The sequence below is a fragment of the Shewanella sp. SG44-2 genome (assembly GCF_014164215.1).
Classification (GTDB): domain Bacteria; phylum Pseudomonadota; class Gammaproteobacteria; order Enterobacterales; family Shewanellaceae; genus Shewanella; species Shewanella frigidimarina.
The window spans coordinates 1-57671 of the sequence record NZ_JACJEU010000024.1; the positions used below are offsets into that span (position 1 = coordinate 1).

General features: G+C 41.5%; 54 protein-coding genes, 1 pseudogene and 1 riboswitch (1 of these 56 running past the window's edge). Of the genes and pseudogenes, 47 read left to right on the top strand and 8 right to left on the bottom strand.

All coding sequences use genetic code 11. The annotated features are described in order from the left end of the window. A partial coding sequence (gene rne, locus H5181_RS15525; RefSeq protein ID WP_259397062.1) for a ribonuclease E occupies positions 1-3204 on the bottom strand: 3204 nt, incomplete at its 3' end. 626 nt (positions 3205-3830) lie between these two features. On the opposite strand from rne, the gene rluC reads away from it, so the two are divergent. Together rluC and H5181_RS15535 are read left to right on the top strand one after the other, a co-directional pair. Continuing rightward, positions 3831-4787, top strand: a complete 957-nt coding sequence (gene rluC, locus H5181_RS15530) for a 23S rRNA pseudouridine(955/2504/2580) synthase RluC (protein WP_011636963.1) — start codon at positions 3831-3833, stop codon at positions 4785-4787. A gap of 31 nt (positions 4788-4818) precedes the next feature. Further along, positions 4819-5472, top strand: a complete 654-nt coding sequence (locus tag H5181_RS15535) for an HAD-IIIA family hydrolase (RefSeq protein ID WP_310734287.1) — start codon at positions 4819-4821, stop codon at positions 5470-5472. Positions 5473-5656: 184 nt separating this feature from the next. Here the strand turns inward: H5181_RS15535 and H5181_RS15540 are convergent, their stop codons facing one another. Next, complete coding sequence (locus H5181_RS15540; protein WP_182751466.1) at positions 5657-6277, bottom strand: nucleoside triphosphate pyrophosphatase; 621 nt, start codon at positions 6275-6277, stop codon at positions 5657-5659. 247 nt (positions 6278-6524) lie between these two features. On the opposite strand from H5181_RS15540, the gene yceD reads away from it, so the two are divergent. The 25 genes from yceD (at position 6525) to H5181_RS15665 (ending at position 32547) form a co-directional block, all read left to right on the top strand. Next, positions 6525-7049, top strand: coding sequence for a 23S rRNA accumulation protein YceD (gene yceD / locus H5181_RS15545; protein ID WP_011636966.1), 525 nt, complete (start codon positions 6525-6527; stop codon positions 7047-7049). Positions 7050-7067: 18 nt separating this feature from the next. Beyond that, positions 7068-7238 carry a 50S ribosomal protein L32 gene (gene rpmF / locus H5181_RS15550; RefSeq protein ID WP_011636967.1) on the top strand — a complete coding sequence of 57 codons (171 nt, stop codon included), beginning with the start codon at positions 7068-7070 and terminating at the stop codon, positions 7236-7238. Between the two features lie 15 nt (positions 7239-7253). Next, positions 7254-8282: a phosphate acyltransferase PlsX gene (gene plsX, locus H5181_RS15555; RefSeq protein ID WP_011636968.1), complete on the top strand. Its 1029-nt coding sequence runs from the start codon at positions 7254-7256 to the stop codon at positions 8280-8282. 8 nt (positions 8283-8290) lie between these two features. Further along, positions 8291-9250, top strand: a complete 960-nt coding sequence (locus H5181_RS15560; protein WP_011636969.1) for a beta-ketoacyl-ACP synthase III — start codon at positions 8291-8293, stop codon at positions 9248-9250. A gap of 32 nt (positions 9251-9282) precedes the next feature. Further along, complete coding sequence (gene fabD / locus H5181_RS15565) at positions 9283-10209, top strand: ACP S-malonyltransferase (RefSeq protein WP_011636970.1); 927 nt, start codon at positions 9283-9285, stop codon at positions 10207-10209. 10 nt (positions 10210-10219) lie between these two features. Beyond that, on the top strand, positions 10220-10966 hold the full coding sequence (gene fabG, locus H5181_RS15570; RefSeq protein ID WP_011636971.1) for a 3-oxoacyl-ACP reductase FabG: 747 nt from the start codon (positions 10220-10222) through the stop codon (positions 10964-10966). Positions 10967-11129: 163 nt separating this feature from the next. Next, complete coding sequence (gene acpP, locus H5181_RS15575) at positions 11130-11363, top strand: acyl carrier protein (protein ID WP_011496723.1); 234 nt, start codon at positions 11130-11132, stop codon at positions 11361-11363. 162 nt (positions 11364-11525) lie between these two features. Next, positions 11526-12764, top strand: coding sequence for a beta-ketoacyl-ACP synthase II (fabF, locus tag H5181_RS15580; RefSeq protein ID WP_011636972.1), 1239 nt, complete (start codon positions 11526-11528; stop codon positions 12762-12764). Positions 12765-12904: 140 nt separating this feature from the next. After that, complete coding sequence (locus tag H5181_RS15585; RefSeq protein ID WP_011636973.1) at positions 12905-13393, top strand: acyl-CoA thioesterase; 489 nt, start codon at positions 12905-12907, stop codon at positions 13391-13393. Positions 13394-13406: 13 nt separating this feature from the next. Beyond that, positions 13407-14282, top strand: a complete 876-nt coding sequence (locus H5181_RS15590; RefSeq protein ID WP_011636974.1) for an NAD(P)-dependent oxidoreductase — start codon at positions 13407-13409, stop codon at positions 14280-14282. Between the two features lie 393 nt (positions 14283-14675). Beyond that, positions 14676-15011, top strand: coding sequence for a tetraheme c-type cytochrome CctA (locus H5181_RS15595; protein WP_011636975.1), 336 nt, complete (start codon positions 14676-14678; stop codon positions 15009-15011). Positions 15012-15301: 290 nt separating this feature from the next. Beyond that, entirely contained in the window at positions 15302-18118 is a 2817-nt protein-coding gene (locus H5181_RS15600) for a molybdopterin-dependent oxidoreductase (protein ID WP_182751467.1), read from the top strand. Further along, on the top strand, positions 18118-19002 hold the full coding sequence (gene cobA, locus H5181_RS15605; protein ID WP_182751468.1) for a uroporphyrinogen-III C-methyltransferase: 885 nt from the start codon (positions 18118-18120) through the stop codon (positions 19000-19002). Before H5181_RS15600 ends, cobA begins: the two co-directional genes overlap by 1 nt. Then, positions 18995-20173: a glycosyl transferase gene (locus H5181_RS15610; RefSeq protein WP_182751469.1), complete on the top strand. Its 1179-nt coding sequence runs from the start codon at positions 18995-18997 to the stop codon at positions 20171-20173. The genes cobA and H5181_RS15610 overlap by 8 nt, the downstream gene beginning before the upstream one ends. Continuing rightward, positions 20161-20835 carry an ANTAR domain-containing response regulator gene (locus H5181_RS15615; RefSeq protein ID WP_182751470.1) on the top strand — a complete coding sequence of 225 codons (675 nt, stop codon included), beginning with the start codon at positions 20161-20163 and terminating at the stop codon, positions 20833-20835. The genes H5181_RS15610 and H5181_RS15615 overlap by 13 nt, the downstream gene beginning before the upstream one ends. A 239-nt stretch (positions 20836-21074) precedes the next feature. Next, positions 21075-23678, top strand: a complete 2604-nt coding sequence (nirB, locus tag H5181_RS15620) for a nitrite reductase large subunit NirB (protein WP_182751471.1) — start codon at positions 21075-21077, stop codon at positions 23676-23678. After that, the gene (gene nirD / locus H5181_RS15625) at positions 23675-24001 is read left to right on the top strand and encodes a nitrite reductase small subunit NirD (protein WP_102036736.1); all 327 of its coding nucleotides are present in this window, start codon (positions 23675-23677) and stop codon (positions 23999-24001) included. Before nirB ends, nirD begins: the two co-directional genes overlap by 4 nt. 10 nt (positions 24002-24011) lie before the next feature. Then, entirely contained in the window at positions 24012-25478 is a 1467-nt protein-coding gene (locus H5181_RS15630; protein WP_059745130.1) for a NarK family nitrate/nitrite MFS transporter, read from the top strand. A 56-nt stretch (positions 25479-25534) separates the two neighbouring features. Then, complete coding sequence (locus H5181_RS15635; protein WP_182751472.1) at positions 25535-27325, top strand: bifunctional protein-serine/threonine kinase/phosphatase; 1791 nt, start codon at positions 25535-25537, stop codon at positions 27323-27325. Positions 27326-27825: 500 nt separating this feature from the next. Continuing rightward, a complete protein-coding gene (locus H5181_RS15640) occupies positions 27826-28353 on the top strand; it encodes a curlin (protein WP_182751473.1) in 528 nt (175 codons plus the stop codon). 30 nt (positions 28354-28383) lie between these two features. Further along, positions 28384-29934: a curlin gene (locus H5181_RS15645; RefSeq protein ID WP_182751474.1), complete on the top strand. Its 1551-nt coding sequence runs from the start codon at positions 28384-28386 to the stop codon at positions 29932-29934. Positions 29935-30071: 137 nt separating this feature from the next. Continuing rightward, a complete protein-coding gene (locus tag H5181_RS15650) occupies positions 30072-30704 on the top strand; it encodes a response regulator transcription factor (protein WP_102036669.1) in 633 nt (210 codons plus the stop codon). Next, positions 30701-31279 carry a curli production assembly/transport protein CsgE gene (locus H5181_RS20805; RefSeq protein WP_243638413.1) on the top strand — a complete coding sequence of 193 codons (579 nt, stop codon included), beginning with the start codon at positions 30701-30703 and terminating at the stop codon, positions 31277-31279. The genes H5181_RS15650 and H5181_RS20805 overlap by 4 nt, the downstream gene beginning before the upstream one ends. A gap of 12 nt (positions 31280-31291) precedes the next feature. Beyond that, positions 31292-31693: a curli assembly protein CsgF gene (locus H5181_RS15660; protein ID WP_102036667.1), complete on the top strand. Its 402-nt coding sequence runs from the start codon at positions 31292-31294 to the stop codon at positions 31691-31693. Positions 31694-31695: 2 nt separating this feature from the next. Further along, on the top strand, positions 31696-32547 hold the full coding sequence (locus H5181_RS15665; protein ID WP_182751475.1) for a CsgG/HfaB family protein: 852 nt from the start codon (positions 31696-31698) through the stop codon (positions 32545-32547). Between the two features lie 142 nt (positions 32548-32689). On the opposite strand, the gene H5181_RS15670 is transcribed toward H5181_RS15665, so the two are convergent. Beyond that, positions 32690-34447 carry a M61 family metallopeptidase gene (locus H5181_RS15670; protein WP_182751476.1) on the bottom strand — a complete coding sequence of 586 codons (1758 nt, stop codon included), beginning with the start codon at positions 34445-34447 and terminating at the stop codon, positions 32690-32692. A 203-nt stretch (positions 34448-34650) separates the two neighbouring features. On the opposite strand from H5181_RS15670, the gene hinT reads away from it, so the two are divergent. From hinT to H5181_RS15725, 11 genes are all read left to right on the top strand, one after another. Continuing rightward, positions 34651-35004 (top strand): purine nucleoside phosphoramidase, encoded by a 354-nt coding sequence (gene hinT, locus H5181_RS15675; protein ID WP_102037414.1) that lies wholly within the window; start codon positions 34651-34653, stop codon positions 35002-35004. Continuing rightward, positions 35004-35513: a PaaI family thioesterase gene (locus H5181_RS15680; protein ID WP_011636994.1), complete on the top strand. Its 510-nt coding sequence runs from the start codon at positions 35004-35006 to the stop codon at positions 35511-35513. Before hinT ends, H5181_RS15680 begins: the two co-directional genes overlap by 1 nt. After that, complete coding sequence (locus tag H5181_RS15685) at positions 35510-35977, top strand: PaaI family thioesterase (protein ID WP_102037413.1); 468 nt, start codon at positions 35510-35512, stop codon at positions 35975-35977. Before H5181_RS15680 ends, H5181_RS15685 begins: the two co-directional genes overlap by 4 nt. Positions 35978-36014: 37 nt before the next feature. Beyond that, on the top strand, positions 36015-36407 hold the full coding sequence (locus H5181_RS15690; protein WP_182751477.1) for a YcfL family protein: 393 nt from the start codon (positions 36015-36017) through the stop codon (positions 36405-36407). 125 nt (positions 36408-36532) lie between these two features. After that, a riboswitch (TPP riboswitch) is annotated at positions 36533-36640 on the top strand. A 57-nt stretch (positions 36641-36697) separates the two neighbouring features. Then, entirely contained in the window at positions 36698-38899 is a 2202-nt protein-coding gene (locus tag H5181_RS15695; protein WP_182751478.1) for a TonB-dependent receptor, read from the top strand. A 54-nt stretch (positions 38900-38953) separates the two neighbouring features. Continuing rightward, positions 38954-39214: a YkoF family thiamine/hydroxymethylpyrimidine-binding protein gene (locus H5181_RS15700; protein ID WP_011636998.1), complete on the top strand. Its 261-nt coding sequence runs from the start codon at positions 38954-38956 to the stop codon at positions 39212-39214. A gap of 5 nt (positions 39215-39219) precedes the next feature. Then, positions 39220-39930 carry a nicotinamide riboside transporter PnuC gene (pnuC, locus tag H5181_RS15705; protein WP_182751479.1) on the top strand — a complete coding sequence of 237 codons (711 nt, stop codon included), beginning with the start codon at positions 39220-39222 and terminating at the stop codon, positions 39928-39930. 93 nt (positions 39931-40023) lie between these two features. Then, entirely contained in the window at positions 40024-40965 is a 942-nt protein-coding gene (locus H5181_RS15710; protein ID WP_259397066.1) for a phosphotransferase, read from the top strand. A 59-nt stretch (positions 40966-41024) separates the two neighbouring features. After that, positions 41025-41870: a DUF6279 family lipoprotein gene (locus tag H5181_RS15715; protein ID WP_182751481.1), complete on the top strand. Its 846-nt coding sequence runs from the start codon at positions 41025-41027 to the stop codon at positions 41868-41870. Positions 41871-41962: 92 nt separating this feature from the next. Further along, complete coding sequence (locus H5181_RS15720; RefSeq protein WP_182751482.1) at positions 41963-42556, top strand: DoxX family protein; 594 nt, start codon at positions 41963-41965, stop codon at positions 42554-42556. A gap of 158 nt (positions 42557-42714) precedes the next feature. Then, positions 42715-43263 (top strand): NAD(P)H nitroreductase, encoded by a 549-nt coding sequence (locus H5181_RS15725; RefSeq protein WP_182751483.1) that lies wholly within the window; start codon positions 42715-42717, stop codon positions 43261-43263. 80 nt (positions 43264-43343) lie between these two features. Here H5181_RS15725 and H5181_RS15730 read toward each other — a convergent pair whose 3' ends face one another. Together H5181_RS15730 and H5181_RS15735 are read right to left on the bottom strand one after the other, a co-directional pair. After that, positions 43344-43544, bottom strand: a complete 201-nt coding sequence (locus H5181_RS15730) for a hypothetical protein (protein ID WP_011637004.1) — start codon at positions 43542-43544, stop codon at positions 43344-43346. Between the two features lie 176 nt (positions 43545-43720). Then, positions 43721-44437 carry a glutathione S-transferase gene (locus H5181_RS15735; RefSeq protein ID WP_182751484.1) on the bottom strand — a complete coding sequence of 239 codons (717 nt, stop codon included), beginning with the start codon at positions 44435-44437 and terminating at the stop codon, positions 43721-43723. A 285-nt stretch (positions 44438-44722) separates the two neighbouring features. On the opposite strand from H5181_RS15735, the gene H5181_RS15740 reads away from it, so the two are divergent. Both H5181_RS15740 and H5181_RS20810 read left to right on the top strand, forming a co-directional pair. Next, complete coding sequence (locus H5181_RS15740; RefSeq protein ID WP_123777356.1) at positions 44723-45727, top strand: rhodanese-related sulfurtransferase; 1005 nt, start codon at positions 44723-44725, stop codon at positions 45725-45727. Positions 45728-45816: 89 nt separating this feature from the next. Continuing rightward, positions 45817-45933, top strand: a pseudogene (locus H5181_RS20810) (helix-turn-helix transcriptional regulator); the annotation flags it as partial. 61 nt (positions 45934-45994) lie between these two features. Here the strand turns inward: H5181_RS20810 and H5181_RS15745 are convergent. Then, complete coding sequence (locus H5181_RS15745) at positions 45995-46831, bottom strand: GGDEF domain-containing protein (protein ID WP_011637007.1); 837 nt, start codon at positions 46829-46831, stop codon at positions 45995-45997. A gap of 565 nt (positions 46832-47396) precedes the next feature. Between H5181_RS15745 and recR the strand changes: the two genes are divergently transcribed. From recR to nadE, 6 genes are all read left to right on the top strand, one after another. Then, positions 47397-47996 carry a recombination mediator RecR gene (gene recR, locus H5181_RS15750; RefSeq protein ID WP_059746792.1) on the top strand — a complete coding sequence of 200 codons (600 nt, stop codon included), beginning with the start codon at positions 47397-47399 and terminating at the stop codon, positions 47994-47996. 279 nt (positions 47997-48275) lie between these two features. Further along, the gene (gene htpG / locus H5181_RS15755) at positions 48276-50189 is read left to right on the top strand and encodes a molecular chaperone HtpG (RefSeq protein ID WP_011637009.1); all 1914 of its coding nucleotides are present in this window, start codon (positions 48276-48278) and stop codon (positions 50187-50189) included. A 66-nt stretch (positions 50190-50255) separates the two neighbouring features. Further along, positions 50256-51119 (top strand): tetratricopeptide repeat protein, encoded by an 864-nt coding sequence (locus H5181_RS15760; protein WP_182751485.1) that lies wholly within the window; start codon positions 50256-50258, stop codon positions 51117-51119. Between the two features lie 136 nt (positions 51120-51255). Beyond that, a complete protein-coding gene (adk, locus tag H5181_RS15765; RefSeq protein WP_011637011.1) occupies positions 51256-51900 on the top strand; it encodes an adenylate kinase in 645 nt (214 codons plus the stop codon). 598 nt (positions 51901-52498) lie between these two features. After that, the gene (locus tag H5181_RS15770; protein ID WP_011637012.1) at positions 52499-53803 is read left to right on the top strand and encodes an inosine/guanosine kinase; all 1305 of its coding nucleotides are present in this window, start codon (positions 52499-52501) and stop codon (positions 53801-53803) included. Between the two features lie 115 nt (positions 53804-53918). Beyond that, positions 53919-54749, top strand: coding sequence for an ammonia-dependent NAD(+) synthetase (gene nadE, locus H5181_RS15775; protein WP_011637013.1), 831 nt, complete (start codon positions 53919-53921; stop codon positions 54747-54749). A gap of 4 nt (positions 54750-54753) precedes the next feature. Here nadE and H5181_RS15780 read toward each other — a convergent pair whose 3' ends face one another. Beyond that, entirely contained in the window at positions 54754-55320 is a 567-nt protein-coding gene (locus H5181_RS15780; RefSeq protein ID WP_259397063.1) for a DUF6942 family protein, read from the bottom strand. A 100-nt stretch (positions 55321-55420) separates the two neighbouring features. Between H5181_RS15780 and H5181_RS15785 the strand changes: the two genes are divergently transcribed. Continuing rightward, the gene (locus tag H5181_RS15785; protein WP_182751486.1) at positions 55421-56920 is read left to right on the top strand and encodes a carboxylesterase; all 1500 of its coding nucleotides are present in this window, start codon (positions 55421-55423) and stop codon (positions 56918-56920) included. On the opposite strand, the gene H5181_RS15790 is transcribed toward H5181_RS15785, so the two are convergent. After that, on the bottom strand, positions 56910-57671 hold the final stretch of the coding sequence (locus H5181_RS15790) for a diguanylate cyclase (RefSeq protein ID WP_259397064.1). It continues 1407 nt past the right edge of the window; only the last 762 of its 2169 coding nucleotides appear in the window; its start codon lies beyond the right edge, outside the window; the stop codon is at positions 56910-56912. The two genes, H5181_RS15785 and H5181_RS15790, sit on opposite strands and share 11 nt — an antisense overlap.

The window sequence follows — 57671 nt, forward strand, 5'->3', positions numbered from 1 at the left end:
CATAGAACCAAAGCGACTTACCTTTACAGGGGCTTTGGTTGATGGCGCTGCTTCAGTAGATACTGCCTCTGCTATTGTCGCCGCGACTTCTTTTACGACTTCAGGTTTAGCTTGACGCACAATTGCAGCAGGCTTAGCCATAGGCGCAGATGAATTGGCCGCAACCGTTTTATCTTGCTTGCTAGTTAACGCTGCAGCTTTTTCAGCTTCAACAACTGCGGTATTTGCCACAGTGGTTTGTTTAGCTTCAACATCAACCGTTGTTTTAACAACTTCTACTTCAGCTTTAGGTTCAGGGGCCTCAGGTGCTTTTACTGCTTGAGGTACTTCCTTTATTTCTACTGGCGTTTCAGTTTTTTCAACATTAACGGGTGCTGCATCAGCTTTGTTAACTTCAGCTTTAACCACTTCAACCGGCTTAGTAGCGGTTTCAGCAGCAGTGCTAACCGTTTCAGCAGGTTTAGTAACGGATTCAACAATAGCCTCAGTTACAGGAGCTTGTGCTTGAGTTCTAGCTTGCTCTGCGTCTAATTGCTTCTCTAACTCATCATTAGGTGTGAAAACAGCTGGTTGTGTAGAGCCTGTTTCATCATCACGACGACGACGTTGACCTGCTGCACGTAAGTGACGAGGACTACGACGACTACGACGTTGACCTTCACGGCCTTCAGCTTCGCTGTCTGTTGTAGCATCTTCAGCGCTCGAGCTTGACTCATCAGTTTCAGCTGCAACGTCAGTGCTAGCAACTACCGTTTCAGTGACAGTATCAACATCTGCTTGAGTTGTTTCTGCTTTTACTTCAACCACGGCAGTAGCGTCAGTTTCAACTGGAGCAGCAGTACTGGTAACATTTGCTACTTCAGTAACTGGATCAGTTGCTTGCTCTGTTTCATTTTCAGCTGGTGCTTCAACCGCCTGTTCAGTCTTCTCTTTACGAGGTTGACGACGACTGCGTGGCGCTCTCGTTTCTGATGTTTTATCTTCAGCTACTTTTGACTCTACCGCTTTAGGTTCTGATGTCATTACCTCAACTGATTGCTCAGTTGATTTATTATCATTAACATCGGTTGTTGGTAATGCTTCACTCTGTTCGTTTTCAATACGCACTTTACGACGTAAATTACGACGTTGGCGACGCTCACGAGCAGCTTCTTGTTTTGGAGATTTTTCTGTAGCGACTTTAACTTCGGCAACTTTAGCATCTGTTGCTTTGGTTTCATTGACAGCTAATGGCTTGTCAACTTTCTCAGTTTTCGGTTTGTTTTTGGCGTTGTCATCTTGAACTGTATTTCTGCTATTACGTTCATTACGCTTATTCTGAGAACGAGCTTCTGCGCCGTCTTTCGATTTGTCGCTGTCATTACGTTGACGGCGACTGTCATTGCGTTTGTCATTACGGTTAGCGCTGTCGTTACGAGTGTCATTACGACGGGTGTTACGACGAGTGTTAGTTTGAGTCGACTCTTTAGTAGATACTGCTGCTTTGGTCTCTTTAACCTCAGCTTCACTTCCAGAAAATAAAGCGCTAATGGCAGAGATCATTCGAGTGAATAAACTTGGCTGATTAGACGTTGCCACAGGAGCGACATTTACTGTATCTTCAGCTGCTTTTTGTGGCGCTGCGAAGCCTTTTAATGCAGGTTCAGGAGATGCTGCACGCTCAAGCTTGCGAGGCTCATACAATTTTGCGACAGGCTGTTCTACTCGCTTATAGCTAGATTCACTGACTTCATCATCACTCTTACGACGCACTACACGGTAATCTGGTGTTTGCATGTGTGCATCTGGAATGATGTACACTTCAACTTGGTGGCGCTCTTCTGTAATACGAATCGCTTTACGTTTTTCGTTTAGTAAGAACGCAGCAACATCAACAGGCACAATCGCTTCGATTTGTGTGGTGTTTTCTTTAATGGCTTCTTCTTCCATTAATCGTAAAATCGACAATGCTAAAGATTCGGTACTACGAATAGTGCCTTGACCATGACAACGAGGGCACAAATGAGCGGCAGACTCTTCTAGCGATGGACGTAGACGCTGACGCGACATTTCCATCAAACCAAATCGAGAAATACGACCTAATTGCACACGAGCACGGTCATGATGTACTGCATCACGTAAACGATTTTCAACTTCACGCTGATGACGAACAGGTGTCATATCGATAAAGTCGATAACCACTAAACCACCTAAATCACGAAGACGTAATTGACGAGCAATTTCATCAGCAGCTTCAAGGTTAGTGTTTAGTGCAGTTTCTTCAATGTCGCCGCCTTTAGTTGCACGGGCTGAGTTGATATCGATAGACGTTAATGCTTCTGTTGGGTCAATTACAATTGATCCACCTGAAGGTAAACGCACTTCGCGTTGGAACGCTGACTCAATTTGAGACTCTATTTGGAAGTGAGTAAACAGTGGTACTTCTGAGTCATATAGCTTTACACGTTCAACAAAATCAGGACGCACTAAACCAATATGCAATTTAGCTTCTTCGAAAATACGTGGGTGATCGATAAGGATTTCGCCTACATCACGACGTAAATAGTCACGAATAGCGCGAACAATCACGTTACTTTCTTGGTGGATTAAGAATGGTGCAGCTTTACTTTGAGCCGCTTCTTGAATAGCATCCCAATGATGTTGTAGTACTTTTAAGTCCCACTTTAGCTCTGTTGATTCTTTGCCAACACCAGCAGTACGCACAATCAAGCCCATACCATTAGGTACTTCTAACTCAGCCATTGCTTCTTTTAGTTCTGTACGTTCATCACCTTCGATACGACGAGAAATACCGCCAGCACGAGGGTTATTTGGCATTAAGACTAAATAAGATCCAGCAAGACTAATAAAAGTAGTTAGTGCAGCGCCTTTGTTGCCTCGTTCTTCTTTATCTATCTGAACGATGACCTCTTGGCCTTCTTGTAACACTTCTTTAATGTTTGGACGGCCTTGGAATGAATAACCTTTTGGGAAGTATTCGCGACCAATTTCTTTGAGAGGTAAAAAACCGTGACGGTCTGCACCGTAATCAACAAATGCAGCTTCAAGTGACGGTTCTACTCGAGTGATTTTACCTTTATAGATATTTGATTTTTTCTGTTCGTGACCAGGACTTTCAATGTCTAAATCATACAGTTCTTGCCCATCTACTAGGGCTACGCGCAACTCTTCTGATTGAGTTGCATTAATTAACATACGTTTCATGATGACGTGATTCTTCTAAATGAGGTCATCAAACAACACGATTTTTCTGCATTACGGGCCTGAATTAATCGGTATAACCTCACGGCTAGATCCAGGCAATTAGGTGCTCATTACTGTAAAACGCAATCACTGCGTGTCGCATCCTATTTATGGCTTATTTTCTAATGTTTACAAAAACAAGGAATTGGTTGACTAGCAACCAACCCCATAAATTATGGTATTTTAATCCGTTAATGCCCAAGTCGAATCGGTTTGTTTGATAACAAGCTAAAATGTTGTTCGAATTTGGGGCGATTTACTACAGTTAAATTGAAATCTTTATTCAAAACTTACGGTTTAATTGCACAAACGGTTTTTGTCGTTTTTTAATTAATACAATTTGCAAATCAATGAGTTGCTACCGATTAGGTTCATTTTTCTAACTGCTAGTGTTTCGCATTTGGTGAAAGTTGTGAACACTTTATCCACTGTTTACTCTCAACCTGTGGGCAAATATAGCAACAAACGTTATTTTCAGCAATCAAAAGCCCATATTCTTTCATGTATTTATTTCAAGTCTGATGCAGCAATAGCCAATCATTTACAAGATAAGGTACACTATTGGGGTTACCACTATATGGCGCATCATGAATACTGAAACTACCCCCCAAGTTGAATACGTGACTATCGACGAAGATCATTTTGAACAACGAATCGATAATTTTTTGCTAACTAAATTAAAAGGTGTTCCTAAAAGCATGATCTATCGGATTGTGCGTAAAGGGGAAGTGCGGGTAAATAAAAAACGCATCAAGCCTGAATACAAATTACAAATTGGTGACATCGTAAGGGTACCGCCTGTTCGTGTTGCCGAAAAAGACAATCGTAAGGCACCATCTCCTAATTTATCCAGAGTGTCACAGCTTGAAGATCGTATTATCCATGAAGATAATCATCTTATTGTGTTAAACAAGCCTGCTGGTATTGCTGTACACGGTGGCAGCGGTGTTGATTATGGTGTGATTGAAGGATTACGTTCACTGCGACCACAGCAAAAATTTTTAGAGTTAGTACATCGATTAGATAAAGATACTTCCGGTGTACTGCTTGTGGCTAAGAAGCGTAGTGCGCTAAAGCATTTACATGAGCAATTACGCAGCAAAACCATGCAAAAAGATTATTTAGCCTTGGTGCGTGGTGAATGGCAGGCAAGTGATAAAGTGGTTAAAGCACCGCTATTAAAAATTACCTTAAAGTCGGGCGAGCGAATCGTGCGGGTTAATAAAGAGGGTAAAGAGTCAGAAACTCGCTATAAGATCATGCAACGTTATCAAGGCTGTACTTTAGTGAAGGCGAGTCCTGTTACAGGGCGAACCCATCAAATACGAGTACATTGTCAGTATGCTGGCCATGCAATTGCTTGCGATGATAAATACAGCGAACAGCAATTTGACGATAGCATGCGTGCTTTAGGATTAGACCGTCTATTTTTACATGCGGCTGAACTTAAATTCACTCATCCAGAAAATGATGAAATCATGCAAGTTAAAGCGCCTTTAGACCCTGTGTTATTGAGTACTCTTGATAAATTGAAAAGAGTATAACACCCACAGATATGTGCAAATGAATTAGGGCATAATATTGAACATTAAAGATAAAGCTTATGAACTGGTCATTTTCGATTGGGATGGCACCCTAATGGATACCGTAGGTAAAATAGTGTCTTGTATGCAACATGTAGCACAAGAATTAATGTTACCTATACCCACTGAACAACAAATTAGAGATGTCATCGGTTTATCTTTACCTAAAATCATGCCGATTTTATTTGCTGGTTATCAAAACCATCAACAGATTATTGATTGCTATCGACGTCATCATGTTGCCAATGAGCAACCTACACCTCTGTTTGAGGGTGTAGAGTCGCTCATTATTAATCTACATGCGGCTGGTTATCAATTAGCTGTTGCGACCGGTAAAGGACGAGATGGCCTAGATAAGGTATTAGCATTAACAGGCTTAGGGCAGTATTTTCATGCGACACGTTGTGCAGATGATGCTAAAAGTAAACCGCACCCTGAGATGCTGCATTCATTATTGAGTCATTTTAATGTCGCTGCCGACAGAGCCATTATGATTGGAGATTCCATTCATGATTTAACGATGGCCAATAATGCTGGTATGGCGAGTATTGGTGTCAGTTATGGTGCGCATAATGAAGCTAGATTGAAAACGTTAAACCCACGTGCGATTGTCGACCAGCCTCTGGCGATACATGACTACCTTTAATTTTTCTGGATGATGCTTTGCCAGAGACGTAATACAGCGTCGAATCATAAGTGTTCGACGCTGTAAAACATAAGCCTTTATATGCTGCTTAGTTTATCTCGGTGTTAAACCTCTTATCGTCCCCATATCAAGCGCAAACGTTATTACCTTAACGAATGCACCCTTATTAGATTTGGTATCAATATTAATTGATTGAGCATTCTGGTGCTTGGCTGAGAATATCGACACCGTGCTGTGAGAGTAAATCAATAAGTTTAATTAATGGTAGTCCAATTAAGCTATTTGGATCGTCACCTTCTAAACGATTAAATAAGGCAATACCTAATCCTTCGCATTTAAAACTCCCAGCACAATATAACGGCTGCTCAGCATCCACGTAATAGCGAATTTGCGCAGTAGATAAGTGTTTAAAATGAACCGTAAACGGTTCGACACAAGATATCATTTGCTGATTGGCATTATTGAATACAGCAAGACCAGTATAAAAAGTAATAGATTGACCAGATGCCGAGCTTAATTGAGCTATCGCATTGTCTACAGTATAAGGTTTACCGATAATCTTACCGTTAATCAACGCGACTTGGTCTGAACCAATTATTATTTGCGGTACCGATGTTTCATCAATTAAATTCGCTCCAGCTAATGCTTTTTGCTCTGCTAAGCGTTTAACCAATGCTAACGCTGTCTCATCTTTTATTGGCGTTTCATCAATATCTGGGTTAACACAAGTAAAAGGCAGCATTAATTTTTGCAATAGCTGCTGGCGAAAAGGTGAGGTTGAAGCAAGTACAAGATTGAATTTCATTGGTTTTGTTTCATTATTGAGTGGCTAATAACAGAATATTAGTCAGTTTACTGTATTCATCTATGCAAATGGATCATTTTTCTCGAGTAATGCTTGTGTGATGGGGTTTGGTTCGGTAAAATTTGCCAACTTTCAAATTCAATGCCGGATTTAAAGAGTACCTAAAGTTCCTAGTTAGGTGAGATTACCGTATTTTACGGAAATTTTCTTTGACTCCAGCGTTTTCAAACTATAATATGCGCGCCTTATGCAAACAGTAAAGATACCGGTTTCAATTGATCCTATACGCGCTGCTTCAAGTGGCCTTCGATACGAAGGTATCATTTTAGGTAAGCAACTAAAGCGATTAAGCGAGTTATGTGCCGGCGACTGTTCCGACGTAGTTGTGTCGTTGGAATGTGGCGTCGATTTACAGGGGATAGTCTACCTTCGCGGGAAGGCTGTGACGGAGCTCACTCTGCTATGTCAACGTTGCATGACACAATTTACTACCGAGGTTACGGTCGACTTTTGTTTTAGTCCTTGTAAGACTGAGGCAGAAATCGATGAGCTCCCGGATGCGTATGATCCAATTGAGTGTAATGAGATTGGTGAAGTACGTCTGCATCAATTGATTGAAGATGAATTGATAGTCGCTATGCCTATCATCCCGATGCACGATGATAATAGTTGTAAGTCTGGATCGAAAGATATAGTTGTAGGCGAGATCGAACCCGCTCATGAGGAGCGTCCAAATCCGTTTGCAGTGTTAGAAAAACTGAAGAGCAAGTAATCGTAGGAGACAGGTCCAATGGCTGTACAACAGAATAAAAAGTCACGTTCAAAGCGCGGCATGCGTCGTTCACATGATTCATTGAGCACTGCTCAATTATCAGTAGACGCTACTAGCGGTGAATTACATCTACGTCACAACGTGACTGCTGATGGTTTTTACCGCGGTAAAAAGGTTATCAACAAGTAATTTGTTGATTATCTGATGACAAATCTGACGCTTGCGTTAGATGCGATGGGGGGCGATCACGGTCCCCACGTGACAGTGCCTGCAGCGATGCAGGCACTGAAATTTCATACCTCTTTAAATATTATTTTGGTTGGCGATAAAACCGAAATAGAAAAATACCTCCCCCAAGCTCATTCAGCTGATTTATCCAGAATTGAAATAATCCACACCACTGAAGTCGTGACAATGTGCGATAGGCCCATTCATGCTTTGCGTTCACGTAAAAACAGTTCTATGAGAATAGCGCTTGAACTTGTGCGTGACGGAAAAGCGGAAGCCTGCGTTAGTGCTGGTAATACTGGTGCGTTGATGGCAATGGCTAAGGTGTTATTAAAAACATTGCCGGGTATTGATAGACCCGCTCTTGTTTCTTGCTTACCAGCAATGACGGGCAAGCCAGTTTATCTGCTGGATTTAGGGGCCAATGTATCTTGTGATTCTGAGACCTTATTCCAGTTTGCCATTATGGGATCTGTCTTATGTGAAGCCGTCCATAAGAAATCTCGCCCGAAAGTCGCTTTGCTTAATGTGGGTATTGAAGCCATTAAGGGGAACGATCAGGTTCAACAGGCCGGACAAATTTTACAGCACACCGAACAAGTTAATTATATTGGCTTTGTCGAAGGTGATGAGATTTACACTGGTAATGTGGATGTGATTGTTTGTGATGGCTTTGTCGGTAATATCACCTTAAAGACTTCTGAAGGCATTGCAAAACTTTTAGTACATCAATTAAAACGCGGCTTAAATGACGGTTTTTTTGTTCGTTTACTCTCCAAACTCATCGCTCCACGCATACAAGCTGTTCTTAGTAAGATGAACCCCGACCACTATAACGGTGCAAGTCTGATAGGATTGCGCGGAATAGTAGTAAAGAGTCATGGTAACGCGGATGAAGCTGCATTTTTACAAGCATTAAATTTAGCAGCAACAGAAGCAAAACGTCGTCTTCCTGAAATGATTAAAGATCGTTTGGAGTCGATTCTTTTAGACATCAATAGCTGATCTCATATATGCACACAAAAATTCTCGGAACAGGTAGCTATCTACCTGTGCAAGTTCGTAGCAATCAAGATCTCGAAAAAATGGTTGAAACCAGTGACCAATGGATTGTTGACCGAACCGGTATTTCTGAGCGGCGCATTGCTGCATCAGACGAATCGGTTTCAACAATGGGTTATCAAGCGGCACTAAAAGCGCTTGAAATGGCAGGAATCGAAGCTAGCGATCTCGATATGATTGTTTGTGGAACCACCAGTGCATCAAACGCATTTCCTGCAGCTGCATGCGAAATTCAGGCCCTTTTAGGCGTCAAAAATATTCCTGCCTTTGATATTGCTGCCGCGTGTTCTGGATTTATCTATGCTTTATCGGTCGCGGATCAATTTGTAAAAACAGGTTCTGCTAAAAAAGTACTGGTTATAGGTTCTGACGTATTGTCACGGATGTGCGATCCTGCTGATCGCTCTACCGTCATTTTATTTGGCGATGGCGCCGGCGCAGCGATTATTGGCGTTAGTGATACACCTGGTATCATTGCTACGCATATCTATGCAGATGGCAGCCAAGGGGATTTATTAAAATGTTCTTTCCCTCCTCGTGCTAACGAAAGTTCTGAAGCTGTTGGCTTTATGACCATGAAAGGCAACGATGTTTTTAAAGTTGCAGTTACCCAGCTGTCTAATGTGGTCACTGAAACCTTGCGTCTTAATAATGTCGATAAATCAGAAATTGACTGGCTAGTGCCGCATCAAGCTAATTTCCGCATTATTAATGCCACGGCTAAAAAGTTGCACATGAGTCTAGATAAAGTCGTGCTGACTTTAGCGAGACACGGTAATACTTCTGCCGCATCGGTGCCTATCGCATTAGATGAAGCGGTGCGTGATGGTCGAATTCAGCGTGGACATTTATTACTACTCGAAGCATTTGGCGGTGGTTTTGCTTGGGGCAGTGCTTTAGTTCGTTTTTAATTTTCAAATTAATTTTATACAGGTAAGCGTTTATGGAAAATGTTGCTTTTGTATTTCCTGGCCAAGGTTCACAGGCCGTAGGAATGTTAGCTGAATTAGCTCAATCTAACGATGTTATCGGCAAAACCTTTGCCGAAGCGAGTGACGCGTTAGGTTATGATTTATGGGATCTTGTTGCCAATGGCCCAGCTGAAACCTTAAATGAAACAGATAAAACCCAACCAGCATTGCTCACTGCAAGCGTGGCTATTTGGCGTGCATATCAAGCATCTAACAAGACTATGCCTTCTTTATTAGCAGGCCACAGCCTTGGTGAATATTCTGCTTTAGTATGCGCCGGTGTGATTGAATTTACCGATGCCGTTAAATTAGTTGAGCTACGCGGGAAATTAATGCAACAAGCTGTACCAGCAGGTTCTGGTGCCATGTTTGCCATTATTGGTCTTGATGATGATGCTATTGCTAAAGCATGTGCAGAGTCTGCTGAAGGTAGCGTGGTAAGCCCTGTTAACTACAACAGCCCTGGGCAAGTCGTGATAGCCGGTGAGAAAGCGGCTGTTGAACGCGCAGCAGCAGCATGTAAAGCTGCTGGGGCCAAAATGACAGTAGCATTGCCTGTGAGTGTGCCATCACATTGTGCACTAATGAAGCCAGCCGCTGATGAACTCGCTAAAGCCTTAATTGAAGTGACATTCTCAGAGCCTACCATTAATGTTGTTAACAATGTTGATGTGGCCATGCCGACGGATTCACAGGCAATTAAAGATGCATTAGTGCGTCAGTTATATTGCCCAGTGCGTTGGAGTGAGTCTGTTGAATTTATGGCGACACAAGGTGTTACAAAATTAATAGAGTGTGGACCGGGTAAAGTATTAACCGGTTTAACAAAAAGAATTAATAAATCGATATCCGCTCAAGCGGTCAATGATGCTGCTTCATTTGCTGCATTAGTCGAATAAAGGAGTTGATATGAGCTTTAGCATTAATTTAGACGGTAAAGTTGCCCTAGTAACAGGTGCTAGTCGTGGTATTGGGCGTGCGATTGCTGAATCATTAGTACAAGCTGGTGCGATGGTTATCGGTACTGCAACCAGTGAAAAAGGTGCTGCGGCGATTCAAGCATACTTAGGTGACAAAGGCTTTGGGATGGTGTTAAATGTCACTGATTCTCAATCTGTTGCTGATTTATATAGCCAGATCAAAGAAAAAGCAGGTGAAGTTGATATTCTTATCAACAATGCGGGTATTACCCGTGACAATTTATTAATGCGGATGAAAGATGATGAGTGGCAAGATATTATTGACACGAATTTGACATCCCTATTTAAATTGTCTAAACCAGTAATGCGATCTATGATGAAAAAACGTTTCGGACGTATTATCAGTATCGGTTCTGTAGTAGGTACAATGGGTAATGCTGGCCAAGTAAATTACTCGGCAGCTAAAGCTGGTTTGATCGGATTTACAAAATCTCTTGCAAGAGAGGTTGCATCTCGTCAAATAACAGTGAATGCTATTGCACCTGGATTTATCCAGACAGACATGACAGATGAGCTGACAGTTGAGCAGCAACAAGCTATTATGTCGCAAGTTCCGATGGAACGATTAGGGCAAGCACAAGAAATTGCCAATGCAGTATTGTTTTTGGCCTCGGATTCAGCCGCTTATATCACAGGCGAAACATTGCATGTGAATGGCGGTATGTACATGGTTTAAGGGCGATAGGTAGGCAACTACCTTCATTTGAGTCAGTGTTAGAGACAATTCAATGTTAATTTTTGTGGTTAGACCACAAAATCTAAGCTTGCATTGTTATCTAATTCGAATAAACTACTCGCAATCTTACGCAAGTGCGTAATTTGAATAGGAAAGAAAACTAATGAGCAACATCGAAGAACGTGTAAAGAAAATCATCATCGAACAACTTGGCGTTAAAGAAGAAGACGTTAAATCAGCTGCTTCTTTTGTAGACGATTTAGGCGCTGATTCTCTAGACACTGTTGAATTGGTTATGGCTCTAGAAGAAGAGTTTGATACCGAGATCCCTGACGAAGAAGCTGAAAAGATCACTACTGTTCAAGCAGCGATCGATTACGTTTCTAAGAATCAGTAATCAAGAATTCACAAAAACAGGCGGCATTTATGCCGCCTGTTTTTGTTTAAAGCATTTGTAAACGCTCGTTCCATTTTATTGCATTAGAACATCCCTCCTTATACTTCTTTAGCTAAATCGCAATAATGGCATCGTGGCAGATTTTATTTAAAGGTGAATATCATGTCTAAACGTCGTGTCGTCATCACAGGTCTTGGCCTAGTGACTCCTGTGGGTAATGATGTCGAGTCTACTTGGAATGCCTTATTGGCAGGTAAGAGTGGTATTGCTCCAATCACTAAGTTTGATGCTAGTGAATTTGGTACTCGTTTCAGTGGCTCTGTGAAAGATTTTGATGTCGAACAATACCTAACCAAAAAAGATGCTCGTAAAATGGATTTATTTATCCAATACGGCATGGCTGCAGGCATTCAAGCAGTAAAAGATTCAGGCTTAGATATGAGCCAAGAAAACCCAGCTCGTATAGGTACCGCTATTGGTGCTGGTATGGGGGGTATGTGGTTAATTGAACAAGGCCATTCTGCATTATTAAATGGTGGACCACGTAAAGTGTCACCCTTTTTTGTGCCAAGCACTATTATCAATATGATTGCCGGACACTTGTCGATTATGTATGGCATGACAGGTCCTAACTTTGCCGTGACTACAGCCTGCACTACAGGTGTTCACAATATTGGTTTTGCTGCACGAACCATTGCTTATGGTGATGCTGATGTGATGGTGGCCGGTGGCGCAGAAGATGTGACGAGCCCATTAGGTGTCGCAGGTTTTAGTGCCGCTAAAGCATTATCTACTCGTAATGACGATCCAACAGCAGCAAGCCGTCCTTGGGACAAAGACCGTGATGGCTTTGTCATTGGCGATGGCGCGGGTGTGATTGTGATGGAAGAGTACGAGCGTGCTAAAGCGCGTGGTGCAAAAATTTACGGTGAGTTAGTCGGTTTTGGCATGAGTGGTGATGCATTCCACATGACATCACCACCAAGTGATGGTGCAGGTGCTGCGGCTGCAATGGTTAATGCCATTAATGATGCACAGATCCAAAAAGAACAAGTGGGTTACATTAATGCTCATGGCACTTCAACCAATGCAGGCGATAAAGCTGAAGCTGCCGCGGTTAAATCGGTATTTGGACCACATGCTTATGATGTATTGGTGAGTTCGACTAAATCCATGACCGGACATTTATTAGGTGCAGCAGGCGCTGTTGAAGCCATTATTACTTTGCTTGCACTGCGTGACCAACACGTACCGCCAACAATCAACTTAGATAATCCAGATGAAGGGTGCGATTTAGATTTTGTTGCCCACACTTCACGTCGACATCAGTTTGACTATGCCTTATGTAATTCATTTGGCTTTGGTGGCACAAACGGTTCGTTACTGTTTAAGAAAATTTAATCGAGTTAATGCCAATAAGGGAAGATGAAAATCTTCCCTTTTTTATTTGTTTTTTTGTCACATTAGTATTTATCAATTCCCGTTAAATGATGATTTAGCGTAGACTGATAAGTAATGAAACTTATTTAATAGGATCTATTATGGCCGGTAAAGATAGACAACTTACATTACGTTTTCTGGCAGAACCTGCAGATGTCAATTTTGGCGGTAAGGTTCACGGCGGTGCAGTAATGAAATGGATCGATTTAGCCGCTTATGCAGCAGCAGCAGGCTGGAGCGGTAAATATTGTATTACTGTTTATGCTGGCGGCATTCGATTTGTTAAGCCTATCCATGTGGGTAATATTGTTGAAGTGACTGGCAAAGTTATTTATACCGGTACAACGTCTATGCACATTGCCATTGATGTAAAAGCAGGCGATCCTAAAGAATCTGAACGTCATCTGACAACCCACTGTATTGTTATTATGGTAGCAGTAGACGATGAAGGACATCCGACATCGGTTCCTGAGTGGATACCAGCCACCGCTGATGATGTTCGCTTACGTGATAGTGCATTGAGATTGATGGATATGCGTAAACGTATCGGTGCCGAAATGGAAGCTCACGTTAAACCTTCAGTTGAATAAATAAGGGGAAATCATGGCCAAGGTAGCATTTATTGGTTTAGGCGTTATGGGGTTCCCGATGGCGGGACATTTGGTTAAACAGGGTCACGACGTTACTGTTTATAACCGTACCGGGGCTAAAGCGACTCAGTGGGTTGAACAATATGGTGGTAAGAAGGCTGATACACCAAAAGATGCCGCCCAAGGCCAAGACATTGTTTTTACCTGTGTGGGTAATGATGATGACCTACGTCAAGTAGTATTAGGTGAACATGGGATTGTGCATGGTATGCATGCTGGTGCTATTTTAGTTGACCATACTACCGCTTCAGCAGATGTTGCACGTGAAATTGCCGCGTACATTGAGCCACTTAACATCGCATTCTTAGACGCGCCAGTTTCAGGTGGTCAAGCCGGTGCCGAAAATGGTGCGTTAACGGTGATGATGGGTGGTGACCAAGCTCATTTTGATACTGTTAAACCCGTCATATCGGCATACAGCCGCTGCGCTGAATTGTTAGGGCCAGTTGGGGCGGGGCAGTTGACTAAAATGGTTAACCAAATTTGTATTGCTGGTGTAGTGCAAGGCCTCGCAGAGGGACTTCATTTTGCTAAAAGTGCTGGTTTAGATGGCTTAAAAGTGATTGAAGTGATCAGCAAAGGCGCGGCACAAAGCTGGCAGATGGAAAATCGCTATAAAACGATGTGGCAAGGTCAATATGATTTTGGTTTTGCTATCGATTGGATGCGTAAAGATTTGGGTATTGCATTAGATGAAGCCCGTCGTAATGGTAGCCATTTACCGGTAGCCGCATTAGTTGATCAATTTTATTCTGAAGTTCAAGCAATGAAAGGTAATCGCTGGGATACTTCTAGTTTACTTGCTCGCTTAGAAAAGTCTCGCAGTTAATATAAACACTAAGTTGTTATATGTGTAAATGTAGCCGCAATATCGATTGGGGCTTTTTTATTGGCTATAAGCCAATACATTAGTCTTTGCTGTATTAGCTTATTTCTGGTCTTAAGATGATTTATTGACTAAAAACCATCGAGTTACATGATATAGCGCACATCTTCATCTAATTATCGCTGCTATTATTACTTAATCTAAATTAATTTTGCTTAAAGTGGATTGATTAACTACGTTTATATTGTCAGTTAATTTGAGATTGTTTATAAATCTTTGATAAACGGTTTATAAACAAAGTTGTTGAATAACCCTTAAGCAAAGTGTCGTGTTGCAGTGTGCTGATCCGCGTCAGATAAAAGAATGCGGACACACACTAAATTGGAGGAATGAATAGTGAGCAATAAACTACTAAGTGCATTGTTTGCGGCTGGTTTCGCGGTAATGATGATGTCTTCTGCATCATTTGCTGCTGATGAGACCCTCGCAGAGTTTCACGTTGAAATGGGTGGCTGTGAAAACTGTCACGCTGATGGTGAACCATCAAAAGATGGCGCTTATGAATTTGAACAATGTCAAAGTTGTCATGGTTCACTAGCTGAAATGGATGATAACCATAAGCCACATGATGGGTTACTTATGTGTGCTGATTGTCATGCGCCACATGAAGCAAAAGTAGGCGAAAAGCCAACATGTGATACATGCCACGATGATGGCCGTACTGCAAAATAAGTTATCTTAGATAGCTTGAAAATACCGACATAATGTCGGTATTTTTGTTTTTATTCCTCAAGAGTATACATCTCACTTTTATTTTTATACCTCTTTATAGGTATTTAAAGTCTTTTGATTTCAATTAGATGCGCTACATAACAGCGCAGTCAATGCACTTTTGTTGCGCAAATGTTGTAATCCTTTATTTATCTAAATATCCATTTCTATTATAAATCAGTGAGTTAATTTTCTGGCACAGCTTTCGCAGTACCTTACCCATGAGATAGTCAAAGTGAAAGGGTAGATGTATGTCAGTGGTCCAATCAAGTTGTGCTTATTGTGGTGTCGGATGCGGTGTTAGCGTGTCTTCAAATAAACCGAATTGGACCGATGTCGATGCTGCAGATTTAATACTAGTCGGTGACAACAAGCATCCAGCTAATTACGGTCATTTATGTGCCAAAGGTGAACGCTTACTCGACAGTTTAGCCCAACCCAATGTACTGCGTTACCCTAAACTTCGTTCTGGTATGCCACTTGATTGGGACAAGGCGAGCACCGTAATTGCTGATACCTTTGCGAAAACCATTGCAGAACATGGTCCAGATTCAGTCGCACTGTATCTTTCTGGCCAATTACTCACTGAAGATTATTATGTTGCCAACAAGTTTGCTAAAGGCTTTTTAAAAACGGCTAACGTCGATACTAACTCACGCTTATGTATGTCGTCAGCGGTGAGCGCAATGCAGCGTGCCTTTGGTGAAGATGTCGTTCCTGGATGTTACGACGATCTAGAGCAAGCTGATGTGATAGTGCTTGTAGGGGCCAATACCGCTTGGACTCATCCCGTTCTTTTTCAGCGAATTTTAGCCGCAAAAAAAGCCAATAATGCTCAGCTAGTGGTAATCGACCCGTTATCAACAGCCACAGCAAAACAAGCAGACTTACATTTAGCCATTAAACCGGGTGCTGATTTAACCTTATTTCATGGCTTACTCGGTTACCTAGCAGATCAAAATCGTGTCGACCACGCGTATATTGCCGCACATACAGAAGGCTTTGATACTGTGGTTTTGCAAGCACAACAATTAAGTGCCAATTTAGCCGATCTTGCCACGCAAGTCGGTGTTTCAGTCACTCAGCTGACGCAATTCTATCAACTTGTAGCCAACAATAAAAAAGTACTTACGGCATCTTGTCAGGGGGTTAATCAGTCAACCATTGGCACCGATGCAACCAATGCGATGATTAACTGCCACCTCGCGTTAGGGCACATTGGTCAAGCTGGTTGTGGTTTTTTTTCGTTAACAGGGCAGCCTAATGCCATGGGCGGTCGTGAGGTTGGTGGGTTGGCCACTCAGTTAGCATGCCATATGGGTTTTTCACAACCGGAGCAGCAGTTATTAGCTGATTTTTGGAAAGTTGATAGTATTGCGGATCAAAAAGGATTGGCTGCAGTTGAGATGTTTGATGCCCTTGCCGAAGGTAAAATCAAAGCGATTTGGATTATGGGTACCAATCCTGTGGTGTCTTTGCCCAACAGTGAAAAAATAGCACAAGCATTAGCCGATTGTCCTTTTGTGGTGGTGTCTGAAATCAGTCCTGATTCTGATACCGCCAAACTTGCTGATGTATTACTCCCAGCTCAAGGCTGGTCAGAAAAGTGCGGTACCGTCACTAATAGTGAGCGCACTATTACTCGTCAACGCGGCTTTATCACTGCAAAAGGGCAAGCTAAACCAGATTGGTGGGCCGTTAGCCAAGTAGCTAACAAAATGGGCTTTGATGGTTTTGAGTTTGATGACAATGCCAGCATATTTAGCGAGTTTGCAGCCTTATCGGCGAAGGTTAAACAGGTATTTCCAACTAAGGTGTTTGATCTTACTGGGCTAACAGAGTTATCCAAAGCACAATATGATGCACTAGCACCGACACAATGGCCTATTGCTTCGGTGACACAAATTGGTCAACAAAACGTGCGAGTTTTTAACCAGGGAGAGTTTGCTACCGCGACGGGTAAAGCGCAGTTTGTTGCGCCTGCGGTTGTTAGTGTTCCGCAACAATCATTACCGAGTAACACCTTGTTATTAAACACTGGCCGCAGCCGAGATCAGTGGCATACCATGACTCGCACCGGACATATTGCTAGCTTACGAGCCAGTATTCCTGAGCCTGTCGTTCACCTGCATTCATCACAACTCAGTGCATTGTCGTTAACAGAAGGTGTCTTGGTCCGCATTGAAGCTATTCAAAATCAAATTGAACAATACTCCACAGAGACCGCTAACCCCGACCTTTTTACCCATGCCTCATTCACGATGGCTCGCGCTGTTGTCGATGATGACATACCGACAAATATGGCTTTGATGTCAATGCATTGGTCTGCACAGTTTTCGCTGACAAAAGGCGTGAATCAAGCATTAGATGCACGTGTCGACCCAATATCAAAACAACCTGGGTTTAAGTGTCAACCCGTGACATTAACCCCTGTTGAACTTGCGCTGCAAGGGGTGGTTTTTGGTCAACACGACTCTTCTGCTCACGGGCTATGTTGGCAAGTTGCACAAACGCTAGAGAACGGAGTGTGTCGTCACATCGGTTTTACTGATACCGACGACGGCTTTGCGTATCAAGCGACTGTGCATTCACTTAAGTGGACTTTAATGGTAGATGGGCAGTCTTTATATATCCAATGCAATATGGATAAAGGATTACTTAAGGCATTAAAAGTATTGTCTCATACTCAAGTGAATGTGGCCCTATATCAGATGAATGATTTTATTGGTAAGCCTGTCGATAAACAGTTAATTAAACAGCTACATCAGCAAATAAAAGCCGGAAATAGTCCGTTAATCTGCGCTTGTACAGGGGTAACCGAAGCGAACATTAACGACGAAATCAATCAACAATTTAACGACCAAGTGATGAGTGACGGTTTAGCGAATATCAGTTTTGAGCAGGCGTTAGATAGCACCCAGTTATTACTCGGCTGCGGCCGTCAATGTGGCAGTTGTCATAGTGAAGTTAAGCAGTGTGCCAAGCAGAGTTGGATAGATGCCTTATCTTATTGCGAATCTTATTCCGACATTGACCATCAACCATCAGTAGCAGAGGACGTAGCCTAATGAAAACAGTAGAAGCAATGATAAAAGGTCATCAATCTATAAATGCTTTAGGGCATGCCGCAAATGAATTACACGCGGGTGATGTGGCTATTGTTGGTGCGGGTTGTGGTCAATTAGAGTTAATGACACTTAAGGCCGCTAGAATAGTGGAACAAGCTGAAGCGTTGGTGTTTGACAGCCTGGTGAGTAGTGACATTTTGACGTTAGTAACCCCGAGTTGTCAGCGTCACTTTGTGGGTAAACGCTGTGGTCAACCGAGTAAAAAGCAAGACGATATTAATGAATTATTACTGACATTGGCGCAGCAAGGATTAAAAGTGGTGCGCTTAAAGGGCGGCGATCCGCATATTTTTGGTAGAGGTGCAGAAGAAGCGCTTTACCTTGCACAAAATGGTATCCGTTCGCAATTTATTCCAGGTGTTACCGCAGCGTTAGGTTGTGCATCAAGTACCGGCATTCCATTAACGTATCGTGGTATGGCCCGTAGTGTCACGCTGATCACCGGCACCAAAATGACCGATGCCGATAATGCCAATGCTCCAACTCAGTGGCAAGCATTGTTAGCGGCGCAATCTACGTTAGTGTTTTATATGGGTAAAGAACAAGCGGCAAGCATTTCAATTGGGTTACTCGATGCTCAATGTGGCGCTAATCTGCCGGTAGCATTTGTTACCAATGGTGGAAGACCGAATCAAATTGTTACTTATGCCACAGTCGCTTCTATGGCCGATGCCGCGTTTACCATTAAAGACTCTGGGCCGACGTTAATCATCATTGGTGACGTGGTGTCTGTAGGTCAACAGCTGAATGCTTTGCTTGCCGATATTGATGTAGCTGCAACACAACCCCCATTAGAATATGGGTACGAGGCTTTATATGCCTAAAATGGGTGAGTTAACGCTGACATCCGTGGATGAGTTTGACTTTCGTTTGTTGATAAAAGCATTAGGTAAGGGCGAAAAAGGCTCTCGTGCATTAACGTTTGACGAGGCATGTTTGCTGCTTGAAGGTTTTGCTAAAGGAAAAGCAACGCGCGCACAAATGGCCAGTGCCATGATGCTCATGCGCGTTCGCGGCGAAACGACTGAAGAAATATCAGGCATGGTGGCCGGTTTACGTCGCACTGTAGACAAAGATTGGCATTCGCTTGAGGTCGATATCGACTGGCCTGTGTATGCGGGCAAGCGCGAGCAGTTACCTTGGCTTTTACTCGTCGCTAAGTTATTAGCAACACAGGGGGTTCGAGTGATGTTACACGGTGACAGCCAAGCTCTACCTCATCGCCGTCATGTTGAATCGTGTTTAGCGTCGCTTAATATTGCGTGTTGTACTACACCGCAAATGGCCAATGTGGCGTTGCATTCAGATAACATTGTTTACGTATGCGCCGGTGATTTAGCCCCAGTGTTAGATGAGTGTCGTCAATTACATCAAGAATTAGGTCTACGCAGTTTGATTCAAACCGCAGCGCGTTGCATGAACCCAACTAATGCACCAATAAGCCTTCGCAGTTATTTTCACCCTGGGTTAGATACGGTACACCAAGGAATATGCGAAATTTTATTTGAGAAAAGCGAATATCACGCCGGCAGTGTGGCTATTTTTAAAGGTTTACAAGGTGAAACCGAGTGTAATCCAAGAGTGGCTACCACGATAACTGTCGTCAACGGACAGACAGATAATATAGCGGTATCGAGCTTATCTATCCCTACGTTATTAGAAGGTTTTTCTGGTGCAAAAGTGGGCCAAGCTGAATTGTCTAGCGACATTCTTGCGCTTTTATGGCGCGAACAAGAACCTTTTTCTGCTGATGCGCTGACATCATTAATGTCACGCACCATGATTGAGCAAGCATTTAGCAGTGTTACGGCCACTTTGGCTACTGTGCTGCTATTACTTAGCCGTAAATCAGCTATGACGGAACTCAATACAACTGCAATTATTACAACAGAACAAGCAGTTAATTTAAGCCAACAATGTTGGACAAACCGTTTTAATACAGCAGATAGTCCACTAAAACAATGGCAGAACAGGGAGTTGTTATGCGCAGTTTAATATTTTGTGACTCGAGTTTCTCGGCCGTTCCAGTAGTCGATTGTGAAGTTGTACAGTATCAGGCTTGTTTGGCTGCGTTTGGACATGTCACGGTGCTGACTTCTGTAAGCCAAGTTGAGCAACGATTACACCAACAAACATTTGATACCTTGTTGATATTAACCGACACATTGCACGCTCAAATCCAAGCACTAATCCAACGTACATTAACAAGCAAGCCTATGGTAATAGTTGTCAATGCCAAAACATGGCAGCAGACAGCATTAACCGAGTTACTTGATTGTGGTCGCATCACTTTTATTCCAGAAATATTAAGCGTTAACCGCTTAACCAGTGTTATTAGTTTGGCTCAAGCACGTTTTGATGCAGCCAGTAAAACGCTAGCCGAATTTAAGAGATTGGATGATGAAATTCGCCGCATTAAATTGCACAGTCAAGCAAAATTAATTGTTATGGCGCAAGGATTTGATGAAGCGAAAGCACATCAAATTATTCAACAACAAGCGATGCAAAAAGGGTTGTCTTTGGCACAAATGTCGGCACAAATTATTGCAGTGGCCAGTCCGCAAAAAAGTCAGGTATCACCAGTCACTTTAGCAATGAGCAATGATGGTGCGCCTCATGTTGGTGCGGTTATCCCTAAAGTGGACATGCAATTGTAAAAACATAAAGGTTGTTGAGTTTTAATTTATTCTGAATCAAGTAGTTATAGTTTTTTATTTGTTGGCATAGAGCCTGCAACATCACAGTATGATACTGAATGTCGATAATGGTTTTAATCCATTTAGATTCAAACAGTAAAATTTAAAAAATCGGGATTGTAACTGGCAATGGCGCCAACTCTTTAAGCGGAGTTGGCGCCATTTTGCGTTTTACGGTCCAAGGTATGAAGGAGTTGGATATGGCAGTCTCAAAACCCAAGTTAGTGGTCGTTGGTAATGGCATGGTTGGTCATCATTTTATTGAGCAATTGTGTAGTTTAGGACTCAATAAAACGTTTGACGTACACGTGTTTGGCGAAGAGCCGCGTCCAGCTTATGACCGAGTGCAGCTGTCAAAATATTTTGAGACCGGTAGCGCGGATCCATTGATGTTAACCAGTGCGCAAGATTATCAAGATTGGGGCATTACGCTTCACTTGAATACACCTATTACGGCAATTGATATTGCCGCCAAAACGGTGACCAGCGCGCAAGGTGACCATTATTCTTATACCCGTTTAGTACTTGCAACGGGATCATTTCCGTTTGTACCACCGATACAGGGTAACGATCGCGCTCAGTGCTTGGTGTATCGCACCATTGAAGATCTTGAGGCGATTCAAGCTGCAGCCCAAAACAGCCAAGTTGGGGTGGTGGTTGGTGGAGGACTATTAGGCCTAGAAGCCGCCAATGCCATGATGCAGCTTGGGGTAAAAACTCACGTTGTAGAGTTTGCGCCTCAACTGATGCCCGTTCAGCTAAATGATAAAGCGGGTGAATTACTGTGCAGTAAAATCGAACAGCTCGGTGTGAGTGTACATACCTCAAAAGCGACTACTGCGATTATCGACGGTGAAACGGCAATACACCGCATGACCTTTAATGATGAGTCTTATCTTGAAACTGACATGATTGTGTTTTCTGCCGGTATTCGTCCACAAGATTCATTAGCTCGAGTTTCAAATATCTGTATCGGTGAACGTGGCGGCATTGAAATTGACGATTACTGTTTAACCTCAGCGCCTGATGTTTACGCCATTGGTGAGTGTGCGTTATGGCAACAAAAAATATTTGGTTTAGTGGCACCTGGTTACCAAATGGCCCGAGTGGTCGCTTCGCATATTGCTTCATTAACATCTAATAGCGTGTCGCAGTCATTCACTGGCGCAGACATGAGTACCAAACTTAAATTATTGGGTGTTGATGTGGCCGCTATTGGTGCTAGCCGTGGTTTTGATAACGCACAGTTTGTTGAGTTATCTGATAACCAAGCGGGTATTTATAAAAAATTATGGTTAGACGAAACCGGTAAATTTTTAAAAGGTGCAGTGCTGATTGGTGATAACAGCGATTACAGCCGCTTGCTCGATAGCTATTTGTCTCAAGACGAGATTGAAGGTTCCGCAGTTGAGTTATTGCTAGCCGGTGCAGAAAACGAAGCCGATTTAAAAGACACTTCTATTGTGTGTTCTTGTCATCAAGTGACCAAGGGCGACATTGTTGAAGCCGTGACCGCTGGCAATCATAAAATGGCTGAAATCAAATCATGTACTCGTGCAGCATCGGGTTGTGGTGGTTGTGCACCGTTAGTTCAAAAAATTATTGATCAAACCTTACAAGCAGCAGGGCTCGACTTTAATGCTGGGATTTGTGCCCATTTTGATCATGACCGACAAGCCTTGTATCACTTATGTCATGTCGAAGGCATTAATGATTTCAATACCTTAATCACTCTGCATGGCAAACCTTCAGCCAGTGGTCACGCATATGGCTGTGATATTTGCAAACCTGCAGCCGCGTCCATATTTGCCAGCCTACAAAATCATTATGTGCTGGATCAAAATCTGGGTCATGTGCAATTGCAAGATACCAATGATGCTTACTTAGGCAACATCCAAAAAGACGGCACTTATTCTATTGTGCCGCGAGTCGCTGGTGGTGAAATCACTCCAACTAAACTTATCGCCATGGGCCAAATTGCTCAAGAATATGACCTCTATACCAAGATAACGGGTGGCCAACGCATTGATATGTTTGGTGCAACCTTGTCGCAGCTACCCGAAATTTGGAAAAAACTCATTGATGCCGGTTTTGAAACGGGTCATGCCTACGGTAAGTCACTGCGCACGGTAAAATCCTGTGTTGGCAGTACTTGGTGCCGTTACGGTGTACAAGATGCAGTTGGTTTCGCGATTGATTTAGAGAACCGCTACAAAGGCTTACGCAGTCCACATAAATTAAAATTTGCGGTGTCGGGCTGTACTCGTGAATGTGCTGAAGCACAAAGTAAAGACATCGGCATTATCGCAACCGACAAAGGTTGGAACTTATATGTGGCTGGCAATGGCGGCATGCGTCCACGCCACGGTGATTTATTTGCCACCGACTTATCAACTCAAGACCTCTATAAATACATCGATCGCATTTTGATGTTTTATGTCAAAACCGCAGACAAATTGCAGCGTACCTCGACCTGGATGGATTCATTAGAAGGTGGCCTAGCATATTTAAAATCAGTCGTTATTGACGATGCGTTGGGGATTAACTCGATCTTAGAGCAGCAGATGGACCATATTGCCGCCACATACCAATGTGAGTGGAAAACCAGCCTTGAACAACCGGCCTTTCTGGCGCGCTTTAATGAGTTTGTTAATCCAAGTGATGCGCCAGAAGCTGATACCAGTGCTTACCAGCGAATTCGTGAACAACGTTTTCCGAGTATTAAAGACGCAGGGGCAGGAACAATAGCGATTAAAGATATTACAGACGATGCAGCACAACTCGCAGTGGAGGAATTAGCATGAATTGGATAAATGTGTGTAATGAAGCAAGCATGCCAAAAGGCACAGGAATAGCTGCTTGGGTAGCAGGGCGGGCCGTTGCCATTTTCAATTTAGGGGATGACGGTTTATTTGCCCTTGATAACGTTGACCCTGCCAGTGGTGTGAGTTTGCTGGCAAGGGGACTTATTTGTGAAATCGATGGAGAGCTTTGTGTCGCTTCACCGCTTTATAAACAACATTACCGTTTAGATAACGGACGTTGTATTGAAAATGCTGATTTAGTGGTTAAACCATTCGACATTAAAACTGAGCAAGGCAATGTGTTTGTCTTGGCTCAGTCATAAAGGAGCCGTTATGAGTGCTGACAAATTTAATCTGTTTTCTTTTCGCGGCAAGATGAAAATCATGCATTTAAGTTGGATGGCATTTTTTATCACTTTTGTGGTGTGGTTTAACGCTGCCCCATTAGTGAGTGTTATTGCTGACAGTTTAGGGCTGACTACAGCTCAAATTAAAACACTGCTGATCCTCAACGTAGCTCTAACGATCCCGGCGCGGATTATCATTGGTATGGTGACCGACAAATATGGTCCAAGGATTACTTATTCTGCCTTACTAGGGATCTGTTCAATTCCTTGTTTTATGTTCGCGGTAGCCGACACCTTTGAGCAGTTAGCGTTAGCACGATTTCTGATTGGTTTTATTGGTGCTGGTTTTGTGGTTGGTATCCGTATGGTGAGTGAATGGTTTCCGGCTAAAGAGTTAGGTACAGCTGAAGGCATATATGGCGGATGGGGTAACTTTGGTTCAGCTGCAGCAGCCTTTACGTTACCGGCCGTTGCACTTGCTTTTGGTGGCCCTGACGGATGGCGCTATGCGATTGGTATTACCGGTTTAATGAGTTTGTTGTTTGCGTTTGTGTATTACTTCAATGTGACTGATACCCCAAAAGGTTCGACTTACTTTAAACCTAAAAAGGGTGGCGGCTTAGAAGTCACCAGCAAAAGTGACTATGTGTTACTGATCGTTATGAAGGTACCTATGTATGCCACGTTAGCGTTGTTAGGTTGGAAACTGTCTCCTGCTGGTGTGAGTATGTTTACTCAAGATGCAACCTACCTTATCTATCTTGGGTTGGTGGTGGTGTTTTTGTTCGATTTTTACCAAACGTACCAAGTGAACAAGCACTTGTTTTCAATGGAAGTGCCTGAGTTTGAACGCTATCAGTTTAAGCAAGTTGCTGTTTTGAATGTGTTGTATTTCACTACCTTTGGCTCTGAGCTTGCCGTAGTATCTATGTTGCCACTCTTTTTTGCCGAAACGTTCGAGCTTGGCATGGCACAAGCTGGTATGTTGGCATCAAGCTATGCCTTTATGAACTTAATGTCTCGTCCTGGCGGTGGCTGGTTAAGTGATAAATTTGGTCGTAAAACGACCTTGTTAATATTAACTGCAGGGTTAGCTATTGGTTATTTATCGGTGGCACAAATTGACTCGTCATGGTCATTGCCTTTGGCTGTAGCAGTCGTTATGGCATGTTCATTCTTTGTTCAAGGTGGCGAAGGTGCTGTGTTTGCTGCAGTGCCGCTGATCAAGCGTCGTTTAACAGGGCAAATTGCTGGTATGACAGGGGCTTATGGTAATGTCGGCGCAGTGTTTTTCTTAACTGTATATTCCATCGTGTCTACTCAGATCTTCTTTTATGTGATTGCAGTAAGTGCCGTATTTGGTTTTATTACTCTGTTCTTTATGAATGAACCCAAAGGGCATATTGCTGAAGTGAACGAGAATGGCGAAGTCACGTTAATCAGCGTAAGTTAATCTGAAGGCTCAAACTCTGTTTGAGCCTTAGCAATAAAACGTATGTAGGGATCGATATGGCATCTGAGGTTGTAGCGTTAGTTAATCCAAATACCGAAGCGGCATTGCCCTTCGCTACAACCTTGCAACTGGTTGTCGGTCAAGCATCAGAAAAAGGCCGTAAATCACAAAATGAAGATGCCATCGGTATTCGTATTCCATCTGGCTTAGCACTGATAACCAAAGGTGTCGTAAGTGTTATCAGCGATGGCGTCAGTACAGCTGAAGGCGGTGCGCATGCTTCAGCCATTAGTGTGAGTAACTTTCTTGCGGATTACTACTCCACCCCTGAAAGCTGGGGTGTGCAAACATCGAGTTCCAAAGTATTAACGGCTTTGAATCGTTGGTTGTACGGATTAGGACAAGATTATCGTGATGCAAGGCGTGGCTTTGTATGTACCTTTAGTGCACTGGTATTTAAGTCTTGTTCTGTACACATGTTGCACGTGGGGGATTCGCGAATTTATCGCTTTAGGCACGGAGAATTACTGCAATTAACCCACGACCACAGCACGAATATCAATTCATCAAACCAATACCTCTCTCGCGCATTAGGGATGGACGTTAACTTAGATGTTGATTACAAAACCTTATCGGTAGAAGTCGATGATGTGTATTTAATGACTACCGATGGCGTACATGACGTACTCACTGAATTTGAAATACACCAAAAACTGACGGTTCTTTGTCAGCAACATTCAATGCTTAGTGATGATTTGTGTGAGCAATTTTGCTTAATGTTAAACAAAAAGGCGTTTGATTTAGGCAGTAAAGATAACCTCAGTTCGCAGTTATTAAGTGTTAGCCAGTTGCCGAAACAAGCTATCGATGATGTGTACCAAAGCTTGTCGAGTCAACCGTTTCCACCACCATTGAGCGTTGGAATGAAGTTAGACGGTTATCAGGTAACCCATACACTTCATCAATCACAACGCAGCCAGGTTTATCGAGTCGTCAATGACCAAGGCGAAGCTTTTTGTATGAAAACCCCTTCAGTTAATTACATTGATGATGCCGCTTACATAGAACGTTTTATGTTAGAAAGCTGGATAGGACAACGTATCAACAGTACTCATGTGGTTAAGGTTGTCGAACTGCAAAAAATAAAGTCTGCTTTGTACTATGTTACTGAATTTTTATCGGGAATAAGCCTAGGTGAATGGTTAACCCAACATAAAAAAGCCCCAGTAGAAGAGGTTTTATTACTGCTAAAACAAATTGAATTAGGGATCAGAGCCTTTCATCGGCGTGAAACGCTGCATCAAGATTTGAAACCGGATAATATTTTTATCACCCGAGAAGGGGTAGTTAAAATCATCGATTTTGGTTCTTGTTATATTAAAGGCGTAGCAGAAATTAGTAGTCCGTTAACTCGAGATCGTATTTTGGGTACAGCCGATTACACCGCTCCTGAAGTTATCTTGGGTTATCAAGCCGATGGCCGTGCCGATTTGTTTTCGCTTGCTGTGATTGCTTTTGAGATGTTGGCAGGACAATTGCCCTTTAAAGGCAAACTTGAGAAATGTCGAACGCGGCAGGATTATCAACGTTTAGACTACATTAGTGTGCACCAATTAAACCCAATGGTGCCAGAGTGGATGGATAACGCATTAAAAAAAGCCCTTAATATTGATCCTAATCTACGCCAAGCAGACACCTGTGAGCTTATTCATCAATTAACTACCGCCAAAGCTAATCAAACAGTAAAAGATTTTGTTCCTCTTATCGCCCGTAACCCTGTGCGTTTTTGGCAAGTGATTTCAATCGCGTTGTTCTTATGTTTAGTGGCTTCTTGGTTGAATAATTGATTATGAGTAGGTTTCTCAAATGTATTTTACTTAAAATCTACAGTTTATAAATATTTTTTGTTTGTTATCAATAATTTATTTTTTTTAATTAGTAACTTATTAGTAATATCTGCTTTTGGTCCTTTTTCATCATCTTACTTCTTAAAAATACATACTTTAATGAGAACTATAATTAGTTTTTCTTATTTGTATATGTTTAATTTCTTGCTCTATGAGGCAAACCTGCTCTTCCTATAATTCTCATTTTAATTCCTCGCAGTCTATGGCTAACTTACAATTACATATTTATAGATGTGATTTAAATCAATCACTTAATCTCTTTCGTAGTAATAAAGTAGGGGGCTGAAATTAATATAACCTATAGGTCTATGTTGGTTTAATACTCGAGGATGATTCAAATACCATTTGACAGCGCCATAATATTGACACTATCAATAGAAACGTTATTAAGCAGATTGAATGTTATGACGTGAAATAACCAAGGGGCAGGGAGCATGATCTTGAACAAGCGTACTTATAAACTTCGCTTTAATGTAAGAACTGGAATTCTTGCTGTTTTATTATGTCTAATCTCTTTTTCTAGTTTAGGACAACAAGATTTAAGCGACATAGATGAGCTCAATATTGGTATTAATAATAGAGCTTATGTGAGTCAAAATGGCGATGAGTTATCAATCAATGTAAATCAGAGTGGATTCAGTAATCGCTTTAACTCCATACAATTGGGCAATAACAATCAAATATCTTCCACTCAGCAAGGCATTCTCAATAGTGCTGCTGTACTTCAGTCTGGAAGTGATATTGAAGCCAATATTTACCAATCAGGGTTTAATAACCAAGTGATTGCAAGTCAGGTTGGTTTCAATTTATTGATGGACGTTAGCCAAATTGGCATTAGCAACTTAGCTATTATTAACCAGACTGGTAATGATAATACCATTCGGATCCAACAATACGGTTTTGGAAATGCTGTCGGTGTCACTCAATGGGGGACAACACAGAATGTGAACGTAACTCAAAGAAATTAATCTATTCAATCAAATGAAGGGAATACAAAGATGAAATATTCTAAATTAGCTTTATTAATATCTGCTGTTTTATTAACTTCAGTAAGTGCGTATGCAAGTAACAACGAAGCCGATGTTAGTCAAGAAGGAGATCTAAATACTGCAGTGGTTGTTCAACAAAATAATAGTGTTGCTAATGACGCATCTATTGTCCAAATTGGCGATAGTAATCTCTCAACGATTTCACAAGCTGAAACGTCAAACTCCCAAGCTACATCCTATCAAGAGGGGGATGGGAATACATCTTTGATTGATCAACATAATGCAACAAGCACAGCTAATGCATCTGTTGAATCTATTGGTAATGCTAACCAAGCGAATGTCGTACAGGAATTTTTTAACGGTGAGAATGCTCAAGCAATTGTTAACCAAAATGGCAATGGAAACATAGCAACCGTCACTCAAAATGACGGTGACGGTGCACAGTCTACGGTTAATCAAACTGGCAGTGAAGATACCGCCGAAATTTATAATCATTGGTCAGACTTTGCTGATGCAACCATTAATCAATCAGGAAACTCTAACAATAATGCTTATATTCAGCAGGAATCATCAGATGCTGCCAGTGCCACATTAACCCAAACTGGTTCAAATAATATTGGTGATATATTACAAAACACTCAAAATTATGGTGGAGCAACCAGTGACGATACCGTTGCAATATTAGAGCAGGAAGGTAATGACAATATTGGCTTAGTTGAGCAAGCTGGTTTGTCTAATATGGCAAATGTATATCAAAATGGTGGATCACATGATGCACATGTGACTCAAAGTGGCGGTAATCATGACGCTCAAGTTAACCAATACGGTTTGAATCAAACCGCAACGGTATTGCAAATGGACTTTGATCATGTTGCAACCGTCAATCAGTCAAATGAAGGTAATACTGCAACGGTGACTCAAAGTGCGTTAACTCTTGGCAATGGCAATGGTAACGGCAACGGTAATTCAGGTTCTGGTAACAATGCTACTGTTGACCAAGAAGGTATGGGTGATACCGCTACGATTGCGCAAGCTGGTTTCTCAAACGAAGCAATAGTGTTTCAAGGGGCGTTCAGTTATGACAACACGATTGCGATTAACCAATCAGGTCATCATAACTATGCAGGTGCCTCAACTGACTCTGGTGGATTCAGTACCGTTACAGTGAATCAAACTGGGCATCATAATGAAGTTAATAGCCGACCAAATGGTAGTAATTTTTATGGTGAAGGGATCGGTGCTGGTACATGGGGGACGGATAACGTTGTTACCGTTGATCAGAATGGACATCATAATAAAGCCTATGCCGATGCAGCTGATGTTTCAACAATCATTGATATAGATCAGACTGGTCATCATAACGAGGCCTATGCTGAATCTTGGTGGGGTGATACTAACGAAATTGTTATTAGTCAAACAGATGCTATGAACTTCGCAGATGTATACGTTGAAGGGTTAGGTAACAATACTGTTCATGTTACTCAAGCGGATATGCATAATTCAGCGATAGCTACCAGTACAGGTTATGGTAACACTGTGACGATAACTCAAGGTTTGTAGTACATAAGTATAATAAAGGGTGTGTATGCACCCTTTTGACTAATTGTTAAATGATAAAAGCCTTGCTAATCTTGTTTCACATTGATGCACATTCTGTTTAAAGAGCATCTAGTTCATCTTCACATGGAGTGTAAATGATGTTTAAAGTCGTAAATTGGATGATTGTTTCTCGGTCACAGTTATTGATCGATTTACTTGATTGCCGCTGGCCACAAGAATTTTTAATCAAATTGACTAAAACTCAGCCCAATGGAATGGCAAAAATGTTAGCAAGTGAGCCTATTTCAGTTGTAGTATTTGATTTGTCGACTATTGATTTACAGCAAACTTATCAATTACAACGCCTCATTGAACGCGAATATTGCGCGATTCACACTGTGTTTTTAAATTTTCCTAAGCAGCTTGATACTAAATTTTTAATTCACCCTTCAACAACAATAGGTGTGTTTTATTCTGATGCTAGTTTAGCGGAAATAAGCCAGGGTTTGAATGAAATACTCAAAGGTCGAAGTGTTATGCCGCAAGGCTTGCAACGTTCAATCTTAAACGATGAGCATGACGATGACAGTGAGCAACTGACCATTCGTGAACGTGAAGTATTGCAAACTTTATTGTCTGGTAGCACTAATCTCGATATCGCTAATCAACTCTTTGTCAGTGAATCCACCATTAAAACACATCTATATCGTGCGTTTCGCAAAATTGGTGTGTCGAGTCGTGGTCAAGCCATTGCTTGGGCACAAACTCATATGCATGAGGTGAGAGTGTGAAAAATCTGTCAGTGATACTCATTTGCTTGATTGCGAGTCAGGCAATTTTGTTTAGTGATGCTATCGCTGATGATCGTAAAGATGTTGACGTTAATGTCCCTGAGTTTACTAAAGCTAACATTGCGCCAACCACGGATGACGTAATCCCAGAATCCACCGCCTCAAAAGCTCAAGAGAATTTATTGCATTCAACTGAACCTGTTGTGAGTGTCAGTGATGCAAAACCTAAGCGTGAAGCTGATTTAATTGATGGGTTAATCTTAAATAGAGCCATGACAAGATTTGGCCACCGTTTTTATCGAGAATTTGTTAGCGCTTATCGTGATATCAATGGCATGAGCAACCACTCGGGGCTCACTGTTGTAGAACAAGCCACAGCAAGAAGTGGTAGTAAAATTTTAGTGTTGCATAATCGCAAGCCGGTTTTTGTGACGTTTTTATCCCCAGCATCGCGCAATATTGATGCACAAGCTAACATGGCAGCAAAGCGGGTAAATGCTTCCTTGTTGCAATATCAACGACAGGCAAAATGGGCGGCATTTTCAGACCCCGATCTTGCTCCTGATGAATTTTAGCAGGGAATGCATATGAAAAAATTATTACTAATCTTATCAATAACATCATTTAGTTTTCCCTTAGCCGCGACTCAACTGGTATATACCCCAGTTAATCCTGCGTTTGGGGGCAGTTACCTAAATGGTAGTTATTTGTTGGCGAATGCGTCCGCGCAAAATGATCACCAGTCTAGTTCGGGTTATGTCGCTCCTACTGCACTTGAACGTTTAGCGAGTTCGCTGCAATCGCGCTTAATGAGCCAACTGTTTAATGATGCGGCAAATGGTGGTGAAGGTTATTTAAAAACCGATGACTTTGAAATAAACGTGGTCAATGAAGATGGATCTTTACTGGTTCATATCACTGATTTATTAACCGGCGAGACGACCATCATCGAAGTTGGTGGTATTGTCGGCGCATCAACAGGGGGCTAATCATGAAAAGACTATTGCTTAGCTTATTTATTTTATCTTTGAGCGCATGTTCTTCGATAAAAAGTGAATTCGACGGTATTGAAGCAACCACGAGTTTAATGCCAAAGGGCGATACTTATTATGATTTAGTGAGTTTACCATCTCCCCAAGGAAGTATGGTGGCTGCAGTATATGATTTCCGTGATCAAACGGGCCAATACAAGCCGATACCTTCGAGTAACTTTTCAACCGCAGTACCTCAGTCTGGAACCGCTTTCTTAGCTCAAGCGCTTAATGATTCTGCTTGGTTTGTGCCTGTTGAGCGTGAAGGGTTGCAAAATTTACTGACAGAACGAAAAATTGTTCGTGCAGGACTCAATGGTGACGCCAGTAAGTTGCCACAATTAAACAGTGCTCAAATTTTAATGGAAGGTGGCATAGTAGCTTACGACACCAATATTAAAACCGGTGGCGCAGGCGCTCGTTATTTGGGGATCGGCGTATCGGGTCAATACCGTGTCGATAGCATAACGGTTAACTTACGTGCGGTTGATATCCGTACAGGTCGATTATTAAGCAGTGTAACAACCACTAAGGCCGTTATTTCAAAAGAAATTACTGCTGGTGTATTTAAATTTATTGATGCGCAAGAATTATTAGAGTCAGAGGCGGGTTATACCTCAAATGAACCTGTGAGTTTGTGTATTGCCGCGGCGATAGAAAGTGCGGTGGTGCATATGATTGCTGATGGTATTTGGAAAAGAGCTTGGAATTTACTTGACCCAGCATCTGGGGTAAAAAACTCAACACTACAAAAATATTGGTTAGAAGCACATACCGAAAACCAAGTATTAGAACGGATTAAGCAGAGCTAGTCATATTGGTACATTTGTATAGTAATAGAGAAGACTTATAAAAAAGGATATCAAATTGATATCCTTTTTTAATTCAAATTTGCGATTAATATTGATGGCACTCAGTAAATCAATTTTCAAACTTGATAATCGTTTCTTAGTCTTAACCAAGCCATAATTGTGTTTTAGTCGCATCGTTGATGCTAAGCGAAATAGTGTCTAAAGCCGCTTCACTAATCGTTAATGTTCCTTGCATCAATTCATCTCGCCTAAACCAGTGTAAAGTGATTTGTTCGCCAAGGGTTCGACTTTGCAGTTGTTGTTCAAATTGACTCGTTACCTGCAAGTTGTCTGCCGCAATCAATAAATCACCCGCACTTAATCCCGCTTGATGTGCAGGACTGTGTTGGCTAACCGTTAGAATTTTTAACCCTAATGATTCCGCTTTTGTTTTCGCGCCAAAACCAATTTTATAACCAGTGGCTTCAGCACCACCCAAATCAGTTGTACCTTCACTGGCCCGTAAACTCATGTCTACACCCACTTGAGCCAGTAATTCTTTTAGCGGCAAATCGTCTGTGTTATCGAGATAAGTAAAGATATCGTCACAAGGACGATTTAATAGCGTTTCAACAATCTGTTGATGGCTTGATGATTCAGTACCAACACCCGTTAAACCATATTGTTGCCAAAGTTGACGCATAACATCATCAAGGCTATGTTTTCCTTGGGTTTCAATACGGATTGTTAAGTCTACATACAAGGCAAATAATGCGCCTTTGGTATAATAGCTGACGATGGCATTAGCGGCATTTTCATCTTGCTTATAAAACTTAGTCCAAGCATTAAAACTTGATTGCTTTAAGGTTTGTTTAAAGCGACCTTCGCCTCGGTATACTCGAGTCATAATTTGACTGAGTAAAGTAAGGTAACCTTTCTCATCAATACACTGAGATTTAAAGGTAATTAAATCATCGTAATATGACGTGATACCTTCGTACGCCCACAATTGAGAAGTATAAGACTCTTGTGATAAATCAAATGGCGTAAACTCAGCAGGTTTAATCCGTTTAACGTTCCATGAGTGGAAATATTCATGGCTGCATAATGATAAATAAGTGCGATAACCTTTATCCACAGGCGCATCTAGCGACAAGGGTAAGTCATTACGCGAACACATCAATGCAGTAGATGCTTTATGTTCTAAGCCGCCAAAACCATTATCCAAAACGGTAGTCATGAACACATAACGTTCAAACGGTGCTGGAGTGCCAAACAAATCGATTTGATATTCGCAAATCGCTTTTAAATCATTGGCCAATCGAACCATGTTGGCTCTGTGTTTACCACTGAGTACGATATCGTGTGGAACACCGGCAGCGAAAAAAGTTTCGATGGTCAGTTCACCCATTTCAACGGGATGATCAATTAAGTCATCGTAGTTTTCAGCGCTAAACTCACCAAAGCCAAATTGTTCACCAGAGGCTCTAGTCATGCTGGTGGCTAGCGTCCAATGAGCTAATTCTGCAAGTGCAGGTTTGGCAATAGTAACGGTATGTGGTTGATACTCAAGACCATTAGCCGCAAGAAACACACTACTGCCATTAAAAAAGCCATGGTTAGTGTCAAGGTGTGCAGTGCGAACAGACAAATCCCATGCATAAATTTGGTAGCACAAGCTAATGTGACTACCTTGGTTATTCAATTGCCATGTTTGTTTATCTAGTTGAGTCACCGACAATGTTTGTTGGTTTTCTTTGGCATCAATTTCAATAATGTTTTTGGCGAAATCACGGATCATGTAGCTGCCAGGTAACCATGCTGGTAAAGAGAAAATCTGAGATGGATTGGCATTTTTTAGCGTAAAGGTAACTTCAAATAAATGAGCTTTAGGGTCGACCGCATGAATATGATAATGCATAAAGAACTCCGAATGAGTGGCAAGTCGCAATCAAAACGATTGAGCTATAATAACCAATGCTGCCAAAATTGACTCACTTAAGCAAACGAATCCCATTTTAGGCAAAATATTACCCATAAAAAGCGTTTTTACTGGAGTGATAGTTCAAAGAGTTGATAGTATTATCAATAGCATCAATGCAGTTATCTAATGAGGGCATCCAAATGGCCGAAGAAACCATATTTAGCAAAATTATCCGCCGTGAAATTCCAGCGGATATTTTATACCAAGATGAATTAGTCACCGCATTTCGGGATATTACTCCGCAAGCTCCTACGCATATTTTGATTATCCCTAATCATTTAATCGCGACAGCAAATGATGTTAAAGCGTCTGATGAAAAAGCATTAGGACGAATGATAACAGTAGCTGCCAAACTTGCTGATGAAGCCGGTATTGCAGAAGACGGTTATCGCTTAATAATGAATTGCAATAAACATGGCGGTCAAGAGGTGTACCATATTCATATGCATCTTTTAGGGGGTAAACCATTAGGCCCAATGTTGAGTCGTGGATAATGAAAATTAACAGTGATTTTTTTCCATTAACTGAAGTGGCTACACGCTTTGTCAACCAGTTGGCTCAGTGTCGTCGTTTAGGGCTTACTGTGCAAGAAGCCAGCGAGCATCACGTGTTAATTGAGTTGCCTTACAGTCAAGATATTATTGGTTACCCAGACACCGGAGTCATTCACGGTGGGGTGATCACAACCTTGATCGATACCGCTTGTGGCACCGCCGTGGTATGCGCCATTTTGAAAAAGTATCAATCGTTAGAGTTGTCTCCAACATTGGATTTACGCGTCGATTACATGAAACCTGCCGAGCCTCATAAGTCAGTTTATGCCTTTGCTGAATGCTATCGTTTATCGTCAAGCGTTGCCTTTACCCGCGCGATAGCATATCAAGACAGCATTGATGAACCTATCGCTCACGCGGTGGGTTCTTTTATGCGCATTAGTCCAGAAATGGTCGGTGAGGAGTTTCGTCAAGTGTTAATGGGTAATTTACCGGGGGCGACATCATGAGTGAGCCAACCCAACTAGAGACACAAAAGGCTTTAGATGTTCAAGATGTGGTTAAACGAGCCATCGAACTGAATGATTATAGTTACTTACTTGAGAAAGTACCTTACTCACAATTTATTGGCATGTCAGTGGCCCGTTTTGGTGATGAAATGGTATTTAGACTGCCAGCTAAAGATGACAACATTGGTAATCCGATTTTACCTGCGATACATGGCGGAGTGCTTGCTGGGTTTATGGAAATGTCGGCAATTGTGCAACTAATGGTATTTATGCAAGCCAAAAAAGTGCCTAAAATCGTTGATTTTTCAATTGATTATTTACGCGCAGGTTTACACCAAGACACATTCGCAGAATGTAAAATTACTCGCCAAGGCCGCCGCGTGGCTAACGTCAGTATGAACTGTTGGCAAACCAACCGTAAACAATTGATAGCCACAGCTAGAGCACATTTTTTGCTCGATTAAATCAACGCTTTACATTAATAGCAAATAAGGGAATAGCATGAAAATAACGTCAATCTTTGTATTCGCATCAGCATTGTTGCTTAGCGCCTGTGCGCATAACACAGCAGGTATTTCGATAGATTCAAGTGGGCAAGTTAGAGTCGATAACAGCTCTTTTGCCAGCGATGTCAATGTTGTGGATATTTCATCGGTCATGGTTGCTGATTTAATCAAAGCATCGGCGTTAATTCAAAGTAAATCGAGCACTGACTTACGTCTGCAATATAAATTCACTTGGTACGATGCCAGCGGATTTACAGTTGAGGATGAAGCAAGCAGTTGGAAGTCTGTTAAATTACATGGCAAACAGCAATTACAAGTTGGTGCAGTCGCGCCTAATTCACAAGCCACTCGATTTGATATTTATGTACGTGAAGCTTTTTCAAATTAACCGTCACAACATGAAGTTTGAAGATACATGATTACTGAGATTTAACATAAAGTTAATCAATTACATCGTTGAGTTATCAAATTGTATAGCTGCTCGTGTATTCATGTTGAAGTTAGTTTATAATCGTGACCGCCAAGGGGTGTTCAGTAAAACCTGAACTGAGATGTCTGTATGACGAACCCTTAGAACCTGATCCGGCTTATACCGGCGTAGGAATGGGCCACACTATTATTATGTGCACCTCTTATTCGCTACTCTTGCCGGATCTCAAAATCACTATTTGAGGTCCTATGTTCACGAAAAATTCTACTAGGTTACACCAAACACCTATTGCCTTAGCGGTAATGGCGGCCTTAAGCTCGCCTATTGTTATGGCTAAAACGGCCGATGTTGAAAATGTCACTCCTGAATATGAAAAAATGGAAGTGATTGTTGTTAATGCTGACTTTAGTAATATTAGCCTTGATAAAATGCCGTCAAGCGTGACGGTTATTGATGCCCAGCAATTAGAAGACGAAGGGGCACAACATTTTGAAGATGTGCTCAATTCTATTGCAAACTTTAACTGGTCTGGTGGCAGTTCTCGTCCTAAATACTTCCAAATTCGTGGTGTCGGTGAACAAGAACAATATCAAGGTGCACCCAATTCATCTGTTGGCTTTGTCGTTGATGATATCGATTTGTCTGGCCTTGGCATGGTGTCGAGTATGTACGACATGCAGCAAGTTGAAGTATTGCGCGGTCCACAAGGCACCCAATATGGAGCTAATGCGTTAGCTGGATTAATTTACTTAAAAAGTAATGATCCTACTGAATCATTTGAACATGGCGCAAAAGTCAGTTTAGGTGACGACAACCTTCGCACGCTTTCAGGCTTTAGTTCGGGTCCACTCAATGATTCGGGTAAATTGCTCTACCGTGTATCACTAGAACAACACAATCAAAATGGCTACCGTGATAACCTTTATCTTAACCGTGATGATACTAATGAGCGCGATGAGTTAACGGCGAGAGCTAAGTTCCGTTGGTACGCTACAGACGATCTTCAAGTTGATTTAACCTTATTACATGCCAATTTTGATAATGGTTACGATGTATGGACATTAGATAATAATCGAAGTAACACCTTAACTGACCAACCCGGTATCGATGCACAGAAAACCACAGGAGTAGGAGTTAAGTTTATTTTCACGGGTATGCAAGCATTTGACTTCACATCATTAACATCATTTGCGCAAACTGATCATCACTATGCTTATGATGGTGATTGGGCCAATTCGGATTATTGGGCGAGTAAAGCATGTAGCGTCTATGACGATGCTGGAGCTGTGTCAGGTACTGAGCCGTGTGTTTATGATTACACCTGGGACAAAAAAGGCGATCGTAAAACCTTAACCCAAGAGTTCCGTTTATCATCCAAAGATGCAGGACGCATCCTCGCCGGCAGTACCGACTGGTTGTTGGGTGTATACGCGATGAATTTGAAAGAAGATAACGACTTATACTCGGAATACAACACCTGGCCAGATGAAGTATTGCAGTCAAATTACGAAGCGACAAACTATGCCGTATTTGGTCAGCTAGACAGCCATTTAGGTGATGATTATTTATTGTCGACAGGGTTACGTTTCGAGCGTCGCGATAGTGATTATAGCGACAGCAATAAAGATAACTTTGCCCCATCAGAAGATATGTGGGGAGGCCATATTGCGTTGTCAAAAGCCATTAATGCTAGTCACAATGCTTATGCTCGTGTCGCCCGCGGTTATAAGGCGGGCGGTTTTAATATGACATTGCCTGCTGAATTGTCTGACAAGAAACAGTTCGACACTGAGATTTTATATAACTATGAAGTTGGCCTAAAATCGAGCTGGTTTGATGGAAAAGTGGATTCTACCTTGGCGCTGTTTTATATGGATCGCCAAGACCAACAAGTTGCCGCATCTTTACAAGACCCAGATAGCCCGCAGCGTTTTATTCTATTTACCGAAAATGCCGGTAGTTCAAGTAACTATGGCGCAGAACTCGATGCAAAATGGTATTTGACAGAAAATATTGAATTTTATGGTAGTTTCGGTTGGTTAGAAACTGAATATGGTCAATATCAATACAGTGACAAATACGGATCTACCATCGATTTATCTGGACGCGATTTAGCGCATTCGCCTAAATTTACTTACAGTGCCGGTATGACCTATGTTGCTGATTCTGGTTGGTTTGCAAACGTTAATGCCAGTGGTAAAAGCCAGTTTTATTATTCTGACAGCAATGAATCGCAGTCAGAAGCCTATACCATTTACAACGCCCGCCTAGGTTATGAAACGCCAACATGGTCGGCATATTTATGGGGCCGTAATTTGTTTGATGAACAATATGGTGTGCGAGGCTTTTACTTTGGCAACGAACCAGATCAAGATTGGGCAGATAAGCAATATATTCGTTACGGTGATCCGCGCCAAATGGGTGTGACATTAGAAGTTAAATTTATGTAATGATACAAAACCGCTGCAACCACAGTTGTAGCGGTTTTAATTAAGGAATAAAAAATGAAGTTAACTGCAGAGATCAGCATGTATCCGTTTAATGAGAACTATCTTGATCCTATTCAATGGTTTATCGGCAGAGTGGATAGTTATGACAATATTCAACGAGTGACAAACGCGATGGCAACCCAAGTCTGTGGTGAATATACAGATGTGATGTCGATGTTAGCCGTTGAAATGCAAGCTGCACACCAAAAGTGGGGTAAAGCAGTTTTTGTGTGTAAATTTATTGGTGGTGAGCTCGACCTTGCTCATAGCGAATAACCACAATGAACGATCTACTTATAACGCTACAACAAGCTTTTAGTGAAGCGTCATTAATGACGTTTTGGGAGGCTGTTGCCGTTATGCTAGCGCTTGCTTACTTAATTCTTGCTATGCGGACCAGCATTTGGTGTTGGTCCGCAGCATTTATTAGTACCGCCATTTATACTGTACTATTTTGGAATGTATCGTTATTGATGGAGTCAGTTCTTAATATTTATTATATGGGGATGGCGGTTTATGGGTATTGGCTATGGTTGCACGTGCCACCTTCTGAGCAAAGTAATTTGCACAATTCTGAACCGCATAATGGTACTCAGCACAACATTGAAACCAATCATCTTAATATTACCAGTTGGTCATTTGGGACTCATGCTTGGCTCATCGGCGCGACATCATTAGTGTCTATACTGGTGGGATATTTAATGGCTCATTACACGTCGGCAGCATTTCCTTATGTCGATGCGGCAACCACTTGTTTTGCTATCGTTACAACCTATCTAGTGGCGAAAAAAGTGCTGGAGAATTGGCTCTATTGGGTTGTCATTGATTTTGTGTCTATTTACCTTTACTTCCAAAAAGGCTTAATGCTGACATCGGGTTTGTTTGTTTTATATGTCGCGATGGCGGTTGGCGGATACATGATGTGGCGTAAGAAATACCGCCATCATATAATCACGCAACACAATACAAATCAAGAGGTGGTTGGTGTATAGCCAACCACCATGCCATTTCATTAGAGTAAATATTTGATGTCCCAGCCGCTGTTATCTCTACCTATCGATGTGCTTAATATAATCAGCAAAGCCATGCCTACCACATTGTTTCAACAGCTCGCTACACAGTGTTCCGAGGTGTCTTTTCTTAACACAGGGATTAGCAATGTTAATATTAAGTTATCTTGCGAAGATGGAGATAAGGTTTTAAGAGTGAATCAACCCCACAGTAATTGGTGTGATAGATCGCTTGAAGTTGAATGTTGGCAAGCCGCAATAGTGGCTAACATTGCACCAGTATTGATTTGGGTCAGTGATGATAAGCAAGTGTATCTGAGTGAGTTTATTCATCAACCAGAGACAGACTGGTCGATATTTGCCTCAATGCGCAGTCACTTATCGCTTGGGCAATCTACAAATCAATCCATTTCGGCTGTCGACGCAGTTCCTTTGCTTAGCGCCTTATTCTGTAAACTCAGTACGCTGCCAGTGCCTAATAAAAGTATTACAGTGACTGAGCAGTGGCAACAATACGCATATCAATTGGATTCATTAACTGAATCACAAATTGATCCGCAATGGCATGATGCGTGGCAGCAATTGTTACGCTTAAATGGGCTTGTTCGGCACTGGTTATCGCAGTTAGAAGCCTGTGTGTTGCTGCCCACTTTTTGTCATCGAGATTTAACTCCGCACAATTTACTGCTTAGCGGCAGAGCCCCTCATCAACTGTTTTGTATTGACTATGAATATGCTGTGGCGAGTCATCCGTTGTTCGATTTAGCCAGCGTTGTGGCCAGCCATCAGTTATCAACGATACAAGTGAACCAATTAATCGATAACGTGATTATGCAATATTGTCAGGCTGCTAGTCTTACCGATGTGGCAGCGGCAAAAGCGGCATTACCCGCCGCAATAAACTGTTTTTGGTTGTTTTCAGCCATGTGGGCATTACTGATGGCAGCCAAAGAACCACAAAAAGTCACACAATACTTACAATATTTTACACATTACTTTACATTAATCACTTGCTAATATGCTCCGATAACGTACAAGGTTCTTATAAAGTATAAGTATTGATAAAGGAATTATCTGTGTCTAAAAAATTGATTATCCTACTGTTTAGTTGCCTACTTTTTGTTGGCTGCTCGACCAAAATAAGTTATTTTTTTCTGGATTGGGCAATAGAGTGGGAAGTTGAAGAATACGTAGAGTTAACCTCAGATCAGCAAGACAAATTTGATGTCATTATTGAATCGTTTTTAGTTTGGCATCGCCAACAAGAATTGCCGCGGTATCGTGATCAACTGTCTTTGTTATCGACATTGACTAATCAACAAACAATGACCCCAGAGCTATGGCTTAATCAAGTGTCAATGGCAAAGGCACATTGGCACCGTATTTTTGATTTTGTCATGCCTGAGCTCTTATCCATTATGGCGAGTTTATCCGATGAACAAGTTAATCAGGTACTGGTGCAGCTTAAAAAAGAACAACAAGAATTAATTGAAGAATATGCCGGTAAAGATCAAGCTGAATTGATAAAAGACTCCGATAAAAGAATTGCCAAACAATTATCTGAATGGACTGGCGACGCTACAGATGAACAAAAAAGTATTATTCACCAAGCTAATACAGAACGTTTAGCCACGTTAGACATGTGGCTTGAGTATCGCCATGAATGGCTAAGTCAATTTGAACAAGCACTGAAACGCCGTCAGCAAACTGACTACTTTACCCAACAAATGAAGTTGTTAATGATCTCGCCTGACGAGCTAAAATCTAAAGTTTATCGCGATAATGTAGATGAAAATACTCGAAAATTTGGTTCAATGTTAATTGCGCTTAATAAAACATTTAGTCAAAAACAACGAAAGCACTTCGACAAAAAATTAGCTGAATTAGTAGAAGATTTAACTGAACTACACTTAGACAAATAATATCTATTTTTATCAGTTAGGCTCCAAAGCTGAAATATTTTTAATCTTCAGCAGGTCTATTACTACAACACCGATTTCAGTCAGGATTATTTATGCAGACACTAAGTGAATTATATCAGCAGTTTTTAAATGTGATTAAACATACAGAAGGCTTAGCTGCCTTAATGTTAAGGCTTTATCTTGCGCCAGTATTAATGCAGGCTGGTTACAACAAATTGTCACATTTTGAAGATACCGTAGCATGGTTTGGCAATCCCGACTGGGGACTCAGTTTACCTATGCCTGAAGTCATGACAGCGTTAGCAGCAGGCACTGAATTGTTCGGTGGTTTTTTACTGCTGATAGGTTTAGCCACTCGACTCGTTGCGTTACCGATGATGGTCACTATGTTAGTTGCTGTTTTTGCGGTGCATTTACCTAATGGTTGGTTGGCAATTGCTGACCCAAGTTCGTGGTTAGCGAATGAGCAAGTGTTAGCTTCAGCAGAAAAGCTATCTGCAGCGAAATCTATTTTACAAGAACATGGTAATTATGAATGGTTAACCAGTTCAGGTAATTTTGTTATTTTAAATAATGGTATTGAATTTGCGATGACGTATTTAATCATGTTACTGGCATTATTTGTAATTGGTGGCGGCCGTTATACGAGTGTTGATTACTTTATAGGGCGTCGGTTGTTAAAGTAACCTTGTTTGCATAATCTGAACTCAGAATACCAAAGGATTGTTTGAGAGGTATTTGTTATTACGAGTTTAGGTTACATAGAACAACCCTAAAAAATCCCACCTAATGCGTGGGATTTTTGCTAATATCGGCGGCATAATTTACTTAAAAGGATTGTATCTTGGACGCCAAACAACTGTTATTGACTCGCCAATCGACGCCTCGTCTAGTTGCCCCTGCACCAAATGCCGAGCAACTCACTTTTTTACTTGATGCTGCAGCAAGAGTCCCAGACCATGGTGCATTAACGCCTTGGGAATTTATTATTGCGGTAGATGATGGCTTAGCTAAGTTGGCAGATATTTTTGTTGATGCGGCTAAAAAAAGTGGTGCAGATGAAACTTTTCTGACTAAAGTCGCCAACATGCCTTATCGTGCACCTATGGTGATTACGGTCGTCGCCAAAACTCAAACGCATGATAAAGTACCAGTTTTAGAACAGCATATAGCAGCAGGTTGCGCCACTATGGCCATGCAACAAGCCGCATTTTCGATGGGTGTAGGTGCTGTATGGCGTACAGGCGATTTTGCTTTTGATGCAAATGTACATCAACAATTAGGTTTAACGAAACAAGATCAAATAGTGGGCTTTTTATACGTAGGCACGCCAGCGGTAACTGCACCAATAAAACCATTAAAAAATGGTCAGCAATTCGCTCGCTATTTATAAGTTTGGTCAGCAGAGAGTACGAGCCTTTATTGAATAAAGAGGCTCGTTTATGTGTTACTCATCAAGCTAAGTTTTACTGTCTATTCGTAGAACTCGAGTGGGATCATGTTCTGATAGACATAATAGCCTAATGGTCCCATTAACAAACTGAGCATAGACCACACTACACGTTGGGCATTTTTGATGTGTGCTTTCGAGGTATAGGCTCGATAGCAAAAGTGAATATGTAAAATCAGTAATGCAATGAGCATTAATACTAACGTAATATCCATATTATTCATGTCATGTTCCTTTGCGTTCCAGCAATGACTTATCTAAGTGTAAGCTTAAAATTAAAATCTGCAGTAAAAATAATAAAAATCCATGTTTTTAAACGGCCATTCACTGCTAACACCTTTAATTTACTTTAAAAATTAACCGATTAATAGCCCGTAAACCATTAAATATTCATAATTTTTTAATTTTTGCACAAAGGTATTACGTGTCCATCATCATGTTCTGAATGTTTGAGCTGAATAATATTTTTTTGTGGTAACCATAAAGGATATTTATACATGGTCACGTTAAATAGTGAGCTGTTGACTAACGTGGTCAACCAAACGATAACGTTAGGGTATGGCATGGTGTTAAACCACACTGGTTCAACATTAGCAAATTGCCGAATAAACGGAAAAATAGCAAAATCAGCGAGTGTAGGGCTGTCGGTGCACAAATAGTTATGTTGCTGCAACAGGTCCTCTAATGTTTGAATAAACCGCTCTGCCTGTTGTCGATACCAGAGTTGACTGTATTCAGGGAACCTGTCGGCATACTTATATTTATCTAACCACGGTTTAAATTCATTATCATTGGCATTAATGAGCGATTCAGTCGTGGATTGATCCAACCAGTATTGCAGGGCTTGATACTCTTCTGTGGTTAAGTAATGATTTTCTGGCGCGGGATATTCAGTTAATGCAAAACGCATAATATCAAGACTTTCACTTATCACTTTGTTGTTTGCTGTCACCAAAACCGGCACAGTGCCTTTGGCCGAAATGGCGATCAATTCTGCGGGTTTATTTTTAAGCTCAATTTCACGTACTAACGGATTCAGCTGGCTTAAATGAAGGCTAATACGTGCACGCATAGCATAAGGACAACGACGAAAGGTGTATAAAATCGCAGAGTTCATTGGGTGTCTATAAAATGATGTCTTACTAATAGAGTAACGTTTCTTGACTGAAAACCCAAAATTAACCGTTAACAACATTGTAAAAAAATACATCTGTTAGTTTTAGTATTTTTTTGACTGTGATTTAGGTATACTTTCGGCCGTTTTTTTGAGTCTGTGCACCGTGTGCAGACCTTATTTATATACGCAGTAATATGCACTGGAAATTAAGTTCCAGCCAGCGGAGACCTCATTTTTATGCAACAACCTAAACCAGCGTCTAAACAAGAATCTATTCAAAAAGCCATGCAAGCTTCATCTCAATCCCAAGTCGCTGTGTGCGCGTTATATAAATTCGTAGCGTTACCTCATTTTGAAGATGTACGTCAGCCATTGCTTGATATCATGGAACAAAACGAAATCAAAGGCACTTTGTTGCTTGCTCAAGAAGGCATTAATGGCACTGTTGCAGGAACAGCTTCTGCGATTGATATTTTATTGGCTTGGTTGGGTACTCAACCTGGCTTAGATAATATTGTGACTAAGTTTTCTTTTGACGCTGAAATGCCGTTTTATCGCACCAAAGTGAAGCTGAAAAAAGAAATTGTGACTATGGGTATTGAAGGCATCGATCCTCGTAAAGTCGTCGGGACCTATGTGAAACCCAAAGACTGGAATGCGCTGATTTCAGATCCAGATGTGGTGTTAGTTGATACCCGTAATGATTACGAAGTGAAGATTGGTACGTTTAAAAATGCTGTCAATCCAGTAACTGAGACTTTCCGCGAGTTTCCGGAATATGTGAAGCAAAATTTAGATCCAGCTAAGCACAAAAAAGTGGCGATGTTTTGTACCGGTGGTATTCGTTGTGAAAAATCCACCGCATATTTGAAAGAGCAGGGCTTTGATGAGGTATATCATCTTGAAGGCGGCATATTAAAATATCTTGAAGAAGTAGAACAAGAACAAAGCTTATGGGAAGGTGAATGCTTTGTGTTTGATAACCGCGTAGCAGTAAATCACAGCTTAGAAAAAGGCCAATACGATCAGTGTAATGCTTGTCGTATGCCAATTACTGAAGCAGAAAAACAAACTGAAGCCTATGTTCAAGGTGTCAGCTGTCCTCATTGCATTGATAAAGTGCCGCAAGAACAACGTCAGCGCTTTATTGAGCGTGAGCGTCAAGTACAATTAGCTAAGCAACGCGGTGAAGCGCATATTGGTAGCGATGTAAAGCAAGTGATTGATGCTCGTCGCCAACAAAAAGAAGCTCAACGTAAAGCACAAGAAAAAATTAATAATAAAGGCTAATTAATTCCTTTATTAAAATGAAAAGCCCAATCTGAATAAGATTGGGCTTTTCATTTTTTATTTTGCATTATTTTTCTGTTCTGAAATAAACGGTAATAACAATAGAGTCAAATAAATACTCGCCAACACTAGAAGTGGCGTTTAAAATTGCAGAGGTGTTTAATTTACTGTTGGATAAGGTGTTTAATTATCGTTCAGGTAAGTAACCTAAGCACGTGATAAGAAAATCTTCTCAAACAGCCTTTTGTTGAGTCATTTGCGCCCTGTTTAAGCCACTCTTACTTGGTTGCGGCCATTTTGTTTTGATTGATAGAGTGCCCTGTCTGCATTTTTAATCAGGCACTGGTAGTCTTTACATTCAGATGTCATTCCAGCCACACCTACACTCACTGTGACACCAATGGAAAGTATATCTATTTCAGACTCACTAGGCAGTGCCAGCTGAATGTTTTCGATAATAGTCCTGAGTCGTTCAGCAAGTGTATAAGATGTAGATACTTGGGTTAGCGGGAGGATGACAATAAACTCTTCACCACCATAACGAGCCACTATATCTGATTCTCTTAACGACATTTTAATGTTCTGGGCGATATTTTTCAAAACTAAGTCACCAATCTGATGACCATACTTATCATTAATGTTTTTGAAATGGTCGATATCGATAAGGAAGATGGATAGTGGTTTAGAATAACTTTGCGCCCTTTGCGTTTCTTCTTTCAGGCGACGATCTAAGTATCGGCGGTTAAATATACCTGTTAATGAGTCGGTGATGTTTTCTTGTTTAAGGGCATGCATCTGCATAATGTCACTGGTGGTTTTGAGGGACAGGCTACAAACAACAAATACAAAAATAGCTCCGCAAAAAAATATCACCGGCACCACTAGATCAAGTGGTTGAGAAAATGTCACCAAGCTAAATTTTGCATAAATGACATAACCTATGATAAAAAACAGGATCAGCAGAATTAGAAAACCCCAACTGTGGCGCAATTCGCCGGTTGGAAGTCGGCGAAATATTGTCCATACCGGTGTGATAGCCATTGCAAGTAATAGCGCTCCGCAAATAACCAATCCACTACCTAATAGTGGTAAAACATCTTGCATTTTGAGTCCTTGCATTGGTGACACTTTTATATGGAAACTCATCTATTGGAAGTGTTTTTAATATTATCGTAAATGTCTTCCTTGTGTCCCCCACAGACACTATTAAGTACTGATCAGTAGAATATCAGATGGATTGAACAAGAAAAGTGATGGCTCTCAAAGTTAATTAATTCCTTATTTTCTGGTTGTGTCTAAAGCCATAAAGATGAGTCAATAGAGTTGTCTTTAAGTTGGTTTTTTGGTTTTTAAATAGATGTAGATACAGGTTGTTTCATTATTAATCTGCTCCCGTAATCACGGTAATTTTTTACTAAAAGTAATTGTTGAGCAATTCACCTACCTACGATGGCTCTGGTCATATAGAGTTAACGTTTTCAATAAGAACACTGTTAATTCGTCGATTGTTGGCTTCATTTATTGCAACAGAGGTATTAATCTTTGCATTCAAACGCTGCACAGACAATAATCGCATTGCTTTGGCGTTTCCGCGTATTGGCTTAGCCGATCACAAGACGGTTTCACCATGACATTACAATGAGTTTAGTTATTAAGGTATTGGCAATTTATGAAATTTAGTCCTTTGGTCGATGAATTAATTCAATCTTTACGTGCGTTGCCTGGCGTCGGCCCTAAGTCTGCACAGCGTATGGCATTTCAATTACTTGAGCGTGAACGTAAAGTGGGCCTTAAGCTCGCAGATTCGTTGCAAAAAGCCATGTCTGAAGTTGGACATTGTCAAAGTTGTCGTACGTTTACCGAACAAGATTTATGCCCTATATGCAGTAGCCATCGTCGCATTAATACTGGGATTATTTGCGTGGTTGAAACGCCTGCTGATGTGCTTGCTATTGAAGCTGGTGGCCATTTTAATGGCCGTTATTTTGTGCTGTTAGGACACTTATCGCCGTTAGACGGTGTTGGTCCTGAAGAGTTGGGGCTAGCGCTACTTGAGCGTCATTTAACGTCGGATGAGGTGAGCGAGCTTATTCTTGCTACCAATCCGACCGTTGAGGGTGACGCCACTGCACATTTTATTGCTGATATGGCCAGAAGACATAATGTGGTGATTAGTCGTATTGCTCATGGCGTCCCCGTGGGTGGAGAGCTTGAGTACGTTGATAGCACCACTTTAGCATTATCTTTTAATGGTCGTATTCCGCTGTAATAGCCCTACACCTGATTAAAAACCTAGATGCCAGCAAGTCTAAAAATTAGATTTGTTGGCATTTTTTATTCCACCCAGGATGAGTCATGGCGGAAAACAGGCTGTAAAAATGTGTCATATTGAGCCGATTTGGTCTTATCTGATGATTTATTATTCAACAAGACAGTGTTGCCCCTTGAAAATATTGTAACGTCCCCCATCTCTTGATTAACACAGAATTTTAGGCGAGTGGATTTTTCGACTCGTGATTGTTTAAACGTAACACCAAGGGAAATACTCATGTCACAACAAGAAACTCATGGCTTTCAAACCGAAGTAAAACAACTTCTGCAATTGATGATCCACTCTCTGTATTCGAATAAAGAGATTTTCTTACGTGAGCTAGTCTCAAATGCGGCCGATGCAGCAGATAAGCTTCGCTATTTAGCATTAACTGACGATACCTTATATGAAGGTAACGGTGATTTACGCGTTCGTGTTAGTGCGAATAAAGAAAAGGGCACAGTAACCATTTCAGATAATGGTATTGGCATGACCCGCGATAGCGTTATCGAACATTTAGGGACTATCGCCAAGTCTGGCACCAAAGAATTTTTTAGTAATCTTTCTGGCGAAGCGTCAAAAGATTCACAACTCATTGGTCAGTTTGGTGTGGGCTTCTATTCGGCTTTCATCGTAGCGAAAAAAGTCACTGTACGCACTCGTGCTGCCGGCCATGCTGCTAACGAAGGTGTATTGTGGGAATCTGAAGGCGAAGGTTCATTCAATGTAGAAAGTATCACTAAAAATGAACGTGGTACTGAAATTGTGCTGCATTTACGTGACGAAGAAACTGAATTTGCTGACGATTACCGTTTACGCTCAATTATCACTAAGTATTCTGATCATATCTCTGTTCCAGTACAAATGTGGAATGAAGGTACACCTGAGTCAGACGGCCCTGATGGCGAGAAAGTCGCGGCAACGGAAGGTGAGTGGAAAGTGATGAACAAAGCGACAGCGCTTTGGACTCGTAATAAGTCAGACATCACTGAAGAAGAATACCAAGAGTTTTACAAGCATATTTCTCACGATTACAGCGACGCTTTAAAATGGTCTCACAATCGTGTTGAAGGTAAACAAGAATACACCAGTTTACTGTACATCCCAGCCAAAGCACCTTGGGATATGTGGAACCGCGACCATAAGCATGGCTTGAAACTGTTTGTTCAACGTGTATTTATTATGGATGAAGCGGAACAGTTTTTACCAACATACTTGCGCTTTGTACGTGGATTAATCGATTCAAATGATTTGCCATTAAACGTATCTCGCGAAATCTTACAAGATAACCAGGTAACAACAGCAATGCGCGTGGGCATCACCAAGCGTGTATTAGGTATGCTGGAAAAGCTGGCTAAAGACGAGCCAGAACAGTATCAATCTTTCTGGGCTGAATTTGGTCAAGTATTAAAAGAAGGCCCTGCAGAAGACTTTGCTAACAAAGAACGCATTGCAGGCTTATTGCGTTTTGCTTCTACTCATGACAACTCTGCTGCAACAACAGTGTCATTAGAGGCCTATATTGAGCGCATGAAAGCGGGTCAAGACAAGATTTATTATATCGTTGCTGACAGTCATGAAGCTGCCGCAAATAGTCCTCATCTTGAGTTGCTGCGTAAAAAAGGCATCGAAGTATTGTTATTGTCTGAGCGTATCGACGAGTGGTTGGTTAATCACTTAACTGAGTTCAAAGACAAGAAGCTACATTCAGTGACACGTGGTGATTTAGAGTTAGGTGAACTTGAAGATGCAGCTGATAAAGAAGCTCATGACAAAGTTGCCGAAGAGTCTAAAGGTTTAATTGAGCGTGTTAAAGCTGCGTTAGCAGACAGCGTTTCAGAGGTTCGTGTTACTTCACGTCTAACTGACACGCCAGCGTGTGTGGTCGCGGGTGAAGGTGAAATGTCGACGCAGATGATTAAACTGATGCAAGCAGCTGGTCAGCCTGTGCCAGAATCTAAGCCAACATTTGAGATTAACCCAACGCATCCTTTGGTTGAGCATTTGAATAACGAAACTGACGAGCAATTGTTTGCTGATTGGGCTAACTTGTTATTACAACAGGCCTTGCTATCCGAGAAAGGCAGTTTGGCAGACCCTTCAGCGTTTATTAAACTGACCAATCAGATGTTATTGGCGAGTGTAAAGTAAACTCGATTTAAGCAGTAAAAGCGGACAATAAGTCCGCTTTTGTTTTTGTCATTCTGCGGAGGCAATATGGACTACCTCATTAATCTTACTAAAGACAATATTCAACAAGTTGTTGATACCTCAATGCAAAAAATGGTGGTATTAGCATTTTGGGCGCAACAGCAGCCCGAAAGTGTACAAATGTTGCAGACGCTGGAACATCTTGCCAATAGCCAAGGTGGGCGATTTATTCTCGCTAAAGTGGATTGTGAAACCGAGTTAGAAATTGCTAACTACTTCCAAATTCAGAATGTACCGACCACATTAATTTTAGATAAAGGCAGACCCATTGATGGTTTTGCTGGGGCGCAAAGCCAGGAACAGATTAGTGATTTGCTCGACAAACATTTACCACCGATGTGGATACAAGAGTTTGATGACGTTAAACAATTATTAGCCCAAGGCAAGTTATCGTCAGAAGACTTAACTCGCATTGCTGAACAGTTAAAAACAATTTATATCGATGCACAACAAGCACCTGAAGTCGCACTGGTGATGACAGATGTAGCATTACAGCAAGGTTTACTGGCGGAAGCAAAAGGGTTACTTGCCCGTATAGGTTTAGCGGATCAAGACAGTTACTATCATAATTTAGTGGCTAAATTAGCGTTAGCGGAAGATGCGGCTGATACTCCAGAAATTCGTCAACTGCAACAAAATCTCGCAGAGCAGCCAGATAATGTAGACGCTGTTATCATCTTGGCCAAAGCATTAAATGCAGCTCAACGTAATGAAGAAGCCCTTGAATTATTGTTTGTTATTTTACAAAAAGATATGAACGCTGCTGATGGGAAAATCAAACAAGTCTTCATGGAAATCTTAACCGCGATAGGTCAGGGCAATGCGTTAGCCAATCAATATCGCCGTAAATTGTATACCTTGTTGTATTAAACAAATTGAAGCCTTTTTGTTACAAGCCTTATTAGATCTTGGTCTAATGTCATAACAAAAGCGCTATTAAAAGTGTGGCAGATGTGCGAAAATCGCCGCCCTAAAAAGAACACAAACTTAAAAGAGGACTTTTGAGATGCGCATTATTTTATTGGGTGCCCCAGGTGCCGGTAAAGGTACCCAAGCTCAGTTCATTATGGAACAGTATGGTATCCCACAGATCTCAACTGGTGATATGTTACGTGCAGCGGTTAAAGCTGGTACGCCATTAGGTTTAGAAGCTAAGAAAGTAATGGATGCAGGTCAATTAGTTTCGGACGATCTTATCATTGGGTTAGTGAAAGAGCGTATTGCTCAAGAAGATTGCGTTAAAGGTTTTTTACTTGACGGTTTCCCTCGCACAATTCCTCAAGCTGATGCTATGGCTGAAAATGGTATTGAGATTGATCATGTTATCGAAATCGATGTGCCGGATGAAGAAATCGTTAAGCGTATGAGCGGGCGTCGTGTTCATTCTGGTTCTGGTCGTGTTTACCACGTGGTGTTCAATCCACCTAAAGTGGAAGGTAAAGACGATGTCACTGGCGAAGATTTATCTATCCGTCCAGATGACGAAGAAAGTACCGTACGTAAGCGTTTAGGTATTTATCACGAGCAAACTAAGCCATTAGTTGATTATTATGGCAAAGTCGCTGCTGAAGGTCGTACTCAGTACAATAAGTTTGACGGTACTCAGTCAGTAACTAAAGTGAGTGAGCAACTAGCCAGCGTATTAAAATAATCGCTGATTAGCTACTCCATTAAAAGCCTGCTTTGCAGGCTTTTTTTATGCCTAAGGAATAAGCTAACCGTTGCGTTGTATTAGTGGGAATACTATTCATTGATAGTGAACCCCTCGTATTGACTCAATATTTATTTAACTTCCGCTCAAGGTTGTAAACACGATTACCAAATCCTAATACTATCCTTGCCTCAACTCACTATTGATGTATTCATGCGCCTTACTCGTCTTTCAATTGAATATTTCATATGGCTAGGAATCAGTCTATTTTAACCGTTTGACCCAATCTATAAGCCCAAACTAACGCGATGGAATACAGCGATATTGAAGCTAATATTTGATTGAACAGATAAACATTCTCGAGCCGATTGAGCCCAAGTCTATATATCGTCGTAAGACAAAAAATGAATGAAATAAGACTGAATGCCACAACGAAGCATATTTAGGCCGTGAATGTGATAAAAGTGATATAGGATTGACGCTTACCTATGATAAAATCTGCCGCCATTTTCGCGGATGACGACTCATGCAAAATTGAATGAGTGTCAGTGGTAATTAATTTCACACTTGCACGGATGCCAAGCTATGAGAGCCCAATATGAAGTTTCCTGGTCAACGTAAGTCCAAACACTATTTCCCTGTAAACAGTCGTGATCCGTTATTGGCTCAACTTACGCAGCAGCCTCAACCTTTTTCTACTTACATTTGCGGTATAGATCAAACCTTGGTTGATATCGAGGCTAAAGTAGAAGACGAGTTACTTGAGCGATATGGCTTACCTAAAGGCAACTCAACTCTCATTAATGATGAGCAAGCCCATAATTTGTACCATGAACTTAAATCCAATGAGATGATCAGCGATGAATTTGCCGGTGGCACCATTGGTAACACCGTCCATAATTATTCGATTTTAGCCGATGATCGCTCAGTACTTTTTGGGGTTATGAGCCAACATATTATGGTGGGTAGCTATGCTTATCGCTATTTATGTAACACTTCCTCAAAGGTTGATCTTAACTTTTTACAGCCTGTCGATGGTCCTATTGGTCGTTGTTTTACATTAATTTCTGACTGTGGTGAGCGCACGTTTGCTATCAGTAAAGGTGCGATGGATAAGCTAACTCCTGAGTATATCGATAAAGAGGTGGTACAAGGCAGTTCGGCGTTAGTGTTAACGGCATATCTGATGCGAGCAAGCGAAGGTGATGGTATTACAGATGCCGCAATGACGGCCATTAATTACGCTAAAGAAGCCGATGTGCCAGTGGTGTTGACATTAGGGACACGCTTTTTAATTCAAGAAGATCCACAATGGTGGCAAAATTTTATTAGTGAGCATGTCACTATTTTGGCCATGAATGAAGATGAAGGTGAAGCGTTAACGGGTTTTAAAGACCCGTTGCTTGCCAGTGAAATGGCGCTCGATTGGTGTGACATGGTGTTAACTACGGCAGGCGCGATTGGGCTTTATACTGCGGGTTATACTGAAGATGCTGAAAAGCGTGAAACCAGTCATACTTTATTACCGGGCGCTATTCCTGAGTTTAACCGTTATGAGTTCTCTCGCCCGAAATTACAAGTGGATTGCGATACCCCAATAAAAGTGTACGCTCACATTGCGCCTTATATGGGTGGACCAGAATTAATTCGTAATACCAATGGTGCTGGTGATGGAGCATTGTCTGCGCTGCTTCATGATTTATCAGCCAATACGTTCCATAAAACCAATGTGCCTGGTTCGAGTAAACATAAACGAGATGGTTTATGTTATTCGTCATTTTCACAAGTGTGTAAATATGCCAATCGCGTTGCATATGAAGTGCTAGCTCAGCACAGCCCGCGTCTGTCTCGTGGTTTACCTGAGCGGGAAGACAGTTTAGAAGAGTCATATTGGGAACGATAATTTATCGTCGATAAAATAAAACGATAATGAAGCATCATTATCGTTTTTTTTTGTGTAGATTTTTATAGAATAGGCATCGAAAGCCAGAATATTAATAAGCAATCAGGAGCGTCACGTGAAAGGACAAATCTTAAGAGAGATGCATGTACTTAAGGCCATTGAGCCTGAGTTTGAAATCCAACGCAGAATTGCTTTTATTAAGGCAACATTATCAGAGGCTCACAGCAAAACTTTAGTCTTGGGGATCAGTGGTGGTGTTGATTCATCACTTGCTGGACGTTTATGCCAACTGGCAGTGAATAGTCTTAATCAAGAAAAAGCCAGTGATGAGTATCAGTTTATTGCAGTGCGCTTACCTTACCATGTCCAGCAAGATGAAGCCGAAGCTCAGCTAGCCTGTCAGTTTATTCAGCCTTCAAAACAAGTGACCGTGAATGTTCATGATGGTGTTGTTGGTATCCATAATGCAACGCTAAAGGGGCTTACCGCCGCGGGATTATCATCAACAGATGCTGGAAAGACAGACTTTCTCAAGGGTAATGTTAAAGCCAGAATGCGCATGATAGTCCAATATGACATTGCTGGTGCTATGGGCGGCCTTGTTGTGGGCACCGACCATAGTGCGGAAAATATTACCGGTTTCTATACCAAATGGGGCGATGGGGCTTGCGATTTAGCACCATTATTTGGCTTAAATAAACGTCAAGTACGTCTATTAGCTGCCCATTTAGGCGCGCCAGAAATATTGGTTAAAAAGGCACCTACGGCGGACTTAGAAGATAATAAACCTCAACTTGAAGATGAAGTTGCTTTAGGGCTGACCTATGATCAAATTGATGACTTTCTAGAGGGCAAAGATGTTGCCAAGTCTGTGGAAGATAAACTGGTGAGCATCTATAAACGCACCCAGCATAAACGTAAGCCGATCCCGACGATTTACGATTAATATCTTACACTTTACTTAAGGCGATGTGTTGTCGGGTGAGTTCTATTAGCACATTAGCATATTGTCGGTAATCTAAATATGGCGTCAGTAATACCGTGTGCTGGTGCTGTATTTTTTGCTTTTCATCTAGTGAGACATAGTGCCGAGGATCGGTTATTCCCATACGTTGTTGGGCTTCTTTGCCACATAAAATATGCCAAGATTCAGAAGGAAATACTATCTCGCCGTGGTGTTCAACCTTTGAATTAACAATACGTAATTGGCAATGCAAGCGTGATGGAGTATTGATGTGTTTATCGATTTGTTGATCATGAGACTCATTAAATAATTGGTCACGGATCTGTTTCCAATCAATTCCTTTGTTAGCATTGATATCGTGTTCTAAACAGCAAATCTTCGCCATAATGGTGAAGATTTTACGCCAGTGATTGCCATTCAATGCGACCAGTTGTGTAATGGCATCGGGATGAGAAGCTTGCCAGTGTGCGGGTAGCTCTGGAGGCGTAGGTAAATAAAAAATGATATCGGGATTCATCGGTCCCCATATATGGCTAAATAAATCTGATGACATATTACTTCCAGTATCGTTATGAATGATAAGAGTTTGGCGGTTCGGTTGTAAGCGTTACTCTATATTTTTGTTCGAATTGGTATCTATTTTTAAGGTTATTATGCGCGCAATTGTGATTGGATCGACGAAACATTTTTTATTTGCCGCATTTTATGGTGCTCTAGGTATTGGTTTAGCGTTAATCATTACAGCCGTTTGGTTGCTGAATGCGCGGCCTAACTTATCATTATGGCACACGACGCACCTTACCTCAGAGTACCATCAACAGTCCGGTTTAACTGATTTTAGCCAATATTTACAGTTAGAAGATAAGCTTTTTACTGAGGTAGAGCAGCAAGTTTACCGTCAATATCAACCTGAAATAGCATCCCCGGTTAATCGTTATGAGCGTAATAGTTTATCTGATCCTGGATTATGGCAACAAAATTGGAACCGTTCTTTCGAATGGAAAAATCCCCAGGCTGAGTTTGGCCTTTTATTGCTGCACGGTATGTCCGACTCACCTTATGTGATGTCGCATTTTGCACAGCATTATCAGCACCAGGCTTATGTTTTAGGTTTGCGCTTGCCCGGGCACGGTACCATTCCTTCTGGATTAACCGATATTACTTGGCCTGATCTTGCTGGGGCTGTATCACTTGCTGTTGCCCGCTTGTCTGCCCAATTACCCGGTAAACCCATTTATGTGGTCGGTTTTTCGACAGGAGCTGCTTTAGCGTTAAACCATGAACTTGAAAATATCAGCTTAAACAAGCCTACAAGCTTTGCCGGCATGATTATGTTATCACCAGCCATTGGTCTAGCTCCCATTGCGGCAGGCGCTTATTGGCAAGCTAAGCTGGGTAAGTTGCTCGGGCAAGATAAACTGTATTGGAACAGCATTCAAACAGAATATGATCCATTTAAATATCGATCGTTTGCTGTTAATGCTGGCGATGTTGTGTATCAGTTAACACAGCGTAATCAGACCTTATTAGCATCATTGTCGGCGCAGCAATTTAATGCCATTCCTGCAATGCTAACGTTTCAGTCAGTTGTCGATGATACTGTTTCTTCGTTAGCTGTGGTTGATTTGCTATATCAAAAATTGCCAATAAATAAAGGCCATCAATTAGTGCTATTTGATGTCAATAGGACGAAGAGTAACAACCAATTACTTTTCCAAGATCCATTGGCGACTTTTGCCCCTTTTTGGTTACCAAAGCAATTACCTTATCGCTTAAGTTTGGTTGAAAATGATCCGCAACAAGATAATCATGTTCAGGTTAGGGAGCTTGCTGATAAATCGAAGACCGACGATGTGATAGCGCTAAGTTTGACTTGGCCGAATGATGTGTATTCTTTATCTCATGTAGCGCTAAACTTTCCGATTGAAGATAGCCTTTATGGACCTCTACCAAGTAATGACCCGGATAAAATTCAAATAGGCAGAGCAATTTATCAAGGTGAACGAGGCATTTTCAGTGTGACTGCTGATGACATGTTACGTCAGAAATGGAATCCATTTTATCCTTACATGATGACTCGAATTGATGAGTTTACTCAAGGGTATCAACCTGAGTCACCATTAGGCAATAAACCGCTAAATATTAGTCATTAATGATGTTAATGATTGTTCGATTACGTCCCTGTTGCTTTGCCTGATAGAGGTTATCATCAGCGACTTTAATCCATTTATCCAGTTCTACTTCATAATCAGCACTTGCCGTAATAGCACCAATACTGACCGTCACGTTAAATGACTGTTTATCTTCAGGTGATATGATGTCTAATTGCGACAGTGCCTCTCTAAAACCATTGAGATGATGTTCAATATGTAAGGTATTGGACAAAGGCAGAATAAGCAAAAATTCTTCTCCGCCGTAGCGGGCCACAATATCAATGTCTCGTTTAAAGTATTTCTGTAATAATTGTGACACGTTCCGTAAGCACTCATCACCAGCTAAATGGCCATAGTTGTCATTCACTTTTTTGAAGAAGTCTAAATCAAGCAATACAACAGTAATGGCCTGATCGCTTCGCAAACAAAAATCCACTAACTCACCAAATTTACGTTCAGCATAACGGCGATTATATAAGCCGGTTAACGGATCTCTATCAACCAGTTCTGTGAGTTTTTTGTTGGCCTTTTCTAATTCCGCCGTACGATGAGCAACTGTTTCTTCTAATTCGACTTGATGCGCGATGAGTTGTTGTTTACTGGCTGCTAACCGTTGGTACAGACTGAATACCTCTCTTGGTGAGCTATCGTCAATTGCCGATGTTTTTGCTGGATCTGAATATGACTGACTGAATTGATTGGCGACAGCTTCTAATGGCACCGTTAGCAACGCGCTGAGCTTCTTTGAAAT

What these genes read in the sequence shown, in the direction of transcription:
- rluC (WP_011636963.1), top strand. Translation starts at nt 3,831, where the DNA reads ATGAATACTGAAACTACCCCCCAAGTTGAATACGTGACTATCGACGAA.
- H5181_RS15540 (WP_182751466.1), bottom strand. Translation starts at nt 6,277, where the DNA reads ATGAAATTCAATCTTGTACTTGCTTCAACCTCACCTTTTCGCCAGCAG.
- yceD (WP_011636966.1), top strand. Translation starts at nt 6,525, where the DNA reads ATGCAAACAGTAAAGATACCGGTTTCAATTGATCCTATACGCGCTGCT.
- rpmF (WP_011636967.1), top strand. Translation starts at nt 7,068, where the DNA reads ATGGCTGTACAACAGAATAAAAAGTCACGTTCAAAGCGCGGCATGCGT.
- plsX (WP_011636968.1), top strand. Translation starts at nt 7,254, where the DNA reads ATGACAAATCTGACGCTTGCGTTAGATGCGATGGGGGGCGATCACGGT.
- H5181_RS15560 (WP_011636969.1), top strand. Translation starts at nt 8,291, where the DNA reads ATGCACACAAAAATTCTCGGAACAGGTAGCTATCTACCTGTGCAAGTT.
- fabD (WP_011636970.1), top strand. Translation starts at nt 9,283, where the DNA reads ATGGAAAATGTTGCTTTTGTATTTCCTGGCCAAGGTTCACAGGCCGTA.
- fabG (WP_011636971.1), top strand. Translation starts at nt 10,220, where the DNA reads ATGAGCTTTAGCATTAATTTAGACGGTAAAGTTGCCCTAGTAACAGGT.
- acpP (WP_011496723.1), top strand. Translation starts at nt 11,130, where the DNA reads ATGAGCAACATCGAAGAACGTGTAAAGAAAATCATCATCGAACAACTT.
- fabF (WP_011636972.1), top strand. Translation starts at nt 11,526, where the DNA reads ATGTCTAAACGTCGTGTCGTCATCACAGGTCTTGGCCTAGTGACTCCT.
- H5181_RS15585 (WP_011636973.1), top strand. Translation starts at nt 12,905, where the DNA reads ATGGCCGGTAAAGATAGACAACTTACATTACGTTTTCTGGCAGAACCT.
- H5181_RS15590 (WP_011636974.1), top strand. Translation starts at nt 13,407, where the DNA reads ATGGCCAAGGTAGCATTTATTGGTTTAGGCGTTATGGGGTTCCCGATG.
- H5181_RS15600 (WP_182751467.1), top strand. Translation starts at nt 15,302, where the DNA reads ATGTCAGTGGTCCAATCAAGTTGTGCTTATTGTGGTGTCGGATGCGGT.
- cobA (WP_182751468.1), top strand. Translation starts at nt 18,118, where the DNA reads ATGAAAACAGTAGAAGCAATGATAAAAGGTCATCAATCTATAAATGCT.
- H5181_RS15610 (WP_182751469.1), top strand. Translation starts at nt 18,995, where the DNA reads ATGCCTAAAATGGGTGAGTTAACGCTGACATCCGTGGATGAGTTTGAC.
- H5181_RS15615 (WP_182751470.1), top strand. Translation starts at nt 20,161, where the DNA reads ATGCGCAGTTTAATATTTTGTGACTCGAGTTTCTCGGCCGTTCCAGTA.
- nirB (WP_182751471.1), top strand. Translation starts at nt 21,075, where the DNA reads ATGGCAGTCTCAAAACCCAAGTTAGTGGTCGTTGGTAATGGCATGGTT.
- nirD (WP_102036736.1), top strand. Translation starts at nt 23,675, where the DNA reads ATGAATTGGATAAATGTGTGTAATGAAGCAAGCATGCCAAAAGGCACA.
- H5181_RS15630 (WP_059745130.1), top strand. Translation starts at nt 24,012, where the DNA reads ATGAGTGCTGACAAATTTAATCTGTTTTCTTTTCGCGGCAAGATGAAA.
- H5181_RS15635 (WP_182751472.1), top strand. Translation starts at nt 25,535, where the DNA reads ATGGCATCTGAGGTTGTAGCGTTAGTTAATCCAAATACCGAAGCGGCA.
- H5181_RS15645 (WP_182751474.1), top strand. Translation starts at nt 28,384, where the DNA reads ATGAAATATTCTAAATTAGCTTTATTAATATCTGCTGTTTTATTAACT.
- H5181_RS15650 (WP_102036669.1), top strand. Translation starts at nt 30,072, where the DNA reads ATGTTTAAAGTCGTAAATTGGATGATTGTTTCTCGGTCACAGTTATTG.
- H5181_RS15660 (WP_102036667.1), top strand. Translation starts at nt 31,292, where the DNA reads ATGAAAAAATTATTACTAATCTTATCAATAACATCATTTAGTTTTCCC.
- H5181_RS15665 (WP_182751475.1), top strand. Translation starts at nt 31,696, where the DNA reads ATGAAAAGACTATTGCTTAGCTTATTTATTTTATCTTTGAGCGCATGT.
- H5181_RS15670 (WP_182751476.1), bottom strand. Translation starts at nt 34,447, where the DNA reads ATGCATTATCATATTCATGCGGTCGACCCTAAAGCTCATTTATTTGAA.
- hinT (WP_102037414.1), top strand. Translation starts at nt 34,651, where the DNA reads ATGGCCGAAGAAACCATATTTAGCAAAATTATCCGCCGTGAAATTCCA.
- H5181_RS15680 (WP_011636994.1), top strand. Translation starts at nt 35,004, where the DNA reads ATGAAAATTAACAGTGATTTTTTTCCATTAACTGAAGTGGCTACACGC.
- H5181_RS15685 (WP_102037413.1), top strand. Translation starts at nt 35,510, where the DNA reads ATGAGTGAGCCAACCCAACTAGAGACACAAAAGGCTTTAGATGTTCAA.
- H5181_RS15690 (WP_182751477.1), top strand. Translation starts at nt 36,015, where the DNA reads ATGAAAATAACGTCAATCTTTGTATTCGCATCAGCATTGTTGCTTAGC.
- H5181_RS15695 (WP_182751478.1), top strand. Translation starts at nt 36,698, where the DNA reads ATGTTCACGAAAAATTCTACTAGGTTACACCAAACACCTATTGCCTTA.
- H5181_RS15700 (WP_011636998.1), top strand. Translation starts at nt 38,954, where the DNA reads ATGAAGTTAACTGCAGAGATCAGCATGTATCCGTTTAATGAGAACTAT.
- pnuC (WP_182751479.1), top strand. Translation starts at nt 39,220, where the DNA reads ATGAACGATCTACTTATAACGCTACAACAAGCTTTTAGTGAAGCGTCA.
- H5181_RS15710 (WP_259397066.1), top strand. Translation starts at nt 40,024, where the DNA reads ATGCCTACCACATTGTTTCAACAGCTCGCTACACAGTGTTCCGAGGTG.
- H5181_RS15720 (WP_182751482.1), top strand. Translation starts at nt 41,963, where the DNA reads ATGCAGACACTAAGTGAATTATATCAGCAGTTTTTAAATGTGATTAAA.
- H5181_RS15730 (WP_011637004.1), bottom strand. Translation starts at nt 43,544, where the DNA reads ATGAATAATATGGATATTACGTTAGTATTAATGCTCATTGCATTACTG.
- H5181_RS15735 (WP_182751484.1), bottom strand. Translation starts at nt 44,437, where the DNA reads ATGAACTCTGCGATTTTATACACCTTTCGTCGTTGTCCTTATGCTATG.
- H5181_RS15740 (WP_123777356.1), top strand. Translation starts at nt 44,723, where the DNA reads ATGCAAGCTTCATCTCAATCCCAAGTCGCTGTGTGCGCGTTATATAAA.
- H5181_RS15745 (WP_011637007.1), bottom strand. Translation starts at nt 46,831, where the DNA reads ATGCAAGATGTTTTACCACTATTAGGTAGTGGATTGGTTATTTGCGGA.
- recR (WP_059746792.1), top strand. Translation starts at nt 47,397, where the DNA reads ATGAAATTTAGTCCTTTGGTCGATGAATTAATTCAATCTTTACGTGCG.
- htpG (WP_011637009.1), top strand. Translation starts at nt 48,276, where the DNA reads ATGTCACAACAAGAAACTCATGGCTTTCAAACCGAAGTAAAACAACTT.
- H5181_RS15760 (WP_182751485.1), top strand. Translation starts at nt 50,256, where the DNA reads ATGGACTACCTCATTAATCTTACTAAAGACAATATTCAACAAGTTGTT.
- adk (WP_011637011.1), top strand. Translation starts at nt 51,256, where the DNA reads ATGCGCATTATTTTATTGGGTGCCCCAGGTGCCGGTAAAGGTACCCAA.
- H5181_RS15770 (WP_011637012.1), top strand. Translation starts at nt 52,499, where the DNA reads ATGAAGTTTCCTGGTCAACGTAAGTCCAAACACTATTTCCCTGTAAAC.
- H5181_RS15780 (WP_259397063.1), bottom strand. Translation starts at nt 55,320, where the DNA reads ATGTCATCAGATTTATTTAGCCATATATGGGGACCGATGAATCCCGAT.
- H5181_RS15785 (WP_182751486.1), top strand. Translation starts at nt 55,421, where the DNA reads ATGCGCGCAATTGTGATTGGATCGACGAAACATTTTTTATTTGCCGCA.